Source organism: Streptomyces sp. NPDC008121 (genome assembly GCF_042957155.1).
Lineage (GTDB): Bacteria > Actinomycetota > Actinomycetes > Streptomycetales > Streptomycetaceae > Streptomyces.
In genome coordinates this window covers 115,343-170,796 of record NZ_JBIBHT010000003.1, presented here as the reverse complement: position 1 = coordinate 170,796, position 55,454 = coordinate 115,343, and the positions used below count along the sequence as shown (strand labels likewise).

Sequence of the window (55,454 nt, the reverse complement as noted above, 5' to 3'; positions counted from 1 at the left end):
GGTCGGCCGTGCCTCGCGGTGGACCAGACCGTCCCGCTCCAGGGCGTGCAGCGTCTGCGACAGCATCTTCTCGCTCACCCCGTCGACCCGGCGCCGCAGCTCGTTGAAGCGGTACGAGCCTTCGTACAGCGCGCCCAGGGTGAGGCTGCCCCATCGGCCCGTCACATGCTCGAGCGTCTCGCGCGAGGTGCAGGCCCGGGCGAACACGTCGAACACCAGCTCGTCAGTCATGCCCTCTACCATACCCGCGCGCAGCGCTGTGTATCAGTGTGCGCTAACTCATGGCTTGCACTAACCAGAAGTTAGTGCTCTACTTCTGGTCATCGCCCCCCGCTGATGAGGAGTCCCCCATGACCGCGCCCGTCGTCTCCATCGCCTACCACTCCGGCTTCGGCCACACCGCCGTCGTCGCCGAGGCCGTCCGTGACGGCGCCGCCGACGCCGGTGCCACCGTGCACCTGATCAAGGTGGACGAGATCACCGAGGCCGACTGGGAGCTGCTGGACGCCTCCGACGCGATCGTCTTCGGCTCACCGACCTACATGGGCACCGCCTCCGGCGCGTTCCACACCTTCGCCGAGGCCACGTCGAAGCGCTGGTTCACCGACGCCTGGATGGACAAGCTGGCCGCCGGGTTCACCAACTCCGCCTCCAAGAGCGGCGACAAGCTGCACACCCTGCAGTTCTTCCAGACCCTCGCCGCCCAGCACGGCATGACCTGGGTCAACCTCGGCCTGAAGCCGGGCTGGAACACCAGCGACGCCTCCGAGAACGACCTCAACCGCCTCGGCTTCTTCTCCGGCGCCGGCGCCCAGACCCCGAACGACCTGGGCCCCGAGGGCGTCCACAAGGCCGATCTCGCCACCGCCGAGCACCTCGGCCGCCGCGTCGCCACCGTCGCCCGCACCCTCACCGCGGGCCGCGCCGCCGCCTGACCCCCCGGCATGCGAAAGGGCCCCGTCACCGGAGGGTGACGGGGCCCTTTCGCCTATCGGTCAGGCGTGTGGCTCAGAAGCCGAAGAAGTGACAAGCCGGGGATCTGATCTGCGGCTGCGTAATCGATCAACGCTGCGACCTGCGACTTAGCTGTCGATGGTTGTCAGCGGTGGTCGTCGTTGGGCGGCCTTTGACGGCCCCGAGACGGCCCCGAGGGTGGTGCGCGAGCGCGACGAAATGGGCCGTCGCTTGTGAGCTGCTCGTCTATGTTGGTGCGATGCCCATGTCTAACTCGGCTGTGCAGAAGCTTGGCAAGCGGCTTGAGCTTCCCGAAGCCGTGTCGGAAGACGACCTCACTCTGCTTGAAGACCTCCTCATCGATTACAGCGAGCTGCTGACAGCAGTCCGTGGAGTCGTTGACGAACTATGCGACGTCTTGGATTGGCCACTGGGCGTGACACATCGACTCAAGACAACGGACACCCTGATCCAGAAGCTGCAACGGGGGAAGGAACGAGGCTCAAGCACCAACCTTGCTCGGATACAAGACATCGCCGGCATCCGAGTCTCAGGGCGCATCACTTTGACGGAGCAAGATCGACTCAGGGAGATGGTGATCGACCGCTTTGAGCAGGAAGGGGGCAAGTGCTCGGTCAAGGATCGCCGAGAAGACCCGATGGTTGGCTACAGAGCCGTTCACGTCATCGTAGCGATCGGCGGCAGGTTCGTAGAGATTCAGATTCGTACGGTAGGGCAGGACCTATGGGCGAACGTCTTCGAGCGCATCGCTGACATCTTCGGTCGTGGCATCAGGTATGGCGAGCCGCCAGAGGTTGGTGGGGAGGCGGTGACTGACCTCATCTCCTTCATGGAGGGGTTCTCAGCTACGCTGTACGAGATGGAGAAGTCGGTCGACGAAGCAACCGTCTCCAGCGGCGAGCGGGAAGCCAGCCTGGCTCTCCAGGAACCCACACTGGCAACCATGCGTCAGATCTTGCAGGAGACTGAAGACATCAAGGGGAGGCTGGCTACATGAAGGCACTGAAGCACTTCCTGCTTGTCTACGATCGTCACACTGGTGAGACAGACGTTCGGCAAGAGTTTCCGGCCTCTGAGACGCGAGCGGCTCTCCGTGCCAGGTTCCAGCTTGAGCGTGACTTCAGGGGGCATGAGGAGATCGAGATCGTGGTTCTCAGCGGAGCCTCCCTCGAAGGTCTTCGCAAGACGCACTCGCGTTACTTCGGAGGACCCGCCAAGCGTTCGCTTGCGGCGGTCTGACCAGCGTTTAGCGCGAATTTCCTAAGCAATGTAGCGGAGCGTAGTGCTGCTGCGGTGTCGATCTGGCCGCCGGTACTACGCTCCGTCGCTATGCTGACCTTCGGTCACGGAGCGTAGTACCGGCGGCCAGATCGACAAGGGGTCTTGGTTTAAACTTTGCCGGGGCGTGACTCAACGGTTACTTACTCGCCGGAGGTCGGTGGAGCGGCTTTGGGCGGGAGCTGCCATGGGGCGAGTGATCATGGCCCCGTAAGCTGATGGCGCGTCGGGCAGTCTGTGGACCTGCCCGGTAAAGCACGACGTTGGGGCCATGATCTTAGAGGCTCGCCCCATGGTGGCTGCCTAAAGCCGTGGAGCCGACCGGCCCCAGCCGCAGCGGGCTACCGTCTTGCATCTGGCGTGCTCGCTTAGCCGCGCGACCGGCGTAGCCGGGGCCGGAGCGGGCCGAAGGCAGGAGCGTCGGGCCCCGGCGGTGAGCCGGGGAGCGCGCGGCGAGCGGAGCGAGGCGCCTTGATGAGGTAGAGAAACCTGTAACACCCGCCCCGGCATCTTCCGGACTACGGGCGATCTTGCTCCGCCCGAAGAGTCTTCAAGACCGACTCGGGGTCGCCGTCGTAGACAAGGTGGGGCTCGCTGGGCTCCGGGGGCACGAACCGGGTCCGGTAACGGAGCAAGTCGCTCTCCGCGAAGTAGATCGAGTTCGGATCGTCTTCGTGCTGGGCGTTGCGCTTGCTCACCCGGGCCCAGAGTTCTTCATGGCTGGCCTCAAGGTAGACCACTGTCGAGACCGCCCCGGCTTCGGCGGCGAAGGCCTTCCAGCGGGCCCGTTCTTCCGGCGTCCAGAATCCATGGTCGACTACTACGTCGTGTCCGGCGCGCAGGTGTTCCCGGAGTTCGACTGAGGTCTCTTCGAGGATCGGCCGCTCAAGGGTCGGGAACGTACCCCGGGGGAAGTCGACTCCGTACACGCCGTGTCGGCGGAACATCTCCTCGTCCGGGCAGAGCCTCAGGAACCCGCGTGCAGTCAACGCACGGGCCAAAGTCGTCTTGCCTGAACCCGGGAGCCCCACCATGAGGACGCAGAAGGCCGGGCGGGCGGGCTCGGTGGTTGTCACTGGGCGAGTTCCGATTCCGTCTGCCAGGTGCGACCAGGACCGCCGAGGTCGACGCCGTACTCGACTACGGCACCTTCGCTGTCCACGAACTTGGCCGTCATCACGACCACTGGCTTCTTGGGGGCATTCGCGGGGTCTAGCTCCAGGAGCTCGGCGTCCTCTCGCGTGAGCAGACGTGCCGAGGCGGTGTCGAACCGGTGCCTGATCGGTCGACCGGTGGCCTGCGCGATGAGTTGCAGCGACGTTCCCCCCGTCAGCCTTTCGCTCTTCGTGAGCTGGGGGATCAGCTCGCCGTATTGGGCGGGGATCCACGAAGTGGAGTGCGCGACGATGCCGTGCCGGTCGCGATACACCCGGCTTCGCCGGATCACGTTGGACCCGGGCTTGATGTCGAGGGCTTCAGCTACATCTGCGGGCGCCGGCACTACCGAGGCTTGATGCGAGTCGGACCGTTCGCCGGTTCCCCAACTGGATCCGGTGACGAGACCTCGGTCCTGGCGCTGGGCTCCTGACGACATGGGGGCGGGGCGGTCTAGCACCTCGGTCCCGATTCCGTGGATCCCCCTGACGAGACCCTCATTGCGCAGCTTGCGCAGAGCCTTTTCAGCGGTCGCGGTGCTGACGCTCCACTCCTGGGAGAGCGTTTTGATGCTCGGCAGCAGTGAGCCCGGCTGAAGGTCTCCGGACGTGATCAGTGCCGCGTAGTGGGCGGCAATCTGCGCGTAGGGCGCTCGATTGTCGGCCTGGTCCGCCATGGGTCAGCTCCTTCTCGTCTCTGCTTCCCTAGCGTACCCCTTGGCACCCTAGGGTGCCCTAGGGAACCTTAGGGATGTGTTCGCTGTCACGGACAGCGAGGCACGGCACCAACCACTTCTTGCCCAGGGGCGGCGCTCAACCGCCAAGAAGAACCACCGCCCCTGGCTCCCACGAAGGGAAGTTCCATCATGCCTGCTTCTGCTGTGGTCTACCGCCGATCAGCGTTAGGTCGGGCCTGCCCGGCGTGCTTGGAGGGACGGTGCTCCGACCCTGCCGAGTGCCTGTACTTCCTGACCTCACGTCCGTGGGCCGACTGCTCCGCCTGCGAGGGGTCCGGCTGGGCGAGTGAGGACGCTGATCCGGCGATGCTCTTCTGCGAGTACTGCGAGGGCTCCGGCCTCAACGAGCACACCGTCCGCTCCGTCGCCCTGATCGAGGTCAGCGAGGGCGCCAAGCGGCGGCTCGCGAACCACGTCGCTCGCCTCACCGCCTGCGTGTCCCAGTCCGCGGCGTCCGTGGTGGTGGCCGCGTGACGGTCTTCCCCGTTGCCCCGGAGGCCGTGGCCGGTGTCGCGGCCTCCCTGGGTACCGACCCTCTTGCCCTGGCCGACCTCCTGCGGGTCGCGAACACCCCGGGCTTCGAGCGGTGGCGTGAGCAGGTGCGGCGTACGGGTGGCTGCTCGGACCCGATCCACCTGTCCGGCACCACCGTCACCCGCGACCGGGCCACCGGGGATGTCCTGTACTCGTACTCGACGGCCGATGAGCCGGGTGGTCGGTTACGGGTCGCCTGCGGCAACCGCCGTGCCTCCCGCTGCCCGTCCTGCGCCTGGACCTATGCGGGGGACACCTATCACCTGATCCGGGCCGGGATCACCGGTGACGACCGGAAGAACGTCCCCGCCACAGTGCGGGACCATCCCCGGGTCTTCGCCACCCTTACCGCCCCGTCCTTCGGCCCGGTCCACAACCGTCCCGCCTCCGGCCGCTGCCGCTGTGGCACCGCCCACCCGGAGAACTCACCCCTCCTGGGTACGGCCCTCGACCCGGGCACCTACGACTACGCGGGTGCGGTGCTGTGGAACAACCACGCCGGGCACCTGTGGCAGCGCTTCACCATCTACCTGCGCCGCGAGATCGCCGCCCGCGCCGGGATCACCCAGGCCGCGTTGAAGGAGTCGTGCCGGGTGTCCTTTGGGAAGGTCGCCGAGTTCCAGAAACGCGGCGCGATCCACTTTCACGCGGTCCTCCGCCTCGACGGCCCCGACGGACCCGAGACCTCCCCGCCCGGCTGGGCCTCGGCCGCCCTGCTGGACGATGCGATCCGTGCGGCTGCCGCCCGGGTTGCCGTCACCGTCCCGCCCGCCGGCACCCATCCCGAACGGACCCTGCGGTGGGGCACGCAGGTGGACGTGCAGCCGATCGGGGCGCTCGGCCAGGAGGAGCTGACCGAACAAGCCGTCGCCTCCTACGTCGCCAAGTACGCCACCAAAGCCGCCGAGACCACAGGCACCGTCGACCGGCGCATCGGGGAACCGGCGGAGCTGGCCCGCCTCGGTGTCCCGGAGCACACCCGGCGCCTGATCGAAGCCTGCTGGACCCTCGACCCGGACTATCCCGGCCGGATGCTGGCGCGCTGGTCGCACATGCTCGGCTTCCGGGGCCACTTCTCCACCAAATCCCGCGCCTACTCCACCACCCTCGGCGCCCTGCGCCAGACCCGCGCTGACTACCGCGCCGCTCAGGAACGCAAGGAGCGCGGGCTGCCGGGCCCGGGCGACGACCAGGAGGGCTCCACCCTCGTGATCGCCCACTGGACCTACGCAGGACACGGCCACACCCCGGGTGAGTCCTGGCTTGCCCAGTCCATCGCCCGCGACATCAAGGCCAACCGCGACACCGCACGCGAAGCACTCGCAGAACTCGATACCGCCGACACCAACGGGGAGTGGTGACCGTGGCCCGTGTACTTCCAGAGCGCTATCTGACCCCCGTCGACCTGGCGGACCTTCTCGGCATCCCGCTGGAGACCGTCTACCAGTGGCGCCGCAAAGACACCGGGCCCCGCGGCTTCCGCGTTGGCCGGCACCTCCGCTTCGACCCCGAGGACGTACGCGTCTGGGTTACCTCGCTCATGGACAAGGAAGCTGCCTGATGGCCGGACATATCCAGGACCGCTGGTACAAGGCAGAGACCGGCCCGAGTGGCAAGCCGGTCAGGGTCAAGACCGATCGCCATGGCATCGGCATGAGGTATCGGGCGCGCTACGTCGGCCCCGACGGCACCGAGAAGTCCAAGAGCTTTCCTGACAAGCAGAAGCGCAGGGCCGAGACGTGGTTGTCCAACATCGAGGCCGACATGTCGCGTGGCGACTACATCGCCCCTGAGGCAGGCAAGGTCACCTTCGAGCAGTACGCCATCAAGTGGATGAAGACGCAGATGACCGACCCTTCCACTCGCGAGTCCGTCGAGATGCGTCTGCGTCTCCACGCGCTCCCGCACATCGGCAAGCGCCCGATCGGATCGTTCAACCCGACGCACCTTCGCCTCTGGATGAGGATCCTTGAGGACGCGGGACTGTCAGCCGCCTATCGGCGCGGGATCTTTGCTCATGTCTCAACGGTCTTCACGGCCGCCGTGGAGGACCGACTCATCCGGGCCAACCCGTGCAGCTCGCGGTCTGTCAAGGCTCCTCGCCTCGACCCGCGCAAGGTCAAGCCGTGGTCCGCTGATCGTGTCATGGCTGTGCGGGCTGCTCTGCCTGAGCGGTACCAGCGCTTGTCAACCCCGCCGCCGGTTGCGGCCTCCGACAGGGAGAGGTGTTCGGCCTGGCCGTCGAGGATGTCGACTTCCTCGGGGGAGTCGTGCACGTGGTCCGGCAGGTAAAGCTCCTCCGCAACCGGCCCGTGTTCGCCCCGCCCAAGGGTGGCAAGGAGCGGGACGTCCCCCTGCCCGAGTCCATCGCCTTCGCGTTGGCCGGCCACCTCACGCGCTTTCCAGCGGCAGAGGTCACGTTGCCGTGGAAGACGTTGGACGGTCCCCCAGTCACCGCGTCTCTGATCTTCCGGAGCCCTGAGGGTCTCTCTCTGAACCGCAACCGGTTCAACGATCGGCAGTGGCGCCCTGCCCTGCGCGCCGCCGGTGTCGCCAACGGGCGGGACAACGGAATGCATGCGCTCCGACACTTCTACGCATCGGTGCTCTTGGACGCGGGGGAGAGCATCAAGGCTCTGAGCGAGTACCTCGGCCACCATGACCCCGGCTTCACGCTGCGGACGTACACGCACCTCATGCCGTCGAGTCAGACCCGTACGCGGGCCGCCGTAGACGCAGTGTGGGCCGCCCCGGTCGCCGATGACGGCCCCGAGACGGCCCACGCAAGCTCATAGGTCGCTGACCTGCGGAAATCTTAGAAGCCGAAGTCCTGGGTCCACCACGGGCCGCCGGACGCGAAGTGGGCACCGACGCCCACCGTCGTGTAGTCGCAGTTCAGGATGTTGGCGCGGTGGCCGTCGCTGGCCATCCAGGACGCCATCACGGCCGCCGCGTCCGCTTGGCCGCGGGCGATGTTCTCGCCGCCCAAGCCGGATATGCCCGCCTTCTCGGCGCGTGCCCACGGGGTGGCGCCGTCCGGGTCGGTGTGGTCGAAGAAGCCGCGCTCGGCCATGTCCGCGCTGAACGCGCCGGCCAGCTTCGCCAGCTCGGCGTCCGAGCGCACCGGGCTGCAGCCCACCTTCGCCCGTTCCTCGTTGACCAGTCGGACGACCTCCGCCTCAGCGGCCGCCTCGCGGTCGACCGGTGCCGGGGCCTTCGTCGGCGGGGCCGGCTTCGCGGTCGTCGGAACAGGCTTCGGCGCCGCGGGCCGCTTGGTCCGGGGCGGTGTCTCCACCGTCTTCGACGGCTTCGCGGTCCTCGACGGAGGGGCGGACGGCTTCTTCGGCTTCGGGGCGGCGGTCGTCCGGGAGGGGGTGGGCGTCGGCTTCGCGGACGGCGTGGCCGTCTTCGAGGGGGTGCCGGTGCCCGGCCGCGCCGTCTCCGGGGTGGAGGCGCGGTCGGACGGGGTCGCCGAGGCGCCGCCCTGCGTCGTCAGCCGCGGAACCTGCGGGGATTGCGGCTGCGACCGGGTCTCGCCCGAGCCGACGCTGCCGACGGTGTGGGTCTCCCCGCCCGGAAGCAAGCCGGAGGCGACGGCGACCGCGCCGACCGCCACCGCGGCCGAGACGCCGAGCAGCCCGGTACGGACGGGCCCGCCCCGCTTCTTGCGGCGCGCACCCTGGTGCCGACGGTCCGCGCCGGCCGCGTACTCTTCTGCGGCGGGCGCGGCGCCGGAGCGACGATGGCGTCCCATCTGCTCTGCCTTCCTGACGACCTGTGCTGTGCTCTTTGCTGATCTTTGCTTCTGTGGATCATTCGAACGGGCCGCACTCGTATGGGTGAGCCTCATTCCGTCGGGACTGTACGCCATGCGGCGTGGGGGCGGTGGGCTCCTGCGGCAATTGGTTCGTTAGCGTTCAGCCATGAACGAAGACGTACGGCTCACCGCCTGGGTGCGCGGCCGAGTACAGGGAGTGGGCTTCCGCTGGTTCACCAGGGCAAACGCTCTGGAGATCGGAGGCCTGGTCGGCTTCGCCCTCAATCTCGACGACGGCCGTGTGCAGGTCGTGGCGGAAGGGGCGAGTGAGAATTGCCACCGCCTGCTCGACTGGCTCCGCTCGGCCGACACACCCGGGCGCGTGGACGGAGTCACTGAGATCTGGGACACGCCGCGCGGCGGCTACGACGGCTTCGCCATCCGCTGAGCCCGCCCGGAGCCCTTCGGCGACCCTCCGCCCGGCGGCCCGTGCGCCCACCGGGCGGACGTTCGAGGAACGGCCCGTGAAGGGGAAATGACCTGGTCGTTGCCGAGAAGCTCTTGCCTTGTCCGGCCGGCCGAGGAAGGATGATCTCGACAGCCCCCGAGGCACCGGGTCGAGAGGCGCCGCCGCATGGTCCGCGGCCGCTGCCCGCCGGTTGCCCCTTGATGAGGGGCGTGATCGTGTTGACCGTCAAACTTTTTGGTGAGATTCTGGAAGCCCCGCGCACCTGAGCTGTTCGGCAGTGAGAACGGGCACGACAAGCAGTACCGCCGAGCACCGCGGGTGCGAAATCCCTCACGACCCACACCGCAATCGGTCGGTCACTCAGTGTGGAGGACCATCCATCATGGCAAAGGCGCTTCTCGGTTACGTCGGCGGCTCCGACCCGCGACTCCTCGCCGAGATGCGACGGCTGCAGCAGCGCGTTCAGGACCTCGAGTCCGAGCTTGTACGGATTCAGTCCGAGAACGACGCGCTCAACGCGGCCGCCGCACATCACGGAGACTCGCTGCTTCACGGCATCGACCTCGACGTACCCCAGGCGGAGCCTGCGCTCACCTGACGCGACAACCCGCAAGGGTGAGGTGAGAGACACTCTCGCTGGCACAGCCAGATATGCAAGGGACGCTTCGGCGTCCCTTCTTTCTTGCCTCCCCCATGGCCCTCTCCCTGAGGGGGGATCTGCCCTTCGCCTTCACCGGTGAAACGCGTGTGCACCGGTAGAGTCCCGGGGCGTGCATCTCAAGGCCCTGACCCTTCGCGGTTTCAAGTCGTTCGCGTCCGCCACCACGCTGCGGTTCGAACCGGGGATCACCTGCGTCGTGGGCCCCAACGGATCCGGCAAGTCCAATGTCGTGGACGCGCTCTCCTGGGTCATGGGCGAGCAGGGCGCCAAGTCGCTGCGCGGCGGCAAGATGGAGGACGTCATCTTCGCCGGCACGACCGGGCGGCCCCCGCTCGGCCGCGCCGAGGTCTCGCTCACCATCGACAACGCCGACGGCGCCCTGCCCATCGACTACGCCGAGGTCACGATCACCCGGATCATGTTCCGGGGCGGCAGCAGCGAGTACCAGATCAACGGCGACACCTGCCGGCTGCTCGACATCCAGGACCTGCTCTCCGACTCCGGCATCGGCCGCGAGATGCACGTCATCGTCGGCCAGGGACAGCTGGACTCCGTCCTGCACGCCGACCCGATGGGCCGCAGGGCCTTCATCGAGGAGGCGGCCGGTGTCCTCAAGCACCGCAAGCGCAAGGAGAAGGCGCTGCGGAAGCTGGACGCGATGCAGGCCAACCTCGCGCGCGTGCAGGACCTCACCGACGAACTGCGCCGCCAGCTCAAGCCCCTCGGCCGGCAGGCCGCGGTCGCCCGCCGCGCCGCCGTCATCCAGGCCGACCTGCGCGACGCCCGGCTCCGGCTCCTCTCGGACGACCTCGTACGGCTCCGGGAGGCGCTGAGCGCCGAGGTCGCCGACGAGGCCGCGCTGCTCGCCCGGAAGGAGAGCGCCGAGACGGAGCTGCGGGCCGCGCTCGCCCGGGAGGCCGGCCTCGAGGACGAGGTCCGGCGGCTCGCCCCACGCCTCCAGCGCGCCCAGCAGACCTGGTACGAACTCTCCCAGCTCGCCGAGCGGGTGCGCGGCACCGTCTCGCTCGCCGACGCGCGCGTGAAGAGCGCCACCGCCCAGCCGCCGGAGGAGCGCCGGGGGCGCGACCCCGAGGACATGGAGCGCGAGGCCGCCCGGATCCGGGAGCAGGAGGCAGAGCTGGAGGCGGCTCTGGAGGCCGCCGAGCGGGCCCTGGAGGACACGGTCGCCCATCGCGCCGAGCTGGAGCGCGAACTGGCGGTCGAGGAGCGCCGCCTCAGGGACGTGGCCCGCGCCATCGCCGACCGGCGCGAAGGGCTGGCCCGGCTGCACGGTCAGGTCAACGCGGCCCGTTCGCGCGCCGCGTCCGCGCAGGCCGAGATCGACCGGCTGGCCGCCGCCCGCGACGAGGCAGGGGAGCGGGCCGTCCTCGCCCAGGAGGAGTACGAGCAGCTCAAGGCCGAGGTCGACGGGCTCGACGCGGACGACAGCGCGCTGGGGGAGCGGTACGAGACCGCCCGCCGGGACCTCGCCGAGGCGGAGGCGGCGCTCTCCGCCGCCCGGGACGCCGCCGCCGCGGCCGACCGCTCCCGGGCGGCGACCCGGGCCCGCCACGAAACCCTGGCTCTGGGCCTGCGCCGCAAGGACGGGACGGGGGCGCTGCTGGCCGCCCGCGACGACCTCACCGGCCTCCTCGGCCCCGCCGCCGAACTCCTCACCGTCACCCCCGGGCACGAGGTCCCGCTCGCCGCCGCCCTCGGCGCCGCGGCGGACGCGGTCGCCGTCTCGGGCCCCGCCACCGCGGTCGAGGCGCTGCGCCTGCTGCGCAAGCAGGACGGGGGCCGGGCGGCGCTGCTGCTCACCGGGGCGCAGGCCCCGGCCGAGACCCCGGTGCCCCCGGAGGCCGCCCGGGCGGCCTCCTTCGTGCGCGGCCCCGAGGAGCTGATGGGCGCGGTACGGCGCCTGCTCGACGGGATCGTCGTCGTCGGAACCCTGGAGGAGGCCGAGGAGCTGGTCCGCGCGCATCCGGGGCTCACCGCCGTCACCGCCGAGGGCGACCTGCTCGGGGCGCACTTCGCGCAGGGCGGCTCCGCGGGGGCGCCGAGCCTGCTCGAAGTGCAGGCGTCCGTGGACGAGGCCGCGGCCGAGCTCGGGGAGCTGGCCGTGCGCTGCGAGGAGCTGGCCGGCGCCCAGCACGAGGCCGGCGAGCGCCGCCGGACCGCCGCCGCGCTTGTCGAGGAGCTGGCCGAGCGCCGCCGCGCCGCCGACCGCGAGAAGTCCGCGGTCGCCCAGCGCCTGGGCCGTCTCTCGGGACAGGCCCGTGGCGCGGCGGGGGAGGCCGAGCGGACCGCCGCGGCCGCCGCCCGCGCCCAGGAGGCCCTGGAGAAGGCGCTGGAGGAGGCCGAGGAGCTGGCCGAGCGCCTGCTCGTGGCCGAGGAGACCCCGGCCGAGGAGGAGCCCGACACCTCCGTGCGCGACCGGCTCGCCGCCGACGGAGCCAACGCCCGCCAGACGGAGATGGAGGCCCGGTTGCAGCTCCGTACCCACGAGGAGCGGGTCAAGGGCCTCGCCGGGCGGGCCGACTCCCTCGACCGGGGCGCCCGCGCCGAACGTGAGGCACGCGCGCGTGCGGAACGCCGCCGTGCCCGGCTGCGCCACGAGGCGGAGGTCGCCCGCGCCGTCGCCGCGGGAGCCCGGCAGCTCCTCGCCCACATCGAGGTCTCCCTGGTCCGCGCCGAACAGGAGCGCGTCCTGGCCGAGTCCGCGAAGGGCGCCCGCGAGGAGGGCCTGGCCGCCGCCCGCGCCCGTGGCCGCGAGCTGAAGGCCGAGCTCGACAAGCTCACCGACTCCGTGCACCGCGGTGAGGTGCTCGGCGCGGAGAAGCGGATGCGGATCGAGCAGCTGGAGACCAAGGCCCTGGAGGAGCTGGGCGTCGAGCCGGCCGGCCTGGTCGCGGAGTACGGCCCCGACCAGCTCGTACCGCCGTCGCCGCCGGCGGAGGGCGAGACGCTGCCCGAGGACCCGGACCATCCGCGCAACCGGCCGCGGCCCTTCGAACGCGCGGAGCAGGAGAAGCGGCTCAAGGCCGCCGAACGGGCGTACCAGCAACTCGGAAAGGTGAATCCGCTCGCTCTGGAGGAGTTCGCGGCGCTGGAGGAACGCCACAACTTCCTCTCCGAGCAGCTCGAAGACCTGAAGAAGACCCGGGCCGACCTCCTCCAGGTGGTGAAGGAGGTCGACGTCCGCGTCGAACAGGTCTTCACCGAGGCGTTCCGGGACACCGCCCGCGAGTTCGAGGGCGTCTTCTCGCGGCTCTTCCCCGGCGGCGAGGGACGGCTCGTCCTGACCGACCCCGACAACATGCTGACCACCGGCGTCGACGTGGAGGCCCGCCCGCCGGGCAAGAAGGTCAAGCGGCTCTCGCTGCTCTCCGGCGGGGAACGTTCGCTGACCGCCGTGGCGATGCTCGTCTCCATCTTCAAGGCGCGCCCCAGCCCCTTCTACGTCATGGACGAGGTCGAGGCGGCGCTGGACGACACCAACCTCCAGCGGCTGATCCGGATCATGCGGGAGCTGCAGGAGTCCTCGCAGCTGATCGTGATCACCCATCAGAAGCGGACGATGGAGGTCGCGGACGCGCTGTACGGCGTTTCCATGCAGGGCGACGGGGTATCGAAGGTCATCAGCCAGCGGCTGCGATAGACCACCTCATTCAAGACTTGTACACATGGGGGATCAATCACGGCCTCAATTCACAAGAGGGCAAGCCTTGACTTCGAAACTTGAAGGCATAGTCTCTGCAGCGTTACTTTTACCTTCAAGTGGTGGGCGGCGTGAAGTTGTGCGCCACTGGAAGGGCTCGCCCCCCACGCCCCGGCGATGCCGGAGCCTCCAGGAGTCCATGTGACCAGCACCGCGCAGGCGCCCCCGCCCTCCGAAGGCCGAGCCGCCCACCCGGACCACCTCGGCCACGTCATCTTCATCACGGCGTCCGCCGCGATGGGCGGCTTCCTCTTCGGCTACGACAGCTCCGTCATCAACGGCGCCGTCGAGGCGATCCGGGACCGCTACGACATCGGATCCGGCACGCTCGCCCAGGTCATCGCGATCGCCCTGATCGGCTGCGCCATCGGCGCCGCGACCGCCGGACGGATGGCCGACAAGATCGGCCGCATCCGGTGCATGCAGATCGCCGCCGTGCTGTTCACCATCAGCGCCGTCGGGTCGGCGCTGCCGTTCGCCCTCTGGGACCTCGCCTTCTGGCGGATCGTCGGCGGCTTCGCCATCGGCATGGCCTCCGTGATCGGCCCCGCCTACATCGCCGAAGTCGCCCCCGCCGCCTACCGCGGCCGCCTCGGCTCCTTCCAGCAGGCCGCGATCGTCATCGGCATCGCCATCTCCCAGCTGGTCAACTACGGCATCCTGCAGCTCGCCGACGGCGACCAGCGGGGCGAGATCGGCGGCCTGGAAGCCTGGCAGTGGATGCTCGGCGTGATGGTGGTCCCCGCACTCCTCTACGGCCTGCTCTCCTTCGCCATCCCGGAGTCCCCCCGCTTCCTCATCTCCGTCGGCAAGATCGGCAAGGCCAAGGAAGTCCTCTCCGAGGTCGAGGGCAAGGGCGTCGACCTCGACCACCGCGTGAGCGAGATCGAGCAGGCCATGCGCCGCGAGCACAAGTCCACGATCAGGGACCTGTTCGTGAACGGCAGCCGCTTCAAGCTGCTCCCGATCGTCTGGGTCGGCATCGGACTCTCCGTCTTCCAGCAGCTCGTCGGCATCAACGTCGCCTTCTACTACTCCTCGACGCTCTGGCAGTCGGTCGGCATCGACCCCTCCAGCTCGTTCTTCTACTCGTTCACCACGTCGATCATCAACATCATCGGCACCGTGATCGCGATGGTCCTGGTCGACCGGGTGGGCCGCAAGCCGCTGGCCCTCGTCGGCTCCGTCGGCATGGCGATCGCCCTCGCCGTCGAGGCCTGGGCCTTCTCCGCCGACCTCGTCGACGGCAAACTCCCCGAGACCCAGGGCGTCGTGGCCCTCGTCGCCGCCCACGTCTTCGTGCTCTTCTTCGCCCTCTCGTGGGGCGTGGTGGTCTGGGTCTTCCTCGGCGAGATGTTCCCCAACCGGATCCGCGCCGCTGCCCTCGGCGTCGCCGCCTCCGCGCAGTGGATCGCCAACTGGGCCATCACCGCGAGCTTCCCGTCCCTCGCGGACTGGAACCTCTCCGGCACCTACATCATCTACACGGTCTTCGCCGTGCTCTCCATCCCCTTCGTACTGCGGTACGTCAAGGAGACGAAGGGCAAGGCGTTGGAGGAGATGGGCTAAACCCCGCTGCCCCGCTCCTCGAACACGGATACTGCCCCGGCTCAGGGCCCTATGCCCTGAGCCGGGGCAGTACGTCGTCCCCGAACAGCCGCAGCCCGCGCCACGCCTCCTCGACCGGCATCCCGCCGCACAGCGGATGCAGGACCACGCTCTCCAGACCCAGCGCCAGGCACTCGTCCGGCGTCACGATCCGGTACACCCCCTCCGCCCGCAGCTCCTCGACCGTCGAGGCCGCCGACCGCACCGCCGACCGGATGTCCTTCGACTGCCAGGAGGCGTAGGTGCGCGCCTCGTGCAGGAAGTGCTTGCCGTAGAGCGCCCAGCACCGGTCCGGATCCTCCGACAGGTGCAGCAGCGGGGTCTCCCGCGCCGGCATCATCGTCCAGCCCTCCGTGCCGTACTCCGCGCACAGCCGCCGGTAGTGCTCCTCCAGCTCCGGCAGGTGCGCGCTCGGGAAGAACGGCAGGCCCAGCCGGGCCGCCCGCCGCGCCGCCGCCTTCGAGGACCCTCCCACCAGCAGCAGCGGATGCGGCTGGGTGAAGGGCCGCGGAGTGATCCGTACCGTACGGCCCTCGTAGGTGAACGGCTCCCCGGTCCACGCCCGCAGCAGGGTCTCCAGGAGCAGGTCCTGGAGCTTCCCGCGCCGGCCCCAGTCGACCCCGCGCTCCTCGTACTCCTCCGGGCGGTAGCCGATGCCCGCCACCGTCACCAGCCGGCCCCCGCTCAGCAGATCGAGGACCGCGATCTCCTCGGCCAGCCGCAGCGGGTCGTGCAGCGGGCCGATGGCGGCGGACACGGTGACCGCGATCCGCCGCGTCGCCCCGAACACGGCGCCGGCGAAGGCGAAGGGGGAGGGGAGCCAGTTGTCCGCGACACCGTGGTGTTCCTCGGTCTGGACGGTGTCGACCCCCCGCTCGTCGGCGTAGGCCGCCATGGCCAGGGCCGCGCGGTAGCGCTCCGAGAGGGACTCGGGGGTCGCGTCCGGATCGACGAGGTTGAACCGTACGACTGTGAAGGGCATGGCGAGTCCCCCTCCGCGGGCTCGGGAAGCCGGTGCGAAGGGGGACGGTATCTGACGTGACGTCAGATGGAAACAGTCTCGGAGTCGCTCTCCGGAACGGCCCCGCGGGCCCCGGCCGACCCGACGGCCTCCCGCGCGGGCGTCCGCGGCAGCACGGCGTACAGCACACCCGACACCACGATCGTCGCCGCCCAGCCCAGCCCGTTCTCACCGATCCAGGAGGACGCCAGCGGACCGGAGAACCAGTCGACCTTCGTGAACAGCAGACCGGCGACCAGCGCCACGGCCCACGCCGTCATCGCCTGCCAGGCGAAACCGCCCCGGTACCAGTACGCACTGGTCCGCGTGGTGTCCATCAGCGCCACCCCGTCGTACGACCGCCGCCGCAGCATGTCGACGCCGAAGACGCCGATCCAGGCGGAGAACGCCACCGCGAGCAGCGTGAGGAACGAGATGAACGAGCCGATGAAGCTCGTCGCCACCACCATCAGCAGGAAACCGAAGACCAGGCTGATCACGGCGTTCACGCTGACCGCCGCCGCACGCGACACCTTGATGCCGAGCGTCTGCGCGGTGAACCCGGCCGAGTACATCGACATGGAGTTGATCAGCAGCATCCCGATCAGCGCGATCACCAGGTACGGCACGGAGATCCAGGCCGGCAGCAGCTCGCCGATGAACGACACCGGGTCCTGCGCCGAAGCCAGACTCGGCGTCCCCACCGCCATCACCGCGCCCATCAGGACCATCGGCAGCACGACGATCCCGGCACCGCCGACCGTCGCGCCGACCATCGCCCGGGACGACGCCGTACGCGGCAGATACCGCGTGAAGTCCGGCCCCGACGGCACCCAGCTGATGCCGCCCGCCGCGATGGTGCCGATGCCCGCGATCATCATCGCCGTCGAACCGGCCGGCTTGTCGAAGACCGCCGACCAGTCGGTGTCGGCGACCAGATAGACCAGCACGAGCACGGAGAACGCGCCGAAGAGGTACGTCGACCACGTGCTGCACACCCGCAGCGCGTTGATGCCCAGACCCGAGACCAGGAACGTGCAGGCGACGAAGAGGAGCAGCGTCACCACGATCAGCGGCGTGCTCGACTCCACCCCGAAGAGCAGATCGAGCACCGTCAGCACCGCATAGGCGCCGGTCACCGCGTTGATGGTCTCCCAGCCCCAGCGGGCCACCCAGATCAGCGAACCCGGGAAGAGATTGCCCCGCTGCCCGAACACGGCCCGCGACAGTGCCATGCCCGGCGAACCGCCGCGCTTCCCCGCGATCGAGATCAGACCGACGATGCCGTACGACAGCACCGGAGCCGCGATCGCGACGACGAGGACCTGCCAGAAGTTCAGGCCGTTGAAGACGATCAGGCCGGCGCCCATCGTGAGAAGAAGCACACTGATGTTGGCGGCGACCCAGGTCGGGAAGAGCTCGCGCGCACGGCCCGTGCGCTCGCTGTCGGGGACGGGCTCGAGACCGCGGGTCTCCAGGGCGCCGTCGCTCGTCGCGCCTTCGGCTTCGGAGGCGTGGGGCATGGGGGTACTCCGTACAGATGTGGGGGGACGCACCCACCCTACGTGCTCTCCCAACCGCCGGGTCGTGGCCGATACTGGACGGGTTATGGAACTCATCCTTGCTGTAGTCATCGCTCTCGTCGTCGCGGTCGTCGTGACCAGCGGGCTCGTGATCAGCGGCCGCAAGAAGAAGCAGCTGCCGCCGGCCGAGGCTCCGACCACCCCACCGACCATCACCGCTCCGCCCGCCGAACCGCACGTCGGTGACGAGGCGGAGACACCGCGGGACGAACCACGCCGCACGATCGAGGAGGTCGGCCTCCCGACCGCCGAGGAGGCCGTCGAGACCCCGGCCGCCCTCGAGGACCCGGTCGTCGCGGAGGCGCCCCCCGCCCCCGTGATCGAGGTGCCCGAGCCGACCGCGGGCCGTCTCGTACGCCTGCGGGCCAAGCTCGCCCGCTCCCAGAACTCCCTCGGGAAAGGGCTGCTCACGCTGCTGTCCCGCGAGCACCTCGACGAGGAGACCTGGGAGGAGATCGAGGAGACCCTCCTCACCGCCGACGTCGGCGTCGCCCCCACCCAGGAGCTGGTCGACCGGCTCCGCGAGCGCGTCCGGGTGCTCGGCACCCGCACCCCGGACGACCTGCGCACCCTGCTCCGCGAGGAGCTCGTCACCCTGCTCGGCGACTTCGACCGCTCGGTGAAGACCGAGAGCGCCCCCGGCACCCCCGGCGTCGTCATGGTCGTCGGCGTCAACGGCACCGGCAAGACCACCACCACCGGCAAGCTCGCCCGGGTCCTGGTCGCCGACGGCCGCACGGTCGTCCTCGGCGCCGCCGACACCTTCCGCGCCGCCGCCGCCGACCAGCTCCAGACCTGGGGCGAGCGCGTCGGCGCCCGCACCGTCCGCGGACCCGAGGGCGGCGACCCGGCGTCGATCGCCTTCGACGCCGTCAAGGAGGGCATCGCGGAGGGCGCCGACGTCGTCCTCATCGACACCGCCGGCCGGCTGCACACCAAGACCGGTCTCATGGACGAGCTCGGCAAGGTCAAGCGCGTGGTCGAGAAGCACGGCCCGCTCGACGAGGTGCTGCTCGTCCTGGACGCCACGACCGGTCAGAACGGGCTCATCCAGGCCCGGGTCTTCGCCGAGGTCGTCGACATCACCGGCATCGTCCTCACCAAGCTCGACGGCACGGCCAAGGGCGGCATCGTCGTCGCCGTCCAGCGCGAGCTGGGCGTCCCCGTCAAGCTGGTCGGCCTGGGCGAGGGCCCGGACGACCTGGCGCCCTTCGAGCCCGGCGCGTTCGTCGACGCCCTGATCGGCGACGGCGCCTGAGTCCCCCCTCGCACCGCGCACCGACGGCTCGGGCCGGACCTCCTCAGGGGGCCCGGCCCGAGCCGTCCGCCGTGCGGCCCCGCTCGGCGCGCGAGCAGGACCGGATTCCTAGGGCGTGTTTCGAAAGTAGCGTCGTCCGCCCGCAGGGCGGGGCCGGGGGCGTCTGGTGCGTGCGATCGCAAGGCGGAGGAAGGAGAGCGCAGCGGGCTGCGCCGACGACCGACAACGCGGCGAGCGCGCGTGCCAGGCGCCCCCGGCCAGACGGGACTTTCGAAACACGCCCTAGAAGTGGGTGCGGTGGCAGATGTACGCCAGGGTCCCGAGCAGCAGCCGGGCCTGCGGCGGCGCCCCCGCCGTGTCCAGCGTCGGCGGCCGCAGCCAGCGGACCGGCCCCAGGCCGCCGAGATCCGACGGCGGGGCGGTGAGATACGCGCCGGCACCCACGCCGTGCAGGTCCAGATCGGCGTCGTCCCAGCCCATTCGGTACAGCAGGCCCGGCAGCTCCGCGGCCGCGCCCGGCGCCACGAAGAACTGTGCTCGCCCCGTCGGCGTCGCGCACACCGGGCCCAGCGGCAGACCCATGCGCTCCAGCCGGACCAGCGCCCGGCGGCCCGCCGTCTCGGCGACCTCGATCACGTCGAAGGAGCGGCCCACCGGGAGCAGCAGCGCCGCCCCCGGATACCGCGACCACGCCTTGGTCGCGTCGTCCAGGCCCGCGCCCGCCGGGACCGCCTCGGCGAACGGGAGCGGATGCGCCCCCGGGGCCGTACACGACCGGTCGCCGCAGGAGCACTGGCCGGACACGGCCCGGGTGCCGGGGAGCACGTCCCAGCCCCACAGTCCGGTGTACTCGGCCACCGCCGTGCATTCACTGGTGCGGAAGCGGCGGCGCGAGCCGGACCGCATCTCACGCATGCCGCCGATCGTGAAGCCCATGCCCCCTCCAACGGGTCGGACGCGCCGGTGGTTACGACCCGGAACCCCTCCGTCACGCTCCGTCGCGGCCGGCTGGCGCGCGGTGGCGGGTGAGGTGGTGCGGACCGCCGCGCGCGCCTCCTCGCGCTTCGCTCCGCCGACCCCGGTTCGTCGCATGTCAAGTGAATCGTGTTCGGCGGCAGGCGAGTTCATTCGAAGGGGTGGCGAATGGTGGCGTTTCTTGAATCGCCCTCGCCGGACGGGTGATCGTAGGATTACTTTCGGTGCACGAGCCCAAGAGTTCCTTGCGCGCACGGGTATGCCGGAGGCAACTCGGTTTCCTGTTCGAAGGGGTGCAAGTCCCGGACGGAGGACTCGACCGACGGCATTCTGGTAAGGGTTCGCGCAACAAGTCATGGATGAGGATGGGGGCGTTCCCGTGGGCGGCAACGGCGATGACGGAACGACCGCCGGCAAGCGCCCCAACGAACAGTTGAGTTCGTGGTTCGTGCGCAGCGGCTGGTCGAAGGGCGAGCTCGCACGCCAGGTGAACCGCAGGGCCCGTCAGATGGGCGCGCACCACATCAGCACCGACACCTCGCGGGTACGCCGCTGGCTCGACGGCGAACAGCCCCGCGAACCCATCCCGCGGATCCTCTCCGAGCTGTTCTCCGAGCGGTTCGGCTCCGTCGTCGCCGTCGAGGACCTCGGACTGCGCACCGCCCACCAGGCCCCGTCCGTCTCCGGCGTCGACCTGCCCTGGGCCGGCCCCCAGACCGTCGCCCTGCTCAGCGAGTTCTCCCGCAGCGACCTGATGCTCGCCCGCCGCGGCTTCCTCGGCACCTCCCTCGCGCTCGCGGCCGGACCCGCCCTCATCGAGCCCATGCAGCGCTGGCTCGTCCCCACCCCCGCCGTCGAGACCGACCGCCCTGAGCCGGCCTTCGACACCCGCCGCCCGAACCGGCTCTCCACGGGCGAGCTGGACCTCCTCGAATCCACCACCGCCATGTTCCGCCAGTGGGACGCCCAGTGCGGCGGCGGACTGCGCCGCAAGGCGGTCGTCGGCCAGCTCCACGAGGTCACCGACCTGCTCCAGGAGCCCCAGCCCGCCGGGGTCGCCCCGCGCCTCTTCAAGTGCGCCGCGGAACTCGCCGAACTCGCCGGCTGGATGAGCTACGACGTCGGTCTGCAGCCCACCGCCCAGAAGTACTTCGTCCTCGCCCTGCACGCCGCCAAGGAGGCCGGGGACAAGCCGCTCGGCTCGTACATCCTCTCCTCGATGAGCCGCCAGATGATCCACCTCGGCCGGCCCGACGACGCCCTCGAACTCATCCACCTCGCCCAGTACGGCAGCCGCGACTGCGCCACCCCGCGCACCCAGGCCATGCTGTATGCGATGGAGGCCCGCGCCTACGCCAACATGGGCCAGCCCAGCAAGTGCAAGCGGGCCGTGCGAATGGCCGAGGACACCTTCGCCGACGTCGGCCTGGACGGCGAGCCCGAACCCGACTGGATCCGCTTCTTCTCCGAAGCCGAACTCAACGGCGAGAACTCGCACTCCTACCGCGACCTCGCCTACGTCGCCGGACGCTCCCCGACCTACGCCTCCCTCGCCGAACCCGTCATGGAGCGCGCCGTCCAGCTCTTCGAGAAGGACCCCGAGCACCAGCGGTCGTACGCACTCAACCTCATCGGCATGGCCACCGTGCACCTCCTCAAGCGCGAGCCCGAGCAGTCCGCCCGCCTCGCCGAGACGGCGCTCGTGGTCGCCCGCAAGGTCCGCTCCGAGCGGGTCAACACCAGGCTCCGCAAGACCGTCGACACCGCCGCCCGCGACTTCGGGGACGTCGCCGAGGTCGTCCAGCTCACCGACCGGCTCACCGCCCTGCTGCCCGAGACCGCCGAGGCGGTCTGACCCCCCGCCGGCGCGGCCCGCGACCGCCGCCCCGGCCCCCCGACCCCGGCCGCGACAGCCATCCCGTAACGCCCGACTCGGCTCCCCCGCCGCAAGGTCACACGGATGCTGTCGCGGCCGGCCTCACACCGCCCGGCGGCCCCCGCGCGTTACACGACCGTGACCCGGCGGTTCACAGTCGCGTAACACGCCCCACCCCTTCGTCACTGCGCCGAAACATCGTGCGGCATCGACGGAAACGGCGCTGCGCCAACCTCATGGCGCATAACCGGCCACCCCTCAGGCCGAGCCGCTCTCCGGCCCCGCCCCCGCACAGGCCGCACCGACGACGAGGAGACGCCGATGGCACCAGCCATCACGACCCTGGCAGCAGACGCCCCCGAGCTGTCCGCCGCCAACACCGGGTTCATGCTCATCTGCTCCGCCCTGGTCATGCTGATGACCCCGGCACTCGCCTTCTTCTACGGAGGCATGGTCCGCGTCAAGTCCACCCTCAACATGCTGATGATGAGCTTCATCAGCCTCGGGATCGTCACGATCCTCTGGGTGCTCTACGGCTTCAGCATGGCCTTCGGCACCGACTCCGGATCGCTCATCGGCTGGTCCTCCGAGTACGTCGGCCTCAGCGGCATCGGCGTCACCGAGCTGTGGGACGGCTACACCATCCCGGTGTACGTCTTCGCCGTCTTCCAGCTCATGTTCGCCGTCCTCACCCCGGCCCTCATCAGCGGCGCCCTCGCCGACCGCGTGAAGTTCACCGCCTGGGCCCTCTTCATCGCCCTGTGGGTCACCGTCGTCTACTTCCCCGTCGCCCACTGGGTCTGGGGCTCCGGCGGCTGGCTCTTCGAGATGGGCGTCATCGACTTCGCCGGCGGCACCGCCGTCCACATCAACGCCGGAGCCGCCGCCCTCGGCGTCATCCTGGTCATCGGCAAGCGCGTCGGCTTCAAGAAGGACCCGATGCGCCCGCACAGCCTCCCGCTGGTCATGCTCGGCGCCGGCCTGCTCTGGTTCGGCTGGTTCGGCTTCAACGCCGGCTCCTGGCTCGGCAACGACGACGGCGTCGGCGCCGTGATGTTCGTCAACACCCAGGTCGCCACCGCCGCCGCCATGCTCGCCTGGCTCGCCTACGAGAAGATCCGCCACGGCTCCTTCACCACCCTCGGCGCCGCCTCCGGCGCGGTCGCCGGACTCGTCGCCATCACCCCGGCCGGCGGCGCCGTCAGCCCGCTCGGCGCGATCGCCGTCGGCGCCATCGCCGGACTCGTCTGCGCCCTGGCCGTCGGCCTGAAGTACAAGTTCGGCTACGACGACTCCCTCGACGTCATCGGCGTCCACCTCGTCGGCGGCGTCATCGGCTCCCTCCTCGTCGGCCTCTTCGCCACCGGCGGCGTCCAGTCCGACGCCAAGGGCCTCTTCTACGGCGGCGGCCTCGAACAGCTCGGCAAGCAGGCCATCGGCGTCGTCGCCGTCCTCGCCTACTCTCTGATCGCCTCCGCGATCCTCGCGCTCCTCATCGACAAGACGATGGGCATGCGGGTCAGCGAGGACGACGAGGTCTCCGGCATCGACCAGGTCGAGCACGCCGAGACCGCGTACGACTTCAGCGGAGCCGGTGGCGGCGCCTCCTCGCGCTCCACCGCCCCCGCCCCCGCCGTCACGCAGCCCAAGAAGGTGGACGCATGAAGCTCATCACCGCAGTCGTCAAGCCGCACCGGCTCGACGAGATCAAGGAAGCCCTCCAGGCCTTCGGAGTCCAGGGCCTGACGGTCACCGAGGCCAGCGGCTACGGCCGCCAGCGCGGGCACACCGAGGTCTACCGCGGCGCCGAGTACACCGTCGACCTCGTCCCCAAGATCCGCATCGAGGTCCTCGTCGAGGACGAGGACGCCGAACAGCTCATCGAGGTCGTCGTCAAGGCCGCCAGGACCGGCAAGATCGGAGACGGCAAGGTGTGGAGCGTGCCCGTCGACACCGCCGTACGCGTCCGCACCGGCGAACGCGGTCCGGACGCACTGTAGACAACGGACAGGGAGCTGCTGGGTGACGACCGTCGATGTGAGTACGCGAGCGGAAGAGCCGGGACCCAGCGGCTACGCGGCGGCCCGACTGCGCCTCCTCGAGGAGAAGGCGCGGTCCGGGCCGCCGCGCCGTACCGCCCTCGCCCGGCTCACCGACACCTGGCTGACCGGCCTCTTCGACGGCGCCCGCCCGCCCCGAGGGGTGGCGCTCGTCGCCGTCGGCGGCTACGGACGCGGCGAGCTCTCCCCCCGCAGCGACCTCGACCTGCTCCTCCTCCACGACGGCTCCACCGACCCCGGCACCCTCGCCACCCTCGCCGACCGCGTCTGGTACCCCGTCTGGGACCTCGGCCTCGCCCTCGACCACTCCGTCCGCACCCCCGCCGAAGCCCGCAGGACCGCCGGCGACGACCTCAAGGTCCAGCTCGGACTCCTCGACGCCCGGCATATCGCCGGCGACCACGCCCTCGCCGCCGACCTGCGCACCACCGTCCTCGCCGACTGGCGCAACCAGGCACCCCGACGCCTCCCCGAACTCCACGAACTCTGCCGCGAGCGGGCCGAACGCATGGGGGAGCTGCGCTTCCTCCTCGAACCCGACCTCAAGGAGGCCAGGGGCGGCCTCCGCGACGCCCAGGTCCTGCGCGCTGTCGCCGCCTCCTGGCTCGCCGACGCACCCCGCGAAGGCCTCGACGACGCCCGGCGCCGGCTCCTGGACACCCGCGACGCCCTCCACCTCGCCACCGGCCGGGCCACCGACCGGCTCGCCCTCCAGGACCAGGACGCCGTCGCCGAGCACCTCGGCCTCCTCGACGCCGACACCCTGCTCCGCCAGGTCTACGAAGCCGCCGGCACCCTCTCGTACGCCACCGACGTCACCTGGCGTGAGGTCAACCGCGTCCTCAAGGCCCGCTCCGCCCGCCCCCGGCTGCGCACCCTCCTCGGCGGCCGGGCCGGCGGCGGAAAACCGCCCGTCGAACGCACCCCGCTCGCCGAGGGCGTCGTCGAGATGGACGGCGAGGTCGTCCTCGCCCGGAGCGCCCGGCCCGAACGCGACCCCGTCCTGCCCCTGCGCGCCGCGGCCGCCGCCGCCCAGTCCGGCCTCCCCCTCTCCCCGCACGCCGTACGCCGCCTCGCCGCCACCGCCCCACCGCTCCCGGTGCCCTGGCCCGCCGAAGCCCGCGAGGAACTCGTCACCCTCCTCGGCGCCGGCGAACCCACCGTGCCGGTCTGGGAGGCGCTGGAGGCCGAAGGGCTCGTCACCCGCCTCCTGCCGGACTGGGAACGGGTGCGCTGCCGCCCCCAGCGCAACGCCGTCCACACCTGGACCGTCGACCGCCACCTCGTCGAGACCGCCGTCCGGGCCTCCTCCCTGACCCGCCGCGTCGGCCGCCCCGACCTGCTCCTGGTCGCCGCACTGCTCCACGACATCGGCAAGGGCTGGCCCGGCGACCACTCCGTCGCCGGCGAGACCATCGCCCGTGACGTCGCCACCCGCATCGGCTTCGACCGCGCCGACGTGGGCGTCGTCGCCACCGCCGTACGCCACCACCTGCTGCTCGTCGACACCGCCACCCGGCGCGACCTCGACGACCCGGCCACCGTCACCTCCGTCGCCACCGCCGTCGGCACCCTCGGCACCCTGGAGCTGCTGCACGCCCTCACCGAGGCCGACGCCCTGGCCACCGGACCCGCGGCCTGGTCCTCCTGGCGCGGCTCGCTCGTCGCCGACCTGGTGAAACGGGTCGCCGCCGTCCTCGCCGGCGAGCCCACCCCACACCCCGAGGCCGCCGCGCCCAGCGCCGAACAGGAACGACTCGCCATCGAGGCCCTCCGCACCGGGGAGCCCGTACTCGCCCTGCACACCCGGCCCGAACCGGCGGACGCCCCCGACCGGACCGACAGCGCGGCCGCCCCGGAGCGCGCCGCCGCCGGCCCCTCCGAGGCACCCCCCGGGGACACCGACGGCTCCGAGCCGGTCGGCGTCGAACTGCTCATCGCCCTCCCGGAACGCCCCGGCGTCCTGCCCGCCGTGGCCGGCGTCCTCGCCCTGCACCGCCTCACCGTCCGCGCCGCCGACCTGCGCGCCGTCGAACTCCCGACAGAACTCGGCACCGGCCAGGTCCTCGTCCTGAACTGGCGGGTCGCGGCGGAGTACGGCTCCCTGCCCCAGGCCACCCGGCTCCGCGCCGACCTGGTCAGGGCGCTGGACGGCTCCCTGGACATCCCCGCCCGCCTCGCCGAACGCGAGGCCGCCTACCCCCGGCGGCGCGGGGTGACCGCCCCGCCCCCGCGCGTCACCGTCGCCGCCGCCGACTCCCGCCTCGCCACCGTCATCGAGGTCCGCGCCCAGGACGCCCCCGGCCTCCTCCACCGCATCGGCCGCGCCCTGGAAGGCGCGACGGTACGGGTCAGGAGCGCCCACGTGTCGACCCTCGGGGCCAACGCCGTGGACACGCTGTACGTCACCCGCCCCGACGGCTCCCTCCTCCCCGACGCGGAGGCCGCGGACCTGGCGCGCGCCCTGGAGAACGCCCTGCGCTGAGGGGGCGGGACGGGGTCGGGGGAATCGCCGCCCGGGCCGCGCGCCGCACCCGATACCCTGGAGGGCAATCCGTCCACCCGTCCCCGAGACCCGAGGATCCGCGACCGCCGTGTTCGATACCCTCTCCGACCGCCTTGCAGCGACCTTCAAGAACCTCCGCGGCAAGGGGCGCCTGTCCGAGGCGGACATCGACGCCACCGCGCGCGAGATCCGTATCGCCCTCCTCGAGGCGGACGTCGCCCTGCCCGTCGTCCGGGCGTTCATCCGACAGGTCAAGGAGCGGGCGACCGGCGCCGAGGTCTCCCAGGCGCTGAACCCGGCCCAGCAGGTCATCAAGATCGTCAACGAGGAGCTCGTCGGCATCCTCGGCGGCGAGACCCGGCGCCTGCGGTTCGCCAAGACCGCGCCCACCGTGATCATGCTGGCCGGCCTCCAGGGTGCGGGCAAGACCACCCTCGCCGGCAAGCTCGGTCTCTGGCTCAAGGGCCAGGGCCACTCCCCGCTGCTCGTCGCCTGCGACCTCCAGCGCCCCAACGCCGTCACCCAGCTCGGCGTCGTCGCCGACCGCGCCGGCGTCGCCTTCTACGGCCCGCAGCCCGGCAACGGCGTCGGCGACCCGGTCCAGGTCGCCAAGGACTCGATCGAGTACGCGCGCGGCAAGCAGTACGACATCGTGATCGTCGACACCGCCGGCCGCCTCGGCATCGACGCCGACATGATGCAGCAGGCCGCCGACATCCGTGACGCGGTCAGCCCCGACGAGGTCCTCTTCGTCGTCGACGCCATGATCGGTCAGGACGCGGTCAACACCGCCGAGGCCTTCCGCGACGGCGTCGGCTTCGACGGCGTGGTGCTCTCCAAGCTCGACGGCGACGCCCGCGGTGGTGCCGCGCTCTCCATCGCGCACGTCACCGGCAAGCAGATCATGTTCGCCTCCAACGGCGAGAAGCTGGACGAGTTCGACGCGTTCCACCCGGACCGCATGGCGTCCCGCATCCTCGGCATGGGCGACATGCTCTCGCTCATCGAGAAGGCCGAGCAGACCTTCAGCCAGGAAGAGGCCGCCAAGATGGCCTCCAAGCTGGCGTCCAAGAAGGGGCAGGAGTTCACGCTCGACGACTTCCTGGCCCAGATGGAGCAGGTCCGCAAGATGGGCTCCATCTCCAAGCTGCTCGGCATGCTGCCCGGTATGGCGCAGATGAAGGACCAGATCAACAACATCGACGAGCGCGACGTCGACCGCACGGCCGCCATCATCAAGTCGATGACCCCCGGCGAGCGCCATGACCCGACGATCATCAACGGCTCGCGCCGGGCCCGTATCGCCAAGGGTTCGGGCGTCGAGGTCAGCGCGGTCAAGGGGCTCGTCGAGCGGTTCTTCGAGGCCCGCAAGATGATGTCCCGCATGGCCCAGGGCGGCGGCATGCCCGGCATGCCGGGGATCCCCGGCATGGGCGGCGGCCCGGGCCGGCAGAAGAAGCAGATCAAGCAGGCCAAGGGCAAGCGCAAGAGCGGCAACCCGATGAAGCGCAAGGCCGAGGAAGAGGCCGCCGCGGCGCGGCGCGAGCAGGCCCAGGCGGGCGGCGCCTTCGGCCTGCCCGCCGCCGGCCAGGGCCCGCAGGACTTCGAGCTCCCGGACGAGTTCAAGAAGTTCATGGGCTGACCGTTCGACGGCCCCGCCGCTCGGCGGGCTTGAGCGTGTGCGGGTGAGGGGCCCGGGACGGCTGTACGCAGCCGTCCCGGGCCCCTCACCGCTGTCCGGCCCCGTCCTGCCCGGGGCGGCTTCCGTCAGGCGAGCACCTGGAGCGCGTACGTCGCTCCGACGGCGGTGGCGAGGACGCCGAGGAGGAGCCGCAGGGCGGTCTCGGGCAGGCGGGGCTGGAGACGGGCGCCGAGATAGCCGCCGATCAATCCGCCGACCCCGCAGGCCAGGCCCAGCCACCAGTCCGGGGCGATGTCGCCCGAGCCGACGAGCGACAGCAGCGCGAACGCGGCGGCGCCGGCCACGGAGGTGACGAACGTGGTCGCGAGCGCCGCCGGGGCGACCAGGGCCATCGGGAGCCCGCGGGCCGCGAGGACCGGCCCGATGAGGGACCCGCCGCCGATGCCGTAGATCCCGCCCACCACCCCGACCGACAGCGCGAGGGCCGTCAGCGCCGCCGGGGACGGCTCCCCCGCCGATCCGGACGGGCCCGCGGAACGGCGGGGGAGGAGGGTGCGGACACACAGCCACAGCCCGAGCGGCAGGAGCAGGCCGGCGATCAGCAGCCGGAAGACCCCCGGCCCCGGAAGGACGTGGACACGGATCGCGGCGCCGAGGACCACGCCGGGGAGCGTGCCGGCCACCAGCCGCCGCGCCAGGCCCCCGCGCAGCGCGCCGTCCCGGCGGTACCGCCAGAGCGCCCCGGGCCCCGCCACCACGTTGAACAGCAGGTTCGTCGGAGTGACGGCGGGGTTGGGCACCCCGAAGACGCTCAGATGGACCGGCAGCAGGAACACCGCGCCCGAGACGCCCACCGGGGCGGTCACCAGCGCGATCAGCAGACCGGCCACCAGCCCCGCGCCCACCGTCCACTCCACCCGTGCCCCTGTCTCCCACCGCGACCGCCGCTGCCTCCGCTGTCTCCGCTGCCTCCGCTCTACGACCGCGGCGCGGTCAGTATGGGGGCCGCCGGGGCGTGGGCGCGTACCGGCAACACAGTGTTCACGCGGCGGTGGCCCGCGTACGGCGCAGGCGCGCCCGGGGCCGCGAGACGTACGAACCCCGGGCGGGAGCGAGACGTACGCGCCCCGCGCGTCTCCGGTCGCCCGGACCGGCACCCGCGGCGGCGACGGTCAGGTCAGGGCACGCGGGCGATGAGATAGCGGAAGACATTCGGCATCCACACCGTCCCGTCCGCGCGGACGAACGGGTCAAGGGCCTCCAGGATCTCCTTCTCCACCTGCGCCGCTTCCGTCGCGCGGATCGCCGCGTCGAAGTCGCCCGTCGAGAGCAGCCCGCGGACCGCGCTGTCCGTGTCCGCGTAGCCGAACGGGCACGACACCCGGCCCGAGCCCTCCGGCCGCAGCCCCGAGCGGGAGACCACCTCCTCCAGCTCGTCGCGCGGCGCCGGACCCCCGCCGGCCAGCCGGGCCGCGACCCGCAGGACCGACGCCGTCGCACACCGCTCGGGCGGCCCCCAGCCCGCGAGCACGACCGCCGCACCCGACTGGGCCGAAGGAGTGACGGCGACCAGCTCCCGGCCGGTCCCCTCGGACGGGTGGAAGGCGGTGATCACGTCGTACGGCGGTCCGGACGGATCCCCGGCCTGCGCCGGATCGCCCTCCACGATCGCGTGCCCCCCGCCCGCGGCGAGCCGCTCCCTGGCCAGCTCCACGCGCGCGTGGTCCCCGTCCACGCCGGTGACCCGTGCGCCCCGCGCGGCCGCCATCAGCAGCGCGAGGCCCGAGCCGCAGCCGAGCCCGAGGACCTGGGACCCGGGGCCCAGGCCGAGACGGTCGTACACCGCCTCGTAGAGCGGGACCAGCATGCGCTCCTGGATCTCTGCCCAGTCACGCGCGGGGTGGTGCGGGACGAGCGTAGGTGTCATGGAATGCGCCCCAATCAGTGCCTCGTCGACAGCCCCCGTGTCCAAGTTGCTCCCGCATCCCCCCGTATGCCAGGGAACTGCGCTTCCGTGCCCGCGTCCAGTGCTCGGGCCGCATCACTTCCCTTCGGGTGACGACTTCCCCCACGGGGTGGTGCGCCGTCGCACCCCGGCACCCGGTACTGTCCTGCCAGGCCCCCCGGGCGCGTACGCGACCCCTACGCGCCGGGGCGTATGCGCCGCTACGCACCAGCTTGGCGCCCACTGCGCGGCTTCTCCGCAGTTCGGCGCACTGGCCCTCCTCCGGACGCATGAGCGGCAACTGACGGGTACGTGCAAATTATTTGGGATGCCCCGGAATGGAACCCGGGGGCGTCTCGGCTCGTTGTACGCGACGTGAGCACGACACCACCTGTTCTCGCCGCAGAGCTGGCACAGGCGTGGGCCGACATTCAGCGGCACCACCCCGAGCTGCCCGATCTTGCCGCGCCCGAGTCCCTGATCGGAGAGTCCTCGTCCGCCTGTGGCGCCGAACTCTCCTTCGAGCGACTGCTTCACGAAGCAGTCCACGGCATCGCAGCCGCCCGAGGAGTCCGAGACACCTCGCGCGCCGGCCGCTACCACAACCGCAGATTCCTGGCGATCGCCGAGGAGATGGGCCTCGACCACCCCGAGGAGCCGCACGCGAGCAGCGGCTTCTCCCTGGTCACGCTCAACCCCGAGGCCCGCAGGCGCTACCGCCCCACCATCGAGCGGCTCCAGCGGGCCCTCAAGGCGCACACCGTCGCCACGGCCGCCGACACCAAGCGGTCCTTCCGAGGCCCGGCCGCCCGCCACGGCTCCTCCGGCGGAGGCGTCCGCGTCAAGGCCGTCTGCGACTGCGGGCGTAACGTCCGCGTCGTCCCCTCCGTCCTCGCCCAGGCCCCCATCATGTGCGGCGGCTGTGGCAAGCCCTTCCGCATCCCGGAGACCGTCGGCGCGACCGGCTGAACGAAGGCGCAGGCCGCCTTCCGCGGGCGCGCCCGCGCCGGGTCCCGGCCGGGCCGGGTGCCGCCCCTGGCCGGGGTCCGGCGCGCCGCGCGCGTGTGGCACAATGGCTAGCTGTACTCGACAGCCGCATAGGACCCCTCTCTCCTCCGGCTGACGCGTCCATCGGGCACCCGAGTACCGCAACCCCACGTGGCATCTCATGTGCCCAACCACGTCAAGACCAGGAGACACCACTCCAGTGGCAGTCAAGATCAAGCTCAAGCGCCTCGGCAAGATTCGCCAGCCGCACTACCGCATCGTCGTCGCCGACTCCCGCACCCGCCGGGACGGTCGTGCGATCGAGGAGATCGGTCTGTACCACCCGACGTACAACCCGTCGAAGATCGAGGTCGACTCCGAGCGTGCGCAGTACTGGCTGTCCGTCGGCGCCCAGCCGACCGAGCCGGTCCTCGCCATCCTGAAGCTCACCGGCGACTGGCAGAAGCACAAGGGCCTCCCGGCCCCCGCGCCGCTGCTGCAGCCGGCGACCAAGGAGGACAAGCGCGCCTCCTTCGACGTGTTCGCCAAGACCCTCGAGGGCGACGACGCCAAGGGTGAGGCCATCACCCCGAAGGCGAAGAAGGCCGACAAGAAGGCGGACGAGGCCGAGGCCGCGTCCACCGAGTCGACCGAGGCCTGAGCATGCTCGAGGAGGCTCTCGAGCACCTCGTGAAGGGCATTGTCGACAACCCCGACGACGTGCAGGTCGCCTCGCGCACCCTGCGCCGTGGCCGCGTCCTGGAAGTCCGGGTCCACCCGGACGACCTCGGCAAGGTGATCGGCCGTAACGGCCGCACCGCGCGTGCGCTGCGTACCGTCGTGGGCGCCATCGGCGGCCGTGGCATCCGCGTCGACCTCGTCGACGTGGATCAGGTCCACTGACAACAGTCGACCGTTCCACAGAAGATGCGCCGGCAACGGGCCGGGGAGGGCATGACGCCCACCCCGGCCCGTCGTCGTCCGACAGGAGAGTGTGTACGTCGTGCAGCTGGTAGTCGCGCGGATCGGCCGCGCCCACGGGATCAAGGGCGAAGTCACCGTCGAGGTGCGTACCGACGAGCCCGAGCTCAGGCTCGCCCCCGGAGCCGTCCTGGCCACCGACCCGGCCTCCGCCGGTCCGCTGACCATCGAGACCGGCCGCGTCCACAGCGGACGGCTGCTCCTCCGCTTCGAGGGCGTCCGCGACCGCAACGGCGCCGAGGCCCTGCGCAACATCCTGCTCATCGCCGACATCGACCCCGACGAGACGCCGGAGGAGGACGACGAGTACTACGACCACCAGCTCATGGACCTGGACGTCGTACTCGCCGACGGCACCGAGATCGGCCGGATCACCGAGATCTCCCACCTGCCGTCCCAGGACCTCTTCATCGTCGAGCGGCCGGACGGCGTCGAGCTGATGATCCCCTTCGTCGAGGAGATCGTCACCGAGATCGACCTGGAGCGGCAGCGCGCCGTCATCGACCCGCCGCCCGGCCTCATCGACGACCGCGCCGAGATCGTCTCCACCCGGGACGAGGACGCCTCCGGGGACGGCGACGCATGAGGCTCGACGTCGTCACGATCTTCCCCGAGTACCTCGACCCCCTGAACGTCTCCCTCGTCGGCAAGGCACGCGCGCGTGGACAGCTCGACGTCCACGTGCACGACCTGCGCGCCTGGACCCACGACCGGCACAACACCGTCGACGACACCCCCTACGGCGGCGGCCCGGGCATGGTCATGAAGACCGAGCCCTGGGGCGAGGCCCTGGACCAGACCCTCGCCGACGGCTTCGAGGCGGGCGCCCACGGCCCGGTCATGGTCGTCCCCACCCCCAGCGGCCGCCCCTTCACCCAGGAACTGGCCGTCGAACTCTCCGAGCGGCCCTGGCTGATCTTCACGCCCGCCCGCTACGAAGGCATCGACCGCCGGGTCATGGACGAGTACGCCACCCGCATGCCGGTCTACGAAGTCTCCATCGGCGACTACGTCCTGGCCGGCGGCGAGGCCGCCGTCCTCGTCGTCACCGAGGCCGTCGCCCGCCTGCTGCCCGGAGTCCTCGGCAACGCCGAGTCCCACCGCGACGACTCCTTCGCCCCCGGCGCCATGGCCAACCTCCTCGAAGGCCCCGTCTACACCAAGCCCCCGCAGTGGCGCGGCCACGGCATCCCCGACGTACTCGTCAGCGGACACCACGGAAAGATCGCGCGCTGGCGGCGCGACGAGGCGTTCCGGCGTACGGCGGCCCACCGCCCCGACCTGATCGAGCGCTGCGACCCGTCCCTCTTCGACAAGAAGGACCGGGAGATCCTCTCGATGATGGGCTGGGCCCCCGAGCCCGGCGGCCGATTTTGGCGTAGGCCCGACGGCGTGGAAGAATAGGCCGCTGCTGTCTGTCCGGCGTGCGCCCCTGCCACAGGGGGAACGACGCCCGCCCGGCGCGACGGCGCTCCATTCACTTCGAACGTACCGCTGATGACCTGTGGCATCAGCGAGGAAAGAGACCTCCATGGCCTCCCTGCTCGACTCGGTCACCGCGGGTTCGATCCGCACCGACCTCCCCGCCTTCCGCCCCGGCGACACCGTGAACGTCCACGTGCGCGTCATCGAAGGCAACCGCTCCCGTATCCAGCAGTTCAAGGGCGTCGTCATCCGCCGCCAGGGCTCGGGCGTCAGCGAGACCTTCACGGTCCGCAAGGTCTCGTTCTCCGTCGGCGTCGAGCGCACCTTCCCGGTGAACAGCCCGATCTTCGAGAAGATCGAGCTCGTCAGCCGCGGTGACGTCCGTCGCGCCAAGCTCTACTACCTCCGTGAGCTGCGCGGCAAGGCTGCCAAGATCAAGGAGAAGCGCGACAACTGAGCCTCGGCTCACCGTTCGCGCGGAGCTTCGGAACACTGACTCACAGGGCGGCCGGATAGGCTCTGCCCCCGATGGACACCGAAGCACAGCACACGGAGCGCAGCCGCTCCTCCGAGACGGAGGAGCGGCTGCGCTCCGCGCGTATGTCGGGGGACAGGGTGGAGAACGGAGCCGCCGACGTCCCGGAGCCGCAGACACGGAGCGGCCACGCCCGCTCCGCCGGCCGGCCGCCGGAGCACGCGGAGGGCCATGCCGCGGGGGACGCCTCAGGCGCGGAGACGCCGAGCACTGACTCCGCGGGGGGCGGGAGAGGCGCGGAGACGCGGAGCGGGGACGTGGAGAGGCCGATCGGGGATGTCACGGGGGAAGAGCGCTTCGCCACGGCAGGTTTCGCGGCGGACGCGGGTGAGCCGGGGGAGCCGGACGGCCGCGGCGCCGGCCTGTCCTGGCGGCGGACGGGAATCGTCGGCGGCCTCTGCGTCGTCTTCGTCCTGCTGCTCAGCCACTTCGTCCTGCAGCCCTTCCTGATCCCCAGCAGATCCATGGAACCGACCCTCCAGGTCGGCGACCGGATCCTCGTCAACAAGCTGGCGTACCGTTTCGGCGGCGAGCCGCGCCGCGGCGACGTCGTCGTCTTCGACGGCACCGGCTCCTTCCTCCAGGAAGCCCCCGAACAGAACCCCGTCACCGGCCTGCTGCGCGACGCCGGCGCCGCCCTCGGCCTCGCCGAGCCCGCCGAGACCGACTTCGTCAAGCGGGTGGTGGGCGTGGGAGGCGACCGCGTCGTCTGCTGCGACAAGGACGGCCGCCTCACCGTCAACGGCGTACGGGTCGAGGAGCGGTACGTGATGTTCGGCGACGCGCCCTCGAAGGTGCCCTTCGACATCGTCGTCCCGCAGGGGACCCTGTGGGTGATGGGCGACCACCGCAGCCAGTCCAGCGACTCCCGCGACCACCTCGGGCAGCCCGGCGGCGGCATGGTGCCCGTCGACCGGGTGATCGGGCGCGCCGACTGGATCGGCTGGCCGTTCGGACGCTGGTCGGAGGTGCCGGAGAGCGGCGCCTTCGACGCCGTACCCGCGCCGGCCGGTGGCCATGGGTAACCGGGGCAGGCCGCCCGGGCAGCGCGGCGACGCCCGGCTGCCCACCGGCACCCGCCCCACCGACGGCGCGGGCCGCCCCATGCCCGGCCGGGCCGAGCGGCGCAGGCTGGCCCGCAAGGTCAAACGCCGCAGACAGCGCTCCGCCGTCAAGGAGATCCCCCTCCTGATCACGGTCGCCCTGCTCATCGCCCTCGTCCTGAAGACCTTCCTCGTCCAGGCGTTCGTCATCCCCTCCGGCTCGATGGAGCAGACGATCCGGATCGACGACCGCGTCCTGGTGGACAAGCTCACGCCCTGGTTCGGATCCAAGCCGCAGCGCGGCGACGTCGTCGTCTTCCGGGACCCCGGCAACTGGCTCCAGGACGACGCCGCGCCGACCGCCGACGACCCCGTCGGCGTCAAGCAGGTCAAACAGGCCCTGACCTTCATCGGACTGCTGCCCTCCGCCGACGAGCAGGACCTGATCAAACGGGTCGTCGCGGTCGGCGGCGACACGGTCGAGTGCTGCGGCAAGGACGGCCGGATCACCGTCAACGGCGTACCCCTCGACGAGCCGTATCTGCATCCCGGGAACGCGCCGTCGACCATCCCCTTCAAGGTGCGGGTCCCGGCCGGACGGATCTTCGTCCTGGGCGACCACCGGTCGGATTCCGCCGACTCCCGCTTCCACCTCAGCGAGAAGGACCAGGGGACGATCTCCGAGGAAGAGGTGGTGGGGCGGGCCGTCGTCATCGCCTGGCCCGTCGGGCACTGGCGACGGCTGGAGGAACCGGAGACCTTCGCCGCCGTCCCCGACCGGCCCGCGGCATCCACGACCGCGCTCGGTGTGTCGCATAGTGTGTCCTCGCGGAATCTGAACGGATTGCCCTGGCTCCCGACCCCTGCGGAACTCCCGCTCGTTATGGGAGTGGTGGGCCTGTCCCTGTTCCGGGACGGGCGATCGCACGGACTGAGGAGTGGATGTGGGGGATTTGGCCGTCGGGGCACGATCCGGACACGACGAGCCCGACAAGCGGCCGGAGAGGCTCGGGGAGTCGTCGGTCGCCATGACGGATGACTCCGCGGACCGCCGGGACGCCGACCCCGGGGACGCCTCCCCCTCGGACGACACCGGGGAGCGCGGAGGGGGCGCGAAGAAGCCGCGTTCCTTCTGGAAGGAACTGCCCCTGCTGATCGGCATCGCGCTCGTCCTCGCGCTGCTGATCAAGACCTTCCTGGTCCAGGCGTTTTCCATCCCCTCCGAATCGATGCTCAACACCCTGCAGAAGGGTGACCGCGTCCTGGTGGACAAGCTGACCCCGTGGTTCGGCTCCGAGCCGGAGCGCGGCGAGGTCGTCGTCTTCCACGACCCCGGCGGCTGGCTGGAGGACCAGCCCGCCACCGACCCCAACGTGGTGCAGAAGTTCCTCAGCTTCATCGGACTCATGCCGTCCGCGGAGGAGAAGGACCTCATCAAGCGCGTCATCGCCGTCGGCGGCGACACCGTCTCCTGCAAGGAGGGCGGCAAGGTCGTCCTCAACGGCAAGGAGCTGGACGAGACCGCCTACCTCTACCCGGGCTCCGTGCCCTGCGAGAAGTCCTTCGGACCGATCCACGTTCCCCAGGGCAGCATCTGGGTCATGGGCGACAACCGCCAGAACAGCCTGGACTCCCGCTTCCACCAGGAGCTTCCCGGCGGCGGCACCGTCTCCAACGACCAGGTCGTCGGACGCGCCATCGTCGTCGCCTGGCCGCTGACCCGCTGGGCGACCCTCCCCGTGCCGGCCACCTTCGACCAGCCCGGCCTCGACAAGGCGCTCGGCACCACCCCGGACGCCCCGACCCCGGCTCCGGCCGCGGACGCCGCGGCGACCCCGGCGGCGATCGGACTCGTCGGCGCGCTGCCGCTGGTGCTGTGGCGCCGGAAGCGGCTCACGGCTCGCCGTACCGCCGAGTAGCACCCCCCGGGTAGGGTGCCGTCCCAGATCGTCGAACCGACCTTCGAGGTGGGGAGCGCTGGGATGAGCGGGACCATACGTACGGAAGACGGCCGCGGCCGTCTCGGCAGCGTGCTGTCGGGACTCGTCGTGGCCGTCGGCTGTGTGCTCTTCCTCGGCGGCTTCGCCTGGGGAGCCGTCCTCTACCAGCCGTACACCGTGCCCAGCGACTCGATGACCCCCACCCTCCAGGTCGGCTCCCGCGTCCTCGCCCAGCGGATCGACGGCGACGAGGTGCGCCGGGGCGACATCGTCGTCTTCAACGACCCCCTCTGGAGCGACATGCCCATGGTCAAGCGGGTCGTCGGCATCGGCGGCGACACGATCGCCTGCTGCGGCGCCGGCGGACGGATCACCATCAACGGCGAACCGATCGAGGAACCGTATCTGCTCCCCGGCTACCCGGCCTCGGGACAGAAATTCTCCGCCACCGTCCCCGAGGACAGCCTCTTCCTCCTCGGCGACGAACGGCACAACTCCCTGGACTCCCGCGTCCACCTCCAGGAAGCCGGACAGGGCTCCGTCCCGCGCAGCGCGGTCACCGCCAGGGTCGACGCCATCGCCTGGCCCCTGGACGGCGTCCTGGAACGCCCCGCACCCTTCGCGGAACTCCCCGGCGGCGTTTCCCGGCCGGGCCCCGTCACGCCCCTCTTCTACGCGATCGTCGGCGGGTGTGTACTGGTCCTGGCCGGAGCGGCGTACGGCCCGCTCGCACGACGCACGACCGCACGGTCTCGGAAGGACACGGTGGGCGTATGACGGACGGCATCGAGCGCACGGACGCGGCCGAGGGGGCCCGATCGGGTGCCGACGGCGGCCTCGCGGACGGCGCCGCCCTCCCCGAGGACGTACGGGACCCCGACCTGCGGCGGGTCGCCCGGGTCGTCCTCCTCGACCCCGACGACCGCATCCTCCTCCTCCACGGCTACGAGCCCGACGCCCCCGAACAGACCTGGTGGTTCACGCCCGGCGGCGGCCTGGAAGGCGACGAGTCCCACGCGGAGGCCGCCCTGCGCGAACTGGCCGAGGAGACCGGCATCACCGACGTCGACCTCGGCCCCGTCGTCTGGCAGCGGATCTGCTCCTTCCCCTTCGACGGCCGACGCTGGGACCAGGACGAGTGGTACTACCTGGCACGAACCACCCAGACCGCGACCTCACCCCGAGGCCTCACCGAGCTGGAGGAGCGCAGCGTCGCGGGGCTGAGGTGGTGGACCTCCGCCGAACTGTCGGCAGCGCGTGAGACGGTGTACCCGACCAGACTCGCCGAGCTGCTCCACACGCTGCTCGACGAGGGACCTCCGAGTGCCCCGGTGGTTCTCGCCCCGGAAATCGTCTAGGGGTGCGAATGGCTGGCGCACAATGGGGGGACGCACGGCTGAAGGGGAACATGCCATGAGCGCCGAGGACCTCGAGAAGTACGAGACCGAGATGGAGCTGAAGCTCTACCGGGAGTACCGCGACGTCGTCGGCCTGTTCAAATACGTGATCGAGACCGAGCGGCGGTTCTACCTCACCAACGACTACGAGATGCAGGTGCACTCGGTCCAGGGAGAGGTCTTCTTCGAGGTATCCATGGCCGACGCCTGGGTCTGGGACATGTACCGGCCGGCCAGATTCGTGAAGCAGGTCCGCGTCCTCACCTTCAAGGACGTGAACATCGAGGAGCTCAACAAGAGCGACCTGGAGCTTCCGGGGAGCTGAACCGCCGCCCCCGCGAGATAGGTGGGCGCCGGGGTAGGCGGGTGCCGGGGGTAGGCGGCCGGGGGTTCGGTGGCCGGGGGGTTCGGGCCCGCCGGGGGAGAGGCCCTTTAGTGGTGGGCCGAGGCCGTGGAGCGGCGGGGCGGCGCCGCACCACCCGCACGGGTGACGGAGTTATCCACAGACCGCCGCCCCTCCCCAGCCCCCGGCACGGAGCGTCGCCAGGCGACACAGTCGGTGCCGGAGGTGGTACCGATGAACGCCACGAAAGCCCTCGGACGGTACGGAGAGGAACTCGCCGTCCGCCGACTCACCCAGACCGGCATGACCGTCCTCGCCAGGAACTGGCGCTGCGGGCGGACCGGAGAGATCGACATCGTCGCCCAGGACGGCGACACCGTCGTCATCTGCGAAGTCAAGACCCGCCGCGACGGGGCCTACGAACACCCCATGGCCGCCGTCACCCCCACCAAAGCCGACCGCCTCAAACGCCTCGCCGCCTGCTGGCTCGACCGCCACGGCACCCCACCGCCCGACGGCGGCATCCGCATCGACCTCATCGGCGTCCTCCTGCCCCGCCGCGGCGCACCTCGCCTCACCCACGCCCGCGGGGTGGCCTGATGGGATTCGCCCGCACCTGCTCCGTCGCCCTCGTCGGCGTGGAAGGCGTCGTCGTCGAGGTCCAGGCCGACCTCGAACCAGGAGTCGCCGCCTTCACCCTCGTCGGCCTCCCCGACAAGAGCCTCACCGAGAGCCGCGACCGCGTCAGGGCCGCCATCGTCAACTCCGGCGCCGAATGGCCCCAGAAAAAGCTCACCGTCGGACTCAGCCCCGCCTCCGTCCCCAAAGGCGGAAGCGGATTCGACCTGGCCGTCGCCGCCGCCGTCCTCGGCGCCGCCGAACGCATCGACCCCCGGGTCATCGCCGACCTCGTCCTCGTCGGAGAGCTCGGACTCGACGGACGCGTCCGCCCCGTGCGCGGCGTCCTGCCCGCCGTCCTCGCCGCCGCCGAAGCCGGCTACACCCAAGTCGTCGTCCCCGAACAGACCGCCGGCGAAGCCGCACTCGTCCCCGGCGTCTCCGTCCTCGGCATCCGCACCCTCCGCCAGCTCATCGCCCTCCTCACCGACGAACCCGTCCCCGACGAGGAACCCCCCGAGGCAGGCCGCCCCGACGCCATGCTGGCCGGACTCCTCGTCCCCGGCGCCGGGGTCGGCACCGGCCTCGCCGCCGACCCCACCGACGGGCCCGACCTCGCCGACGTCGCCGGACAGCACGGCGCCCGCCGAGCCCTCGAAGTCGCCGCCGCCGGCAGCCACCACCTGCTCCTCTCCGGACCACCCGGCGCCGGCAAGACCATGCTCGCCGAACGGCTCCCCGGCATCCTCCCGCCCCTCACCCGCAAGGAATCCCTCGAAGTCACCGCCGTCCACTCCGTCGCCGGCATCCTCCCCCCGGGCGAACCCCTCGTCCGCCGCGCCCCCTACTGCGCACCCCACCACTCCGCCACCATGCAATCCCTCGTCGGCGGCGGCAACGGACTCCCACGCCCCGGCGCCGTCTCCCTCGCCCACCGAGGCGTCCTCTTCCTCGACGAAGCCCCCGAGTTCTCCGGCAAAGCCCTCGACGCCCTCCGCCAGCCCCTCGAATCCGGACACGTCGTCGTCGCCCGCGCCGCCGGAGTCGTACGCCTCCCCGCCCGCTTCCTCCTCACCCTCGCCGCCAACCCCTGCCCCTGCGGACGCCACACCCTCCACGGCGCCGGATGCGAATGCCCCGCCTCCCTGATCCGCCGCTACCAAGCCCGCCTCTCCGGCCCCCTCCTCGACCGCGTCGACCTCCGTGTCCAAGCCGAACCCGTCACCCGCTCCGACCTCCTCGCCCAAGGCGGCCGCGGCGAACCCACCGCCGCCGTCGCCGACCGGGTCCGCGAAGCCCGCGACCGCGCCGCCGCCCGCCTCGCCGACACCCCCTGGACCGTCAACAGCGAAATCCCCGGACACGAACTCCGCACCCGTTACACCCTCGTCCCCGGCGCCCTCGCTGCCGCCGAACGCGACATCGAACGCGGCATGCTCACCGCCCGCGGCCTCGACCGGGTCCTCCGCGTCGCCTGGACCGTCGCCGACCTCGCCGGACACGACCGTCCCGACGCCCACGACGTCGACCTCGCCCTGGAACTGCGCACCGGCATCGCCCGCGGCGTGCCCGTGGGAAGCGGAGACCGACCATGACCCCGGACCACGAGCGCCTCGCCCGCGCCGCCCTCACCCGCGTCGTCGAACCCGGCGACGAACACGCCGGCCGCTGGCTCCGGCGGTACGGAGCCACCGGCTTCCTCCACCGCCTCACCGACCAGGACCACGACAAGGGACACACCCAGGACCAAGACCAGGACAAGGACCGTGCCCCGGACCAAGGCGCGGGGGAGGGGATCGGCCGGGGCGACGGACCAGGGCCACGGCCCGAAGGAAACGGCACTACGACGGCCACCCTCCCCGGCACCCACGCCCCGACCGCGCCCGGCGCCCTCGACACCCCGTTCCCCGGGACCGGCGCGAAACGGGTCGACAGCTGGCGCCGCCGCGCCGCCCAAGCCGACCCCGAGCGGGACCTCGACGCCATCACCCACCACGGCGGACGGTTCGTCATCCCCGGCGACACCGAATGGCCCCGCCAACTCGACGACCTCGGCGACGCCCGCCCCCTCGGCCTCTGGCTCCGCGGCCCCGCCGACCTGCGCACCTGGGCGCTGCGCTCCGTCGCCCTCGTCGGCGCCCGCGCCTGCACCCCCTACGGCGCCCACACCGCCACCACCCTCGCCTCCGACCTCGCAGAACGCGGCTGGGTCGTCGTCTCCGGAGCCGCCTTCGGCATCGACGGCGCCGCCCACCGCGGGGCCCTCGCCGTCCAGGGCGCCACCGTCGCCGTCCTCGCCTGCGGAGCCGACGTCCCCTACCCCAGAGGACACGCCCGTCTTCTCAGCCGCATCGCCGAACAAGGCCTCGTCCTCGGCGAACTACCCCCCGGCGCCCACCCCACCCCCAGCCGCTTCATCCTGCGCAACCGCGTCATCGCCGCCCTCACCCGGGGCACCGTCGTCATCGAAGCCGAATACCGCAGCGGCTCCCTCGTCACCGCCCGCCACGCCCAACGCCTCGGCCGCCACACCATGGGCATCCCCGGCCCCGTCACCAGCGGCCTCTCCGCCGGAGTCCACGAACTCCTCCGCGGTGAAGCCACCCTGGTCACCGACGCCGCCGAGGTCGTCGAACTCGTCGGCGATATGGGCCAGCTCGCCCCCGCCCGCCGCGGACCCGTCCTTCCCCGCGACCTCCTCGCCCCCGACACCGCCCGCGTCCTCGAAGCCCTCCCCGCCCGCCACCCCACCCCCCTGACCGAGATCGCCGGACGCGCCGGCACCGCCCCCGACGACACCCTCGCCCGGCTGTACGAACTCCACTCCCTGGGCTACGTCGAACGGAACGGAGGCAACTGGCAGTTGACGAACAGGCCCGCCGAAGGGTCGAACGCGCGGCGAGGCGGTCCTTGACCCGGAGCATTCGGGTGAAAAGGTGAGGCGGATGAACGAGGGACTCCTTCCGGCCACACCCGAGGGGCCGGCACGCGCCAACGTACGGGTCCGAAGACATGCCGCCGGGTTTCGAAGATGTGGCCGACCCCGCCCACCCCGACCGGCGCGAACCACCGATGTTCGCGCACCGCGACATCCCAGTCACGCTACGCTCACCAGGATTCCTTACCGGCCACGCTTCCCGACCCACCCCACAGCAGAACGGCTCAAGGCAACGCATGCCCCAGCACACCTCCGGGTCTGACCGCGCTGCGGTGCCCCCAGCAGCCCGGGGCACCGTGCGACCGCCCGCACCGACATCGCTCGACGAGCTGTGGCGGTCGTACAAGGACACCGGCGACGAGCGGCTGCGGGAGCAGCTGATCCTCCACTACTCCCCGCTCGTCAAGTACGTCGCCGGCCGCGTCAGCGTGGGCCTGCCGTCCAACGTGGAACAGGCCGACTTCGTCTCCTCCGGCGTCTTCGGCCTCATCGACGCCATCGAGAAGTTCGACGTCGAACGGTCCATCAAGTTCGAGACGTACGCCATCACCCGCATCCGCGGCGCGATGATCGACGAGCTGCGCGCCCTGGACTGGATCCCCCGCTCCGTCCGCCAGAAGGCGCGCAACGTCGAGCGGGCCTACGCCACCCTCGAAGCCCAGCTGCGGCGGACCCCCACCGAGACCGAGGTCGCCGCCGAGATGGACATCGGCCTGGAGGAACTGCACGCGGTTTTCAGCCAGTTGTCCCTGGCTAACGTCGTCGCGCTCGAAGAGCTCCTCCACGCCGGAGGCGAGGGCGGCGACCGACTGTCGATCATGGACACGCTCGAGGACACCGCCGCCGACAACCCCGTCGAGATCGCCGAGGACCGCGAGCTGCGCAGGCTGCTGGCCCGGGCCATCAACACCCTCCCCGAGCGGGAGAAGACCGTCGTCACCCTCTACTACTACGAAGGCCTCACCCTCGCCGAGATCGGGCACGTCCTCGGTGTCACCGAGAGCCGGGTCAGCCAGATCCACACCAAGTCCGTCCTCCAGCTGCGCGCCAAGCTGGCCGATGTAGGACGCTGACGCCGCGGAGCCGGTCGTACAGTGGAGCCGTGCCCAGGATTCGAGCGGCCTCGGTGGCCGAGCACCGGACGATGCAGCGCGGCGCCCTGCTGGACGCCGCGCGATCCCTGCTGTCCGAAGGCGGTACGGAGGCGTTGACCTTCCCCGCCCTCGCCGAGCGCACGGGCCTCGCCCGCTCCTCGGTGTACGAGTACTTCCGCTCCCGCGCGGCCGTGGTCGAAGAGCTGTGCGCCGCCGACTTCCCCCTCTGGGCCGCCGAGGTCGAAGCGGCGATGGCCCGGGCCGAGACGCCCGAGGGCAAGGTCGAGGCGTACGTCCGCAAGCAGCTGGAGCTGGTCGGCGACCGCCGGCACCGGGCGGTCGTCGCGATCTCCGCGAGCGAGCTGGACGACGGGGCCCGCGAGAAGATCCGCGCCGCCCACGGCGGCCTCGTCGCCATGATCGTCGAAGCCCTCGGACAGCTCGGCCAGGAACAGCCCCGCCTGGGCGCGATGCTCCTCCAGGGCGTCGTGGACGCCGCCGTGCGCCGGATCGAACTCGGAGCGGCCGAGGAGCCGGACCGGATCGCCGAGGCGGCGGTCTCCATGGCCCTGCGCGGTGTCGGGAGCTGACCCCCCCCGCCCCCCCTCCCCCCTCCCCACCCCCCGGCCCCCGCCCCGCTACGGCCGTCGTTCTGCGCCCGTGGCTAGGGAACTCCTGTCACCGGGAGCAGGCGGCTCGGGCCGGGGTGGAGCAGGCGTAAGGGGTTGAGGTAGGTGTCGCCGCGCAGGAGGCCCCAGTGGAGGCAGGAGCGTGGGCAGTGGGGTGTCGTGCGGGCGGGGGTGGTGAGGGTGGCGATCGGTTGGCCGCGGGTGACGTGGGTGCCGACGGGGACGAGCGGGGTCACCGGTTCGTAGGTGGTGCGCAGGGGCGGGGTGCCCGTGCCGGGCAGGGTGAGGGTGAGGACGCCGCGGCCGCCGACGGGGCCCGCGAAGGTGATCACGCCGGCCGCTGTCGCGTGGACGGTGGTGCCGGGTGCGGCGGCGAGGTCGAGGCCGCGGTGGCCGGGGGCGTACGGTCCGGCGGGCGGATCCCAGTCGCGGACGATCTCGGGCGGTGGCGGGCCGACGGGCCAGGCCAGGGTGAGGGCGAGGAGCAGGGTCGTCAGGTGCATGGGGGTCACGCTTCCGCAGATCACGCGGCTGTGCCGGTCATGGGCGTGGTCTGTGGACGACGGGCCGGTTGTGGACAGCGCCGTCACCCGGTGGCCCCCGGGTCCCGTACACTTCCTATGGCGATCCGGGTCACCGGGTCGACTTCGCACGCCCCGCCATCACCCTCACCGGTCGTGGCAGCGCCTTTTCGGTCCCTTGTGGCACGGCGCGTCGGGGCGTCAGGACATAACCGAGAAAACCAAGGAGATACGGCCATGGCCGTCGTCACGATGCGGGAGCTGCTGGAGAGCGGCGTCCACTTCGGTCACCAGACCCGTCGCTGGAACCCGAAGATGAAGCGCTTCATCTTCACCGAGCGCAACGGCATCTACATCATCGACCTGCTCCAGTCGCTGTCGTACATCGACCGCGCCTACGAGTTCGTCAAGGAGACCGTCGCGCACGGCGGCTCCATCATGTTCGTCGGTACGAAGAAGCAGGCCCAGGAGGCCATCGCCGAGCAGGCGACGCGTGTCGGCATGCCGTACGTCAACCAGCGTTGGCTCGGTGGCATGCTCACCAACTTCTCCACCGTCTACAAGCGTCTGCAGCGCCTCAAGGAGCTCGAGCAGATCGACTTCGAGGACGTCGCCGCCTCGGGTCTCACCAAGAAGGAGCTCCTGGTCCTCTCGCGCGAGAAGGCCAAGCTGGAGAAGACCCTCGGTGGTATCCGCGAGATGCAGAAGGTGCCGAGCGCCGTCTGGATCGTCGACACCAAGAAGGAGCACATCGCCGTCGGTGAGGCGCGCAAGCTCCACATCCCGGTCGTCGCGATCCTCGACACCAACTGCGACCCCGACGAGGTCGACTACAAGATCCCGGGCAACGACGACGCGATCCGCTCCGTCACCCTGCTCACCCGCGTGATCGCCGACGCCGTCGCCGAGGGCCTCATCGCCCGTTCCGGTGCCGCGACCGGTGACTCGAAGCCGGGCGAGAAGGCCGCCGGCGAGCCGCTCGCCGAGTGGGAGCGCGACCTGCTCGAGGGCGAGAAGAAGGCCGACGAGGCCGAGAAGCCCGCCGAGACCGAGGCCGCCGCCGAGACCGAGGCGCCCGCCGCCGAGGCCCCGGCCGCCGAGACCGAGGCGCCCGCCGCCGAGGCCGAGGCTCCGGCCGCCGAGGCCGAGCAGGCCTGAAGCGACGGCCCGACCCTCACGGGTCCGGTTGTTTCGGACATCGGATGAAGACGGCGGGGGCGCTCGTTGCCCCCGCCGTCCACCCGTAGATCTTTCAGACTTCGAGAGAGAAACTCAGACTCATGGCGAACTACACCGCCGCTGACGTCAAGAAGCTCCGTGAGCTCACCGGCGCCGGCATGATGGACTGCAAGAAGGCGCTGGACGAGGCCGACGGCAACGTCGACAAGGCCGTCGAGGCGCTGCGCATCAAGGGTCAGAAGGGCGTCGCCAAGCGCGAGGGCCGTTCGGCCGAGAACGGTGCCGTGGTCTCCCTGATCGCCGACGACAACACCTCCGGTGTCCTCGTCGAGCTGAAGTGCGAGACGGACTTCGTCGCCAAGGGTGACAAGTTCCAGGCCGTCGCCGCCGCGCTCGCCGCGCACGTCGCCGCCACCTCCCCGGCCGACCTCGAGGCGCTGCTCGCCTCCGAGATCGAGGCCGGCAAGACGGTCCAGGCGTACGTCGACGAGGCCAACGCCAACCTCGGCGAGAAGATCGTCCTCGACCGCTTCGCGCAGTTCTCCGACGGCTTCGTGTCGGCGTACATGCACCGCACCATGCCCGACCTGCCCCCGCAGATCGGTGTTCTCGTCGAGTTCGACAAGGAGAACGCCGAGATCGCCAAGGGTGTCGCGCAGCACATCGCCGCCTTCGCGCCGAAGTACCTCACCCGTGAGGACGTTCCGGCCGAGGTCGTCGAGACCGAGCGTCGCGTCGCCGAGGAGACCACCCGCGCCGAGGGCAAGCCCGAGGCCGCGCTCCCGAAGATCGTCGAGGGTCGCGTGAACGGCTTCTTCAAGGACGCCACGCTCCTCGGCCAGCCGTACGCGCTGGACAACAAGAAGTCCGTCCAGCAGGTGCTGGACGAGGCCGGCGTCACCCTGAAGCGCTTCTCGCGCATCAAGGTCGGCATCTGAGTCCGTACGCAACGGACACCGGACCCCGGTAGGGTCTGAAGCAGTCGTCCGCGTTCGCGTAGGACGACCGCAGATCTGACGAGGAGGCCATTGCCGTAGGGGAAACCGCGAGGACCCACCGGCAATGGCCTTCGTCGTATGTGCACGAGGAGATCTCCATGAACCAGGGCGCCGCACAGGGCGACGACATCCACGGCAAAAAGGCCGGCCGCTTCATGCTGAAGCTGTCCGGTGAGGCGTTCGCCGGCGGCGGCGCACTCGGCGTCGATCCCGACGTCGTGCACAAAATCGCGCGCGAGATCGCCGCCGTCGTCCGCGACGGCGCCGAGATCGCGGTCGTGATCGGCGGCGGGAACTTCTTCCGCGGCGCCGAGCTGCAGGTACGCGGCATGGACCGGGCGCGCTCCGACTACATGGGCATGCTCGGCACGGTCATGAACTGCCTCGCCCTCCAGGACTTCCTGGAGAAGGAGGGCATCGACTCCCGTGTCCAGACGGCCATCACCATGGGCCAGGTCGCGGAGCCGTACATCCCGCTGCGCGCCGTGCGGCACCTGGAGAAGGGCCGCGTGGTCATCTTCGGTGCCGGCATGGGTATGCCGTACTTCTCCACCGACACCACGGCCGCTCAGCGTGCCCTGGAGATCGACGCCGAGGCCCTGCTCATGGGCAAGAACGGCGTGGACGGGGTCTACGACTCCGACCCGAAGACCAACCCCGACGCGGTCAAGTTCGACGCGCTGGAGTACGGCGAGGTGCTCTCCCGCGACCTGAAGGTCGCCGACGCCACCGCCATCACCTTGTGCCGTGACAACACCCTCCCGATCCTCGTCTTCGAACTGCTCGCCGAGGGCAATATCGCGCGCGCGGTCAAGGGTGAGAAGATCGGCACTCTCGTGAGCGACCAGGGCACCCGGGCCTGAGCCTCGGCTCGAACCGGGCACCGCCCCGCGAGGGGATGGACAGAGCCCTGCCGGTCGTACACCGTGCAGGACAAAGACGCGACGACACGCAGGAGCAACTGGTGATCGAAGAGACCCTCCTCGAGGCCGAGGAGAAGATGGAGAAGGCCGTCGTGGTCGCCAAGGAGGACTTCGCCGCGATCCGCACCGGCCGTGCGCACCCGGCGATGTTCAACAAGATCGTGGCGGACTACTACGGTGCCCTCACGCCCATCAACCAGCTGGCGTCCTTCTCGGTGCCGGAGCCGCGCATGGCCGTGGTGACCCCGTTCGACAAGACCGCGCTGCGCAACATCGAGCAGGCGATCCGCGACTCGGACCTCGGCGTCAACCCGAGCAACGACGGCAACATCATCCGTGTGGTGTTCCCCGAGCTCACCGAGGAGCGCCGCCGCGAGTACATCAAGGTCGCCAAGGGCAAGGCCGAGGACTCGAAGATCTCCATCCGCTCCGTCCGCCGCAAGGCCAAGGAGACCATCGACAAGCTGGTCAAGGACGGCGAGGTCGGCGAGGACGAGGGCCGTCGCGGCGAGAAGGAGCTCGACGACACCACCGCGAAGTACGTCACGCAGGTGGACGAGCTGCTCAAGCACAAGGAAGCCGAGCTCCTCGAGGTCTGATGAACGACTCTTCCTGGGGGGCCCCGGCCGCAGCCGGCTTCTGGGGGCCCGCCCAGGGACCTGCCCCGGCGGGTCCCGCATACGATGGAGTGAGGGCGGCGCAGACTCGGCCCATGCCCATCGTTCCCGACGTCCCCGCCGGCGACCACCAGGACGATCATGATCGGGGGGCCGCTCCGCGGAGCGGTCCCCCGTTCCGTGACGAGATGCCGCACGAGCACCCGCAGGAGCCCATGTCCAGCCCGCCCCAGCCCGCCGGCCAGCCCGCCGGCCCGCAGAAGAAGAGTGCGGGGCGGGACCTGGGCGCGGCCATAGGGGTCGGGGTCGCGCTCGGCGCCGTCATCATCGCGTCGCTGTTCATCTGGAAGGCCGCGTTCGTCGGCGTCATAGCGGTCGCCGTCGTCGTCGGCCTCTGGGAGCTCACCTCCCGCCTCCAGGAGCGCAAGGGCATCAAGGCGCCGCTCGTCCCGCTCGCCGTCGGCGGGGCGGCGATGATCGTGGCCGGGTACGTCCGCGGCGTCGAGGGGGCCTGGGTCGCGATGGCCCTGACCGCCCTCGCCGTGCTCGTGTGGCGGATGACGGAGCCCCCCGAGGGCTATCTGAAGGACGTCACGGCAGGCATCTTCGCGGCGTTCTACGTCCCGTTCCTCGCGACGTTCGTGGCGCTCATGCTCACCGCCGACGACGGGCCGTGGCGGGTGCTCACGTTCCTGGTGCTGACCGTGGTCAGCGACACCGGGGCGTACGCGATCGGCTGGCGCTTCGGGAAGCACAAACTGGCGCCGCGCATCAGCCCCGGAAAGACCCGCGAAGGGCTGCTCGGCGCGGTCACCTTCGCGATGGCGGCGGGCGCGCTCTGCATGCAGTTCATGATCGACGACGGGACCTGGTGGCAGGGGCTGCTCCTCGGTCTCGCGGTGGCGGCGAGCGCGACGCTCGGCGACCTCGGCGAGTCGATGATCAAGCGGGACCTCGGCATCAAGGACATGGGCACGCTGCTCCCCGGACACGGCGGGATCATGGACCGGCTCGACTCGCTGCTCCCCACCGCGCCGGTGGTGTGGCTGCTGCTCGTGGTCTTCGTCGGAACGACCTGACCGCACCCGGGCCCGGCCCCTGCGGTACGTACGGAAGGGCTCGCCGTCCTCGGACGGCGAGCCCTTCGGCGTCTTCCCACCCCCTAGGTGCGGCGGATCAGACGGCCGCGCAGCGCCGCACGGGCCGCGTTGGCGCCGGGGGCGCCGTGGACACCGCCGCCCGGATGGGCCGAGGCCGAGGCGAGGTACAGGCCCCTGACCGGCGTCTCCGGGCGGCCCGTGCCGGGCGTGGGACGGAACACGAGCTGCTGGTGCAGCGCGGCCGTACCGCCGTTGAGGGCGCCGCGGCGCAGGTTGGCGTCCATCGACTCCAGGGTCGGCGGGGTGAGCACGCGGCGCGCGCGGATGCGGTCGCGGAAGCCGGGGGCGTAGCGCTCCACCTGCGCCTCCACGCGGTACGCCATCGCCTCGCTCTCCCGCTCGTCCCACCGGCCGGTGATGCCGTCGGGGCCCGCGTCGCCGCGGATGCGCTGGGGAAGGTGCGTGTACGCCCACGCGGACTCGGTCCCGGCCGGTGACCGCCCGGCGTCCGCCGTGGTCATCTGCCCGAAGAGGACGAACGGCTCCTCCGGGACCAGCCCCGTCGCGATCTGCGCGGCGAAGCGCGTCAGGCCGTCGACGCCGTCCGCCAGGTGCACGGTCCCGGCCTGCGACGCGGGCCGCGCCGTCCACGGCACCGGGGCGTCGAGCGCCCAGTCGACCTTGAAGGTGGCGAAGTCCCACTGGAAGCGCCGGAGGTCCCGCAGCAGACGGTCGGGCAAATGCGCCGGGTCGACCAGGCGCCCGAAGAGCGCCGGGGCCGACACGTCGGCGAGGACCGCCCGTCGGGCCGGTACCCCCTCTCCGGCCGCGGTGCGGACCCCCACCGCGCGGCCGTTACGTACGACCACCGACGCGACCCGTTCCCCGCACCGCACGGCCCCGCCGCGGCTCTCCAGGCGCCGGACCAGCGCGTCGGTCAGGGCCCCGGCGCCACCGACCGGCACCGGGAATCCGTGGCTCTGGCCGAGCATCGACATCAGCCAGCCGAACCCGCCGCTCCCCGCCGCCTCGGGGGCCAGATCGGCGTGCAGGGCGTTGCCGGCGAGCAGCAGGCGCCCCCCTTCGCCGTGGAACTCCTCCTCGCCCAGGCGGCGCACGGGAAGGGCGAGGTTCCGGGCCAGGCGCAGCGCGGCGGGCGGGGTCAGCCGGGTGGCGAGGCGCAGGGCGGAGCGCACCGGGGGGAACGGTGTGAACAGCGCGCGCAGGATGTCCCCGCCGATGCGGTCCCACATCCGGCACATGCCCTGCCAGGCCTCCCCGTCACCGTCGGCGAACGCCTCCAGGCTCGCCGCCGTGCCGACCGCGTCGCGGGCCAGCACCGCGCACCGCCCGTCGCGCAGCGGGTGCGCCAGCACATGGGGGGCGTGGCTCCAGCGCAGCCCGTGGCGCGCCAGGTCGAGGCCGGCCAGTACCGGGGAGGCGGCGGCCAGCGGGTAGAAGGAGCTGAAGAGGTCGTTGACGTAGTCGGGATGGACGCCGCGGTCGCTGCGTACCGCACCGCCGGGCTCGGGCTGCTCCTCCAGGACCTCCACGCTCCAGCCGGCGTCCGCGAGGAGGTTGGCGGCGACGAGGCCGTTGGGGCCGGCCCCGATCACCACGGCGTCCGGCACGGCGGTCACACCGCCCGGGGCCGGGGGCGGCCCGCGCGCCCCTCGCCGTGCGCCTTCGCGCCCTTGGCGTCCTCCGCCTCCGTGTCCTTCGCTTCCGTACCGTTTTCGACGGTCCGGGCGAGGCGGGCGAGCATGTCCCGGTGGCGGAGCTGGATCACCGCGTCCGAGAGGGTGTTGTGCCAGCGCCCGCCGAGGCCGCGCAGCGGGTGCTCGTCGCAGACGACCAGGGACTCCTCGCCCCAGGGGCGGACCTCCAGGGCGATCCGCGCGGTGCCGAGGGCGCCGGCGACGGCCTCCAGTTCCAGTACCTTCCCCGGTTCGCAGAGGCGCACGATCGTCTCACCGTCGCCGGACCACGGCCCGATCCGTACGGTGTACCGCAGGCGGGACCCCACCTGCGGCCAGTCGTCGTCGAGGGGGTCCGAGTCGGAGGTCCCCACCACCCAGTCGCTGTAGCGCGAGGGGTCGGCGAGGACCGCCCAGACGGCCTCGGGCCTCCGGCGGATCAGCTGGTGTCGTACGGCCATGGGGTCCTCCGTGTGAGAAGTGGGTCTCCCGCCTGCGGGTTCCCCGTCGCGCGCGGGACATCCGCCCCCCATGTGCCTACCGTGGACCCATGGGCGGAGTCTCACCACTGCACGGCCGGACGGCGGTCGTCACGGGCGCGGCCCGGGGCGTGGGGGAGCGGGCGGCCCTGGCGCTCGCCCGGCGGGGGGCGCGCGTCGCCCTGCTGGGGCACGAGGAGGCGGAACTCGCCCGGGTGGCCGACCGCTGCCGGGAGGCGGGGGCCCCGGCCCACGCCTGGCCGGCCGACGTGACCGACGACGCCCGGATGGCGGAGGTGGCCCGGGACGTCGAACGGCGGATGGGGCCCGCGTCGGTCGTCGTCGCCAACGCCGGGATCGCGGCCGCCGGACCGTTCGAGCGGACCGCCCCCGAGAGCTGGCGGCGGATCGTCGAGGTCAACCTCGTCGGCAGCGCCGTCACCGCCCGCGCCTTCCTGCCGGCGCTCCTCGCGACCCGCGGCTACTACCTGCTCGTCTCCTCCCTCGCGGCGCTCTCGCCGGTGCCGCTGATGACGGCGTACGGGGCGTCGAAGGCGGGCGCCGAGGCGTTCGCGGCGGGGCTGCGGGCGGAGCTCGCCCACCGCGGGGTGGCGGTGGGGGTGGCCAGGCTGAGCTGGTACGACACCGACCTGATCCGGGCGGCCGACGACCACCGGGTGATGCGCGAACTACGGCGCCACCTGCCGTGGCCCGCCGACCGCGTCCATTCGGACGACCGGGTCGGCGAACTCCTCGCCCGGGGCGCCGAGCGCCGCCGCCCCGTCCTGCACCTCCAGCCCTGGCTCCGCCTGGTCCCCGCGCTCGGGCCGCTGCTGCCCGCCGTGGTCGCCCGCGGCGCCCGGCAGGCCCTGTCCCGGCTCGACGAGGACGAGACGGCCCTCGCCCCCACTGGCCTCCTGGGGCCGGGCGGCGAAGCGGACGAGGCCGCGGGGGCCTGACGCCCCGCTCGTCACCGGTCCCGCTCGCTCGTCGGCGGTCCCGCTCGGTCGTCGGCGGTGGCGCGGAGTCAGGCCGCGCCCGCGGCCCGGTCCCGGTCGCCTCGCGCCGCCGCCCGCTCGGCCCGTACCAGCTCGCGCAGCTCGGCCCGGCCGGCCGTGGGGAGGGGAAGGCGCCAGTACGGGTGGAAGCAGATCTCCGCCGAGAGCCGCAGCAGCCGTCTGCGCAGCGGGGTGGGGCGGTCCTGGCCGGGGCGGGCGAGTTCTTCGTAGGTCGCGGACCAGGAACGCTGGGCGGTGACGAGGTCGTCGGGGAAGGGGTGGTGCCTCATGGAATGATTAGAGCACTTGTTCGAATTTCTGCGCCAGGTCGGATTTCCGGTGCCGCGCGGGCCGACCGGAAAGTCGATCTGGCCGACCGGCTCCACCCGACCCGATCGGGCACAGGATGTCGGGTCCGGCAGGATGCCCGCTGCCTAGCGTGGAGACCGTCAAGAGGAAGGGGACCGGGAGTGCTGGACCGTCTGAACGAGGCCCTGGAGTACATCGAGCAGCGTCTCGACCAGCCCGTCGACAACGCCGAGCTGGCGCGGGTCGCGGCCACCTCGGAGTACCACCTGCGCCGGATGTTCTCCGCGCTCGCGGGGCTGCCGCTGTCGGAGTACGTCCGCCGGCGCCGGCTCACCGTGGCGGGTGCCGAGGTGCTCGACGGGAGCGCGTCCCTGTTGGACGTCGCGGTGCGGTACGGATACGGCTCGGGCGAGGCCTTCGCGAGGGCGTTCCGCGCCATGCACGGCGTCGGGCCCGGCGAGGCCCGGCGTACGGGCGCCGCGCTCGTCTCCCAGCCCCGGTTGACCTTCCGTCTCACTGTCGAAGGGAGCAGCAGTATGCGTTATCGCGTCGTGGACAGGCCGGACTTCACCGTCGTCGGCTTCAAGGCACGGGTCCCGCTCGTGCACGCGGGGCCGAACCAGGCGATCATCGACTTCGTCCGCGGGATCGACCGGACGCTCGTCGAGCGGCTGGCGAAGCTGTCGGACCAGGAGCCGCACGGGATCGTCGCGGTCTGCGACGACCTGGACCCCAGCCGGGCCGAAGGCACCGAACTCGACTATCTCCACGCGGTGATCACGTCGGCGACGGCCTCGGACGGGCCGCCCGAGGGCGCGCCCGAGGGGGTGGCGGTGCTCCCGGTGCCGGCCGGTACGTGGGCGGTGTTCACCGCCTCGGGTCCCGTACCGCAGGCCATCCAGGAGCTGTGGCGGGACGTCTTCACGGAGTGGTTCCCATCGAACCCGTACCGCAGCCGTCCCGGGCCGGAGATCCTGCGGACCCGGATGTCGGCGGAGATGACCGAGGCGGACGCCGAGTTGTGGCTGCCGGTGGAGCGGGAGCTGGGCTGAGCGACGGGCGGCGCGCCACGCGCCGCCCGCCGTTGTCCCCCGTGGCGTGCGGGCGTTCGCCCATGGTGCGCAACGGAAGTGACGGCTCGTCGCGGTGAGGGGTCGGCGGGCGTGCCGTCCTGCCTCCGCATGGAGAGCCCTGTTGAACGCTGAAGCAACTGCACGGCGTTGGAAGCCGAGTTGCGGGACGCGTCGAAGGGGCGAAGAATTTTGTGTGGAACACCAGTGCACCGTTGAGCCGTGCGGCTCCGGTGGCCAAGGACCCGCTCACGGGTCACGCCCACGAGGCAGAGCGATACACCACGAGCGCATCTGGAATCGTCATGGCCAAACTTGCCCGGCGAAGGATCTCCCGCATGCTCGGCGCCTCATGTCTGGCCGCGTCACTAGCGGTTCCGGTCGGCATGGGAACGGCGGCGGCGGCGTCGGCCGATGCGCCCACCCAGGCCACGGCGGCCGGCCCGCTCGATCCCCCCGACCCGCCGCCCCAGCAGGAGGAACAGCAGCCGCCGGAGCCGCAGCCGGAGGAGGAGCAGCCGCCGCAGGAGGAGCAGCCGCAGGAAGAGCAGCCGCCGCAGGAGGAGCAACAGCCACCGGAGGAGCAACCGCAGGAGCAGCAGCCCCAGGAGGAGCAGCCGCCGCAGGAGGAGCAGCAGCCCGAGGAGCAGCCGCAGGAAGAGCAGCAGGAACAGCAGGACGGGCAGCAGAAGTTCGTGACGCCTCAGCAGCAACAGCAGGTGAAGCAACAGGCCGCGAAGGCGCCCGAACAGGTGAAGGCCGAGCTGAACGCGGTCCTGGCCGAGGCGCTGAAGGTAATCAACAGCCCGACGGCGTCAGCCGACGACAAGGAGATCTACGGCTACATCGTGGCGGACATCAGCACGACGTTGAACGCCATCGACAGCCCGGATACGTCCCCGGAGGACAAGGCCACGTACACGAAGTTCCTTCAGGGGATCACCGGAGCACTGAAGGCCGCCCAGGACCCGACCAAGTCGACGGCCGAGCGGATCGTGTACCGCGACATCGCCGATGACCTGGCCTGGTGGGTGACGCAGATGCAGAGCCCCAACATCACGGCGGCGGAGAAGGCGGAGCTCAAGGCCCAGGTGGAAGTGCTCAGTGACGCCATGATCGCGCTGGCCAATCCGAAGGGCCCGCCGAAGCCCCCGGTGGAGCAGAAGAAGATCGAGAAGGGCGTGAAGAAGACCCTCGGCGCCCTGAAGTCGATGCAGAACCCGAACACCAAGCCCAAGGACGCGAAGGACCAGGCCCAGATCAAGCAGATCATCGACACCAACAGCAAGGCGCTGGTGACGGTCCAAAACCCGGACGCCTCCGAGCAGCAGAGGAAGGACGCGCAGAAGACGGTCGACTCGCTCGACAGCGCCACGCAGAACGCGCAGTACAAGGAGTTCCTGCAAGAGGTGAAGCGCCTCGGCGCGCCCGCCGCTTGTGTGAACTCGATCCAGGACCGCACGAACGAGGCCGGCTGGCCCGAGGGATCGCTCTGGGGTCTCTCCGCCTCGTCCTGTGAGGACACGGTCGCCGCGGGCGCCGACGACGGCAGCAAGTGGTCCCCGGTGTTCGACTGCGTGGCCAACAAGCCGTTCTCCGAGTGCGTGGCGACCATCCCCAAGGACTGACCCCGGGGACTCCCACCCTCCGAACCCCCGACGGACCGCACACGGCCCCCGCGACGAGGACGCGGGGGCCTTCCCCTGCGCCGGACTGCCCACGAGGCGGCACCGACAGTCGAGGCGATCACCTGTTCGAGTAGCGTTCGTCTTTCTTTCATGTCACCCATCAGGGGGGGTTCCATGCGAACATCCGGGCTGTTCAAAGCCCTGTTGGCCACTCTGGCCTTCCTGTGCGCGGCCACACTGCCGACCGCGCCCCCGGCGCGGGCGGA

55 protein-coding genes and 2 pseudogenes (2 of these 57 running past the window's edge) are annotated in these 55,454 nt (G+C 71.3%); 44 read left to right on the top strand and 13 right to left on the bottom strand.

All coding sequences use genetic code 11. The features are described from left to right. On the bottom strand, nucleotides 1-231 hold the 5' portion of the coding sequence (locus ACFZBD_RS10885) for a winged helix-turn-helix transcriptional regulator (RefSeq protein WP_391138877.1). Its footprint begins 153 nt before the window's first position; 231 of the gene's 384 nt are visible here — the first part of the coding sequence; its start codon is at nucleotides 229-231; its stop codon lies off the left edge, out of view. A gap of 119 nt (nucleotides 232-350) precedes the next feature. On the opposite strand from ACFZBD_RS10885, the gene ACFZBD_RS10880 reads away from it, so the two are divergent. The 3 genes from ACFZBD_RS10880 (at nucleotide 351) to ACFZBD_RS10870 (ending at nucleotide 2,214) form a co-directional block, all read left to right on the top strand. Next, nucleotides 351-935 (top strand): NAD(P)H-dependent oxidoreductase, encoded by a 585-nt coding sequence (locus ACFZBD_RS10880; protein WP_391138875.1) that lies wholly within the window; start codon nucleotides 351-353, stop codon nucleotides 933-935. Between the two features lie 278 nt (nucleotides 936-1,213). Next, a complete protein-coding gene (locus ACFZBD_RS10875) occupies nucleotides 1,214-1,972 on the top strand; it encodes a hypothetical protein (protein ID WP_391138873.1) in 759 nt (252 codons plus the stop codon). Next, nucleotides 1,969-2,214 (top strand): hypothetical protein, encoded by a 246-nt coding sequence (locus tag ACFZBD_RS10870; RefSeq protein WP_391138871.1) that lies wholly within the window; start codon nucleotides 1,969-1,971, stop codon nucleotides 2,212-2,214. Before ACFZBD_RS10875 ends, ACFZBD_RS10870 begins: the two co-directional genes overlap by 4 nt. A gap of 557 nt (nucleotides 2,215-2,771) precedes the next feature. On the opposite strand, the gene ACFZBD_RS10865 is transcribed toward ACFZBD_RS10870, so the two are convergent. Beyond that, nucleotides 2,772-3,329, bottom strand: a complete 558-nt coding sequence (locus tag ACFZBD_RS10865; protein WP_391138869.1) for an AAA family ATPase — start codon at nucleotides 3,327-3,329, stop codon at nucleotides 2,772-2,774. Beyond that, nucleotides 3,326-4,084 (bottom strand): UTRA domain-containing protein, encoded by a 759-nt coding sequence (locus tag ACFZBD_RS10860; RefSeq protein WP_391138867.1) that lies wholly within the window; start codon nucleotides 4,082-4,084, stop codon nucleotides 3,326-3,328. Before ACFZBD_RS10860 ends, ACFZBD_RS10865 begins: the two co-directional genes overlap by 4 nt. 366 nt (nucleotides 4,085-4,450) lie before the next feature. Here ACFZBD_RS10860 and ACFZBD_RS10855 point away from each other — a divergent pair, with 366 nt between their 5' ends. From ACFZBD_RS10855 to ACFZBD_RS10840, 4 genes and pseudogenes are all read left to right on the top strand, one after another. Further along, complete coding sequence (locus tag ACFZBD_RS10855) at nucleotides 4,451-4,618, top strand: hypothetical protein (RefSeq protein ID WP_391138865.1); 168 nt, start codon at nucleotides 4,451-4,453, stop codon at nucleotides 4,616-4,618. Between the two features lie 26 nt (nucleotides 4,619-4,644). Then, the gene (repSA, locus tag ACFZBD_RS10850) at nucleotides 4,645-6,039 is read left to right on the top strand and encodes a replication initiator protein RepSA (RefSeq protein WP_391139650.1); all 1,395 of its coding nucleotides are present in this window, start codon (nucleotides 4,645-4,647) and stop codon (nucleotides 6,037-6,039) included. A gap of 2 nt (nucleotides 6,040-6,041) precedes the next feature. Beyond that, nucleotides 6,042-6,239, top strand: coding sequence for a helix-turn-helix domain-containing protein (locus ACFZBD_RS10845; protein ID WP_391138863.1), 198 nt, complete (start codon nucleotides 6,042-6,044; stop codon nucleotides 6,237-6,239). Next, nucleotides 6,239-7,473 (top strand): annotated as a pseudogene (locus ACFZBD_RS10840) (tyrosine-type recombinase/integrase). Before ACFZBD_RS10845 ends, ACFZBD_RS10840 begins: the two are co-directional and overlap by 1 nt. A gap of 20 nt (nucleotides 7,474-7,493) precedes the next feature. On the opposite strand, the gene ACFZBD_RS10835 reads toward ACFZBD_RS10840, so the two are convergent. Continuing rightward, the gene (locus tag ACFZBD_RS10835) at nucleotides 7,494-8,432 is read right to left on the bottom strand and encodes a CAP domain-containing protein (protein WP_391138861.1); all 939 of its coding nucleotides are present in this window, start codon (nucleotides 8,430-8,432) and stop codon (nucleotides 7,494-7,496) included. 169 nt (nucleotides 8,433-8,601) lie between these two features. On the opposite strand from ACFZBD_RS10835, the gene ACFZBD_RS10830 reads away from it, so the two are divergent. The 4 genes from ACFZBD_RS10830 to ACFZBD_RS10815 all read left to right on the top strand — a co-directional run bounded on the left by ACFZBD_RS10830 (nucleotide 8,602) and on the right by ACFZBD_RS10815 (nucleotide 14,855). Next, nucleotides 8,602-8,883: an acylphosphatase gene (locus ACFZBD_RS10830; RefSeq protein ID WP_391138859.1), complete on the top strand. Its 282-nt coding sequence runs from the start codon at nucleotides 8,602-8,604 to the stop codon at nucleotides 8,881-8,883. 403 nt (nucleotides 8,884-9,286) lie between these two features. After that, nucleotides 9,287-9,502, top strand: coding sequence for a hypothetical protein (locus ACFZBD_RS10825; protein WP_391138857.1), 216 nt, complete (start codon nucleotides 9,287-9,289; stop codon nucleotides 9,500-9,502). Nucleotides 9,503-9,674: 172 nt separating this feature from the next. Further along, a complete protein-coding gene (smc, locus tag ACFZBD_RS10820; RefSeq protein ID WP_391138854.1) occupies nucleotides 9,675-13,226 on the top strand; it encodes a chromosome segregation protein SMC in 3,552 nt (1,183 codons plus the stop codon). 201 nt (nucleotides 13,227-13,427) lie between these two features. Continuing rightward, a complete protein-coding gene (locus ACFZBD_RS10815; protein ID WP_391138852.1) occupies nucleotides 13,428-14,855 on the top strand; it encodes a sugar porter family MFS transporter in 1,428 nt (475 codons plus the stop codon). Between the two features lie 49 nt (nucleotides 14,856-14,904). Here the strand turns inward: ACFZBD_RS10815 and ACFZBD_RS10810 are convergent, their stop codons facing one another. Both ACFZBD_RS10810 and ACFZBD_RS10805 read right to left on the bottom strand, forming a co-directional pair. Beyond that, nucleotides 14,905-15,876, bottom strand: coding sequence for an LLM class flavin-dependent oxidoreductase (locus tag ACFZBD_RS10810; protein ID WP_391138850.1), 972 nt, complete (start codon nucleotides 15,874-15,876; stop codon nucleotides 14,905-14,907). 62 nt (nucleotides 15,877-15,938) lie between these two features. After that, on the bottom strand, nucleotides 15,939-17,417 hold the full coding sequence (locus ACFZBD_RS10805) for a cytosine permease (RefSeq protein ID WP_391138848.1): 1,479 nt from the start codon (nucleotides 17,415-17,417) through the stop codon (nucleotides 15,939-15,941). Between the two features lie 85 nt (nucleotides 17,418-17,502). Here ACFZBD_RS10805 and ftsY point away from each other — a divergent pair, with 85 nt between their 5' ends. Then, nucleotides 17,503-18,735, top strand: coding sequence for a signal recognition particle-docking protein FtsY (gene ftsY, locus ACFZBD_RS10800; protein ID WP_391138846.1), 1,233 nt, complete (start codon nucleotides 17,503-17,505; stop codon nucleotides 18,733-18,735). A gap of 282 nt (nucleotides 18,736-19,017) precedes the next feature. On the opposite strand, the gene ACFZBD_RS10795 is transcribed toward ftsY, so the two are convergent. Then, the gene (locus ACFZBD_RS10795; RefSeq protein ID WP_391138844.1) at nucleotides 19,018-19,671 is read right to left on the bottom strand and encodes a bifunctional DNA primase/polymerase; all 654 of its coding nucleotides are present in this window, start codon (nucleotides 19,669-19,671) and stop codon (nucleotides 19,018-19,020) included. Between the two features lie 394 nt (nucleotides 19,672-20,065). On the opposite strand from ACFZBD_RS10795, the gene ACFZBD_RS10790 reads away from it, so the two are divergent. From ACFZBD_RS10790 to ffh, 5 genes are all read left to right on the top strand, one after another. Continuing rightward, nucleotides 20,066-21,565, top strand: coding sequence for a hypothetical protein (locus ACFZBD_RS10790; protein WP_391138842.1), 1,500 nt, complete (start codon nucleotides 20,066-20,068; stop codon nucleotides 21,563-21,565). Nucleotides 21,566-21,907: 342 nt separating this feature from the next. Then, nucleotides 21,908-23,251 (top strand): ammonium transporter, encoded by a 1,344-nt coding sequence (locus tag ACFZBD_RS10785; RefSeq protein WP_391138840.1) that lies wholly within the window; start codon nucleotides 21,908-21,910, stop codon nucleotides 23,249-23,251. After that, the gene (locus tag ACFZBD_RS10780) at nucleotides 23,248-23,586 is read left to right on the top strand and encodes a P-II family nitrogen regulator (protein ID WP_006127894.1); all 339 of its coding nucleotides are present in this window, start codon (nucleotides 23,248-23,250) and stop codon (nucleotides 23,584-23,586) included. The genes ACFZBD_RS10785 and ACFZBD_RS10780 overlap by 4 nt, the downstream gene beginning before the upstream one ends. A 22-nt stretch (nucleotides 23,587-23,608) precedes the next feature. Beyond that, the gene (locus tag ACFZBD_RS10775) at nucleotides 23,609-26,131 is read left to right on the top strand and encodes a [protein-PII] uridylyltransferase (protein ID WP_391138838.1); all 2,523 of its coding nucleotides are present in this window, start codon (nucleotides 23,609-23,611) and stop codon (nucleotides 26,129-26,131) included. A 109-nt stretch (nucleotides 26,132-26,240) separates the two neighbouring features. Continuing rightward, a complete protein-coding gene (gene ffh, locus ACFZBD_RS10770) occupies nucleotides 26,241-27,794 on the top strand; it encodes a signal recognition particle protein (protein WP_391138836.1) in 1,554 nt (517 codons plus the stop codon). 125 nt (nucleotides 27,795-27,919) lie between these two features. Here ffh and ACFZBD_RS10765 read toward each other — a convergent pair whose 3' ends face one another. Then, on the bottom strand, nucleotides 27,920-28,711 hold the full coding sequence (locus ACFZBD_RS10765) for a TSUP family transporter (protein ID WP_391138834.1): 792 nt from the start codon (nucleotides 28,709-28,711) through the stop codon (nucleotides 27,920-27,922). A 260-nt stretch (nucleotides 28,712-28,971) separates the two neighbouring features. Beyond that, entirely contained in the window at nucleotides 28,972-29,721 is a 750-nt protein-coding gene (locus tag ACFZBD_RS10760; protein WP_391138832.1) for a methyltransferase domain-containing protein, read from the bottom strand. A gap of 393 nt (nucleotides 29,722-30,114) precedes the next feature. Between ACFZBD_RS10760 and ACFZBD_RS10755 the strand changes: the two genes are divergently transcribed. The 18 genes and pseudogenes from ACFZBD_RS10755 to ACFZBD_RS10670 all read left to right on the top strand — a co-directional run bounded on the left by ACFZBD_RS10755 (nucleotide 30,115) and on the right by ACFZBD_RS10670 (nucleotide 43,630). Then, nucleotides 30,115-30,708 (top strand): hypothetical protein, encoded by a 594-nt coding sequence (locus tag ACFZBD_RS10755; protein WP_391138830.1) that lies wholly within the window; start codon nucleotides 30,115-30,117, stop codon nucleotides 30,706-30,708. Nucleotides 30,709-30,741: 33 nt separating this feature from the next. Further along, a pseudogene (locus ACFZBD_RS10750) lies at nucleotides 30,742-30,819 on the top strand (hypothetical protein); the annotation flags it as partial. A 127-nt stretch (nucleotides 30,820-30,946) separates the two neighbouring features. Further along, nucleotides 30,947-31,387: a 30S ribosomal protein S16 gene (gene rpsP / locus ACFZBD_RS10745; protein WP_391138828.1), complete on the top strand. Its 441-nt coding sequence runs from the start codon at nucleotides 30,947-30,949 to the stop codon at nucleotides 31,385-31,387. Nucleotides 31,388-31,389: 2 nt separating this feature from the next. Then, nucleotides 31,390-31,629: an RNA-binding protein gene (locus ACFZBD_RS10740; protein ID WP_033266910.1), complete on the top strand. Its 240-nt coding sequence runs from the start codon at nucleotides 31,390-31,392 to the stop codon at nucleotides 31,627-31,629. 100 nt (nucleotides 31,630-31,729) lie between these two features. Continuing rightward, entirely contained in the window at nucleotides 31,730-32,293 is a 564-nt protein-coding gene (gene rimM, locus ACFZBD_RS10735) for a ribosome maturation factor RimM (protein WP_391138825.1), read from the top strand. Beyond that, the gene (gene trmD, locus ACFZBD_RS10730; RefSeq protein ID WP_391138823.1) at nucleotides 32,290-33,111 is read left to right on the top strand and encodes a tRNA (guanosine(37)-N1)-methyltransferase TrmD; all 822 of its coding nucleotides are present in this window, start codon (nucleotides 32,290-32,292) and stop codon (nucleotides 33,109-33,111) included. Before rimM ends, trmD begins: the two co-directional genes overlap by 4 nt. A 127-nt stretch (nucleotides 33,112-33,238) precedes the next feature. Then, nucleotides 33,239-33,589 (top strand): 50S ribosomal protein L19, encoded by a 351-nt coding sequence (gene rplS, locus ACFZBD_RS10725; RefSeq protein WP_215066458.1) that lies wholly within the window; start codon nucleotides 33,239-33,241, stop codon nucleotides 33,587-33,589. A 347-nt stretch (nucleotides 33,590-33,936) separates the two neighbouring features. Beyond that, nucleotides 33,937-34,692: a signal peptidase I gene (gene lepB / locus ACFZBD_RS10720; RefSeq protein ID WP_391139649.1), complete on the top strand. Its 756-nt coding sequence runs from the start codon at nucleotides 33,937-33,939 to the stop codon at nucleotides 34,690-34,692. Continuing rightward, nucleotides 34,685-35,749, top strand: a complete 1,065-nt coding sequence (gene lepB / locus ACFZBD_RS10715; protein ID WP_391139648.1) for a signal peptidase I — start codon at nucleotides 34,685-34,687, stop codon at nucleotides 35,747-35,749. Before lepB (ACFZBD_RS10720) ends, lepB (ACFZBD_RS10715) begins: the two co-directional genes overlap by 8 nt. Then, a complete protein-coding gene (gene lepB, locus ACFZBD_RS10710) occupies nucleotides 35,664-36,629 on the top strand; it encodes a signal peptidase I (RefSeq protein ID WP_391139647.1) in 966 nt (321 codons plus the stop codon). Before lepB (ACFZBD_RS10715) ends, lepB (ACFZBD_RS10710) begins: the two co-directional genes overlap by 86 nt. 63 nt (nucleotides 36,630-36,692) lie before the next feature. Beyond that, a complete protein-coding gene (gene lepB, locus ACFZBD_RS10705) occupies nucleotides 36,693-37,427 on the top strand; it encodes a signal peptidase I (RefSeq protein ID WP_391138820.1) in 735 nt (244 codons plus the stop codon). Further along, nucleotides 37,424-38,008, top strand: a complete 585-nt coding sequence (locus ACFZBD_RS10700; protein ID WP_391138818.1) for an NUDIX domain-containing protein — start codon at nucleotides 37,424-37,426, stop codon at nucleotides 38,006-38,008. The genes lepB (ACFZBD_RS10705) and ACFZBD_RS10700 overlap by 4 nt, the downstream gene beginning before the upstream one ends. Nucleotides 38,009-38,063: 55 nt before the next feature. Beyond that, complete coding sequence (locus tag ACFZBD_RS10695; protein WP_005311352.1) at nucleotides 38,064-38,372, top strand: DUF2469 domain-containing protein; 309 nt, start codon at nucleotides 38,064-38,066, stop codon at nucleotides 38,370-38,372. A 252-nt stretch (nucleotides 38,373-38,624) separates the two neighbouring features. Then, on the top strand, nucleotides 38,625-38,990 hold the full coding sequence (locus ACFZBD_RS10690; protein ID WP_391138816.1) for a YraN family protein: 366 nt from the start codon (nucleotides 38,625-38,627) through the stop codon (nucleotides 38,988-38,990). Next, nucleotides 38,990-40,603, top strand: a complete 1,614-nt coding sequence (locus tag ACFZBD_RS10685) for a YifB family Mg chelatase-like AAA ATPase (protein WP_391138814.1) — start codon at nucleotides 38,990-38,992, stop codon at nucleotides 40,601-40,603. Before ACFZBD_RS10690 ends, ACFZBD_RS10685 begins: the two co-directional genes overlap by 1 nt. Continuing rightward, a complete protein-coding gene (dprA, locus tag ACFZBD_RS10680) occupies nucleotides 40,600-41,922 on the top strand; it encodes a DNA-processing protein DprA (protein ID WP_391138812.1) in 1,323 nt (440 codons plus the stop codon). Before ACFZBD_RS10685 ends, dprA begins: the two co-directional genes overlap by 4 nt. Before the next feature lie 260 nt (nucleotides 41,923-42,182). Continuing rightward, entirely contained in the window at nucleotides 42,183-43,019 is an 837-nt protein-coding gene (whiG, locus tag ACFZBD_RS10675) for an RNA polymerase sigma factor WhiG (protein ID WP_391138810.1), read from the top strand. A gap of 53 nt (nucleotides 43,020-43,072) precedes the next feature. Next, complete coding sequence (locus tag ACFZBD_RS10670; protein WP_391139646.1) at nucleotides 43,073-43,630, top strand: TetR family transcriptional regulator; 558 nt, start codon at nucleotides 43,073-43,075, stop codon at nucleotides 43,628-43,630. 74 nt (nucleotides 43,631-43,704) lie between these two features. On the opposite strand, the gene ACFZBD_RS10665 is transcribed toward ACFZBD_RS10670, so the two are convergent. Continuing rightward, complete coding sequence (locus tag ACFZBD_RS10665; protein ID WP_391138808.1) at nucleotides 43,705-44,172, bottom strand: peptidoglycan DD-metalloendopeptidase family protein; 468 nt, start codon at nucleotides 44,170-44,172, stop codon at nucleotides 43,705-43,707. A 255-nt stretch (nucleotides 44,173-44,427) separates the two neighbouring features. Here ACFZBD_RS10665 and rpsB point away from each other — a divergent pair, with 255 nt between their 5' ends. From rpsB to ACFZBD_RS10640, 5 genes are all read left to right on the top strand, one after another. Then, entirely contained in the window at nucleotides 44,428-45,348 is a 921-nt protein-coding gene (gene rpsB / locus ACFZBD_RS10660) for a 30S ribosomal protein S2 (protein ID WP_391138806.1), read from the top strand. A 122-nt stretch (nucleotides 45,349-45,470) separates the two neighbouring features. After that, nucleotides 45,471-46,307, top strand: coding sequence for a translation elongation factor Ts (tsf, locus tag ACFZBD_RS10655; protein WP_391138804.1), 837 nt, complete (start codon nucleotides 45,471-45,473; stop codon nucleotides 46,305-46,307). A gap of 158 nt (nucleotides 46,308-46,465) precedes the next feature. Then, complete coding sequence (pyrH, locus tag ACFZBD_RS10650) at nucleotides 46,466-47,230, top strand: UMP kinase (protein WP_147979912.1); 765 nt, start codon at nucleotides 46,466-46,468, stop codon at nucleotides 47,228-47,230. A gap of 101 nt (nucleotides 47,231-47,331) precedes the next feature. Then, the gene (frr, locus tag ACFZBD_RS10645) at nucleotides 47,332-47,889 is read left to right on the top strand and encodes a ribosome recycling factor (RefSeq protein ID WP_391138801.1); all 558 of its coding nucleotides are present in this window, start codon (nucleotides 47,332-47,334) and stop codon (nucleotides 47,887-47,889) included. Then, nucleotides 47,889-48,986, top strand: coding sequence for a phosphatidate cytidylyltransferase (locus ACFZBD_RS10640; RefSeq protein WP_391138799.1), 1,098 nt, complete (start codon nucleotides 47,889-47,891; stop codon nucleotides 48,984-48,986). Before frr ends, ACFZBD_RS10640 begins: the two co-directional genes overlap by 1 nt. A gap of 83 nt (nucleotides 48,987-49,069) precedes the next feature. On the opposite strand, the gene ACFZBD_RS10635 is transcribed toward ACFZBD_RS10640, so the two are convergent. Beyond that, on the bottom strand, nucleotides 49,070-50,638 hold the full coding sequence (locus tag ACFZBD_RS10635) for an FAD-dependent oxidoreductase (protein ID WP_391138797.1): 1,569 nt from the start codon (nucleotides 50,636-50,638) through the stop codon (nucleotides 49,070-49,072). Nucleotides 50,639-50,643: 5 nt separating this feature from the next. Next, nucleotides 50,644-51,165: an SRPBCC family protein gene (locus ACFZBD_RS10630; protein ID WP_391138795.1), complete on the bottom strand. Its 522-nt coding sequence runs from the start codon at nucleotides 51,163-51,165 to the stop codon at nucleotides 50,644-50,646. A gap of 89 nt (nucleotides 51,166-51,254) precedes the next feature. Here ACFZBD_RS10630 and ACFZBD_RS10625 point away from each other — a divergent pair, with 89 nt between their 5' ends. Continuing rightward, on the top strand, nucleotides 51,255-52,142 hold the full coding sequence (locus tag ACFZBD_RS10625; protein ID WP_391138793.1) for a short-chain dehydrogenase/reductase: 888 nt from the start codon (nucleotides 51,255-51,257) through the stop codon (nucleotides 52,140-52,142). 68 nt (nucleotides 52,143-52,210) lie between these two features. On the opposite strand, the gene ACFZBD_RS10620 is transcribed toward ACFZBD_RS10625, so the two are convergent. Continuing rightward, nucleotides 52,211-52,471 carry a hypothetical protein gene (locus ACFZBD_RS10620; RefSeq protein WP_391138791.1) on the bottom strand — a complete coding sequence of 87 codons (261 nt, stop codon included), beginning with the start codon at nucleotides 52,469-52,471 and terminating at the stop codon, nucleotides 52,211-52,213. A 180-nt stretch (nucleotides 52,472-52,651) separates the two neighbouring features. Here ACFZBD_RS10620 and ACFZBD_RS10615 point away from each other — a divergent pair, with 180 nt between their 5' ends. From ACFZBD_RS10615 to ACFZBD_RS10605, 3 genes are all read left to right on the top strand, one after another. Beyond that, nucleotides 52,652-53,542 carry a GyrI-like domain-containing protein gene (locus ACFZBD_RS10615; RefSeq protein ID WP_391138788.1) on the top strand — a complete coding sequence of 297 codons (891 nt, stop codon included), beginning with the start codon at nucleotides 52,652-52,654 and terminating at the stop codon, nucleotides 53,540-53,542. 323 nt (nucleotides 53,543-53,865) lie between these two features. Further along, entirely contained in the window at nucleotides 53,866-55,188 is a 1,323-nt protein-coding gene (locus ACFZBD_RS10610; RefSeq protein WP_391138786.1) for a hypothetical protein, read from the top strand. Nucleotides 55,189-55,362: 174 nt separating this feature from the next. Continuing rightward, nucleotides 55,363-55,454, top strand: partial view of an FG-GAP-like repeat-containing protein gene (locus tag ACFZBD_RS10605; RefSeq protein WP_391138784.1) — the 5' end (the start) only. Its footprint extends 1,822 nt past the window's final position; the window shows 92 of its 1,914 coding nt (coding positions 1-92); its start codon is at nucleotides 55,363-55,365; its stop codon lies beyond the right edge, outside the window.

What these genes read in the sequence shown, in the direction of transcription:
- ACFZBD_RS10625 (WP_391138793.1), top strand. Translation starts at nt 51,255, where the DNA reads ATGGGCGGAGTCTCACCACTGCACGGCCGGACGGCGGTCGTCACGGGC.
- ACFZBD_RS10700 (WP_391138818.1), top strand. Translation starts at nt 37,424, where the DNA reads ATGACGGACGGCATCGAGCGCACGGACGCGGCCGAGGGGGCCCGATCG.
- ACFZBD_RS10855 (WP_391138865.1), top strand. Translation starts at nt 4,451, where the DNA reads ATGCTCTTCTGCGAGTACTGCGAGGGCTCCGGCCTCAACGAGCACACC.
- ACFZBD_RS10780 (WP_006127894.1), top strand. Translation starts at nt 23,248, where the DNA reads ATGAAGCTCATCACCGCAGTCGTCAAGCCGCACCGGCTCGACGAGATC.
- ACFZBD_RS10610 (WP_391138786.1), top strand. Translation starts at nt 53,866, where the DNA reads ATGGCCAAACTTGCCCGGCGAAGGATCTCCCGCATGCTCGGCGCCTCA.
- ACFZBD_RS10740 (WP_033266910.1), top strand. Translation starts at nt 31,390, where the DNA reads ATGCTCGAGGAGGCTCTCGAGCACCTCGTGAAGGGCATTGTCGACAAC.
- ACFZBD_RS10805 (WP_391138848.1), bottom strand. Translation starts at nt 17,417, where the DNA reads ATGCCCCACGCCTCCGAAGCCGAAGGCGCGACGAGCGACGGCGCCCTG.
- ACFZBD_RS10630 (WP_391138795.1), bottom strand. Translation starts at nt 51,165, where the DNA reads ATGGCCGTACGACACCAGCTGATCCGCCGGAGGCCCGAGGCCGTCTGG.
- ACFZBD_RS10695 (WP_005311352.1), top strand. Translation starts at nt 38,064, where the DNA reads ATGAGCGCCGAGGACCTCGAGAAGTACGAGACCGAGATGGAGCTGAAG.
- ftsY (WP_391138846.1), top strand. Translation starts at nt 17,503, where the DNA reads ATGGAACTCATCCTTGCTGTAGTCATCGCTCTCGTCGTCGCGGTCGTC.
- ACFZBD_RS10690 (WP_391138816.1), top strand. Translation starts at nt 38,625, where the DNA reads ATGAACGCCACGAAAGCCCTCGGACGGTACGGAGAGGAACTCGCCGTC.
- rpsB (WP_391138806.1), top strand. Translation starts at nt 44,428, where the DNA reads ATGGCCGTCGTCACGATGCGGGAGCTGCTGGAGAGCGGCGTCCACTTC.
- ACFZBD_RS10785 (WP_391138840.1), top strand. Translation starts at nt 21,908, where the DNA reads ATGGCACCAGCCATCACGACCCTGGCAGCAGACGCCCCCGAGCTGTCC.
- lepB (WP_391138820.1), top strand. Translation starts at nt 36,693, where the DNA reads ATGAGCGGGACCATACGTACGGAAGACGGCCGCGGCCGTCTCGGCAGC.
- ACFZBD_RS10795 (WP_391138844.1), bottom strand. Translation starts at nt 19,671, where the DNA reads ATGGGCTTCACGATCGGCGGCATGCGTGAGATGCGGTCCGGCTCGCGC.
- ACFZBD_RS10620 (WP_391138791.1), bottom strand. Translation starts at nt 52,471, where the DNA reads ATGAGGCACCACCCCTTCCCCGACGACCTCGTCACCGCCCAGCGTTCC.
- ACFZBD_RS10880 (WP_391138875.1), top strand. Translation starts at nt 351, where the DNA reads ATGACCGCGCCCGTCGTCTCCATCGCCTACCACTCCGGCTTCGGCCAC.
- ACFZBD_RS10830 (WP_391138859.1), top strand. Translation starts at nt 8,602, where the DNA reads ATGAACGAAGACGTACGGCTCACCGCCTGGGTGCGCGGCCGAGTACAG.
- trmD (WP_391138823.1), top strand. Translation starts at nt 32,290, where the DNA reads ATGAGGCTCGACGTCGTCACGATCTTCCCCGAGTACCTCGACCCCCTG.
- ACFZBD_RS10860 (WP_391138867.1), bottom strand. Translation starts at nt 4,084, where the DNA reads ATGGCGGACCAGGCCGACAATCGAGCGCCCTACGCGCAGATTGCCGCC.
- ACFZBD_RS10790 (WP_391138842.1), top strand. Translation starts at nt 20,066, where the DNA reads ATGGATGAGGATGGGGGCGTTCCCGTGGGCGGCAACGGCGATGACGGA.
- ACFZBD_RS10835 (WP_391138861.1), bottom strand. Translation starts at nt 8,432, where the DNA reads ATGGGACGCCATCGTCGCTCCGGCGCCGCGCCCGCCGCAGAAGAGTAC.
- dprA (WP_391138812.1), top strand. Translation starts at nt 40,600, where the DNA reads ATGACCCCGGACCACGAGCGCCTCGCCCGCGCCGCCCTCACCCGCGTC.
- ACFZBD_RS10810 (WP_391138850.1), bottom strand. Translation starts at nt 15,876, where the DNA reads ATGCCCTTCACAGTCGTACGGTTCAACCTCGTCGATCCGGACGCGACC.
- ACFZBD_RS10825 (WP_391138857.1), top strand. Translation starts at nt 9,287, where the DNA reads ATGGCAAAGGCGCTTCTCGGTTACGTCGGCGGCTCCGACCCGCGACTC.
- ACFZBD_RS10875 (WP_391138873.1), top strand. Translation starts at nt 1,214, where the DNA reads ATGCCCATGTCTAACTCGGCTGTGCAGAAGCTTGGCAAGCGGCTTGAG.
- pyrH (WP_147979912.1), top strand. Translation starts at nt 46,466, where the DNA reads ATGAACCAGGGCGCCGCACAGGGCGACGACATCCACGGCAAAAAGGCC.
- ACFZBD_RS10665 (WP_391138808.1), bottom strand. Translation starts at nt 44,172, where the DNA reads ATGCACCTGACGACCCTGCTCCTCGCCCTCACCCTGGCCTGGCCCGTC.
- ACFZBD_RS10685 (WP_391138814.1), top strand. Translation starts at nt 38,990, where the DNA reads ATGGGATTCGCCCGCACCTGCTCCGTCGCCCTCGTCGGCGTGGAAGGC.
- ACFZBD_RS10870 (WP_391138871.1), top strand. Translation starts at nt 1,969, where the DNA reads ATGAAGGCACTGAAGCACTTCCTGCTTGTCTACGATCGTCACACTGGT.
- rplS (WP_215066458.1), top strand. Translation starts at nt 33,239, where the DNA reads ATGGCCTCCCTGCTCGACTCGGTCACCGCGGGTTCGATCCGCACCGAC.
- ACFZBD_RS10760 (WP_391138832.1), bottom strand. Translation starts at nt 29,721, where the DNA reads ATGACACCTACGCTCGTCCCGCACCACCCCGCGCGTGACTGGGCAGAG.
- tsf (WP_391138804.1), top strand. Translation starts at nt 45,471, where the DNA reads ATGGCGAACTACACCGCCGCTGACGTCAAGAAGCTCCGTGAGCTCACC.
- whiG (WP_391138810.1), top strand. Translation starts at nt 42,183, where the DNA reads ATGCCCCAGCACACCTCCGGGTCTGACCGCGCTGCGGTGCCCCCAGCA.
- ACFZBD_RS10640 (WP_391138799.1), top strand. Translation starts at nt 47,889, where the DNA reads ATGAACGACTCTTCCTGGGGGGCCCCGGCCGCAGCCGGCTTCTGGGGG.
- lepB (WP_391139648.1), top strand. Translation starts at nt 34,685, where the DNA reads ATGGGTAACCGGGGCAGGCCGCCCGGGCAGCGCGGCGACGCCCGGCTG.